This is a genomic window from Cupriavidus sp. CP313 (genome assembly GCF_054072015.1).
In genome coordinates this window covers 114,646-171,759 of record NZ_JBSVZB010000012.1, presented here as the reverse complement: position 1 = coordinate 171,759, position 57,114 = coordinate 114,646, and the positions used below count along the sequence as shown (strand labels likewise).

48 protein-coding genes and 1 pseudogene (1 of these 49 only partly in view) are annotated in these 57,114 nt (G+C 65.8%); 30 read left to right on the top strand and 19 right to left on the bottom strand.

Annotation, left to right across the window (positions count from 1 at the left end):
* Positions 1 to 181 precede the first annotated feature (181 nt).
* Complete coding sequence (locus ACW4E8_RS18265) at positions 182 to 1,033, top strand: IclR family transcriptional regulator (RefSeq protein WP_456805799.1); 852 nt, start codon at positions 182 to 184, stop codon at positions 1,031 to 1,033.
* Between the two features lie 167 nt (positions 1,034 to 1,200).
* Here ACW4E8_RS18265 and ACW4E8_RS18260 read toward each other — a convergent pair whose 3' ends face one another.
* Positions 1,201 to 2,289 carry a porin gene (locus ACW4E8_RS18260; protein WP_456805798.1) on the bottom strand — a complete coding sequence of 363 codons (1,089 nt, stop codon included), beginning with the start codon at positions 2,287 to 2,289 and terminating at the stop codon, positions 1,201 to 1,203.
* A 285-nt stretch (positions 2,290 to 2,574) separates the two neighbouring features.
* Between ACW4E8_RS18260 and ACW4E8_RS18255 the strand changes: the two genes are divergently transcribed.
* From ACW4E8_RS18255 to ACW4E8_RS18200, 12 genes and pseudogenes are all read left to right on the top strand, one after another.
* Positions 2,575 to 3,354 (top strand): IclR family transcriptional regulator, encoded by a 780-nt coding sequence (locus ACW4E8_RS18255; protein WP_456805797.1) that lies wholly within the window; start codon positions 2,575 to 2,577, stop codon positions 3,352 to 3,354.
* A 184-nt stretch (positions 3,355 to 3,538) separates the two neighbouring features.
* Entirely contained in the window at positions 3,539 to 5,479 is a 1,941-nt protein-coding gene (locus ACW4E8_RS18250; protein WP_456805796.1) for an AMP-binding protein, read from the top strand.
* 88 nt (positions 5,480 to 5,567) lie between these two features.
* A complete protein-coding gene (locus ACW4E8_RS18245; RefSeq protein ID WP_456805795.1) occupies positions 5,568 to 6,398 on the top strand; it encodes an enoyl-CoA hydratase/isomerase family protein in 831 nt (276 codons plus the stop codon).
* A gap of 16 nt (positions 6,399 to 6,414) precedes the next feature.
* Positions 6,415 to 7,374, top strand: coding sequence for a tripartite tricarboxylate transporter substrate binding protein (locus ACW4E8_RS18240; protein ID WP_456805794.1), 960 nt, complete (start codon positions 6,415 to 6,417; stop codon positions 7,372 to 7,374).
* Positions 7,375 to 7,515: 141 nt separating this feature from the next.
* Positions 7,516 to 8,115, top strand: a complete 600-nt coding sequence (locus tag ACW4E8_RS18235; protein WP_456805793.1) for an AraC family transcriptional regulator — start codon at positions 7,516 to 7,518, stop codon at positions 8,113 to 8,115.
* A 173-nt stretch (positions 8,116 to 8,288) separates the two neighbouring features.
* A complete protein-coding gene (locus ACW4E8_RS18230; RefSeq protein ID WP_456805792.1) occupies positions 8,289 to 9,473 on the top strand; it encodes a CaiB/BaiF CoA transferase family protein in 1,185 nt (394 codons plus the stop codon).
* Between the two features lie 188 nt (positions 9,474 to 9,661).
* Positions 9,662 to 10,552 (top strand): HpcH/HpaI aldolase/citrate lyase family protein, encoded by an 891-nt coding sequence (locus tag ACW4E8_RS18225; protein ID WP_456805791.1) that lies wholly within the window; start codon positions 9,662 to 9,664, stop codon positions 10,550 to 10,552.
* 18 nt (positions 10,553 to 10,570) lie between these two features.
* A pseudogene (locus tag ACW4E8_RS18220) lies at positions 10,571 to 11,035 on the top strand (MaoC family dehydratase); the annotation flags it as partial.
* Between the two features lie 24 nt (positions 11,036 to 11,059).
* Positions 11,060 to 12,226, top strand: coding sequence for an acyl-CoA dehydrogenase family protein (locus ACW4E8_RS18215; RefSeq protein ID WP_456805790.1), 1,167 nt, complete (start codon positions 11,060 to 11,062; stop codon positions 12,224 to 12,226).
* Positions 12,227 to 12,299: 73 nt separating this feature from the next.
* Positions 12,300 to 13,544 (top strand): CaiB/BaiF CoA transferase family protein, encoded by a 1,245-nt coding sequence (locus ACW4E8_RS18210; protein ID WP_456805789.1) that lies wholly within the window; start codon positions 12,300 to 12,302, stop codon positions 13,542 to 13,544.
* Positions 13,545 to 13,586: 42 nt separating this feature from the next.
* Positions 13,587 to 14,729: a CaiB/BaiF CoA transferase family protein gene (locus ACW4E8_RS18205; protein WP_456805788.1), complete on the top strand. Its 1,143-nt coding sequence runs from the start codon at positions 13,587 to 13,589 to the stop codon at positions 14,727 to 14,729.
* 13 nt (positions 14,730 to 14,742) lie between these two features.
* Complete coding sequence (locus ACW4E8_RS18200; RefSeq protein ID WP_456805787.1) at positions 14,743 to 15,699, top strand: tripartite tricarboxylate transporter substrate binding protein; 957 nt, start codon at positions 14,743 to 14,745, stop codon at positions 15,697 to 15,699.
* A gap of 9 nt (positions 15,700 to 15,708) precedes the next feature.
* Here ACW4E8_RS18200 and ACW4E8_RS18195 read toward each other — a convergent pair whose 3' ends face one another.
* On the bottom strand, positions 15,709 to 16,356 hold the full coding sequence (locus ACW4E8_RS18195; RefSeq protein WP_456805786.1) for a TetR/AcrR family transcriptional regulator: 648 nt from the start codon (positions 16,354 to 16,356) through the stop codon (positions 15,709 to 15,711).
* Between the two features lie 234 nt (positions 16,357 to 16,590).
* On the opposite strand from ACW4E8_RS18195, the gene ACW4E8_RS18190 reads away from it, so the two are divergent.
* Positions 16,591 to 17,493, top strand: coding sequence for a LysR substrate-binding domain-containing protein (locus ACW4E8_RS18190; protein ID WP_456805785.1), 903 nt, complete (start codon positions 16,591 to 16,593; stop codon positions 17,491 to 17,493).
* On the opposite strand, the gene ACW4E8_RS18185 is transcribed toward ACW4E8_RS18190, so the two are convergent.
* The 6 genes from ACW4E8_RS18185 to ACW4E8_RS18160 form a co-directional block, all read right to left on the bottom strand.
* Positions 17,490 to 19,022, bottom strand: coding sequence for a class I adenylate-forming enzyme family protein (locus tag ACW4E8_RS18185; RefSeq protein WP_456805784.1), 1,533 nt, complete (start codon positions 19,020 to 19,022; stop codon positions 17,490 to 17,492). The genes ACW4E8_RS18190 and ACW4E8_RS18185 overlap by 4 nt on opposite strands.
* Positions 19,023 to 19,165: 143 nt before the next feature.
* Positions 19,166 to 20,464 (bottom strand): CaiB/BaiF CoA transferase family protein, encoded by a 1,299-nt coding sequence (locus ACW4E8_RS18180; RefSeq protein WP_456805783.1) that lies wholly within the window; start codon positions 20,462 to 20,464, stop codon positions 19,166 to 19,168.
* 90 nt (positions 20,465 to 20,554) lie between these two features.
* Positions 20,555 to 21,712 carry an acyl-CoA dehydrogenase family protein gene (locus ACW4E8_RS18175; RefSeq protein WP_456805782.1) on the bottom strand — a complete coding sequence of 386 codons (1,158 nt, stop codon included), beginning with the start codon at positions 21,710 to 21,712 and terminating at the stop codon, positions 20,555 to 20,557.
* A gap of 52 nt (positions 21,713 to 21,764) precedes the next feature.
* Positions 21,765 to 22,751, bottom strand: coding sequence for a Bug family tripartite tricarboxylate transporter substrate binding protein (locus tag ACW4E8_RS18170; RefSeq protein ID WP_456805781.1), 987 nt, complete (start codon positions 22,749 to 22,751; stop codon positions 21,765 to 21,767).
* Positions 22,752 to 22,870: 119 nt separating this feature from the next.
* Positions 22,871 to 24,079 carry an acetyl-CoA C-acetyltransferase gene (locus ACW4E8_RS18165; protein WP_456805780.1) on the bottom strand — a complete coding sequence of 403 codons (1,209 nt, stop codon included), beginning with the start codon at positions 24,077 to 24,079 and terminating at the stop codon, positions 22,871 to 22,873.
* 41 nt (positions 24,080 to 24,120) lie between these two features.
* Entirely contained in the window at positions 24,121 to 25,425 is a 1,305-nt protein-coding gene (locus ACW4E8_RS18160) for an acetyl-CoA hydrolase/transferase family protein (protein ID WP_456805779.1), read from the bottom strand.
* Positions 25,426 to 25,724: 299 nt separating this feature from the next.
* Here ACW4E8_RS18160 and ACW4E8_RS18155 point away from each other — a divergent pair, with 299 nt between their 5' ends.
* On the top strand, positions 25,725 to 26,891 hold the full coding sequence (locus ACW4E8_RS18155; RefSeq protein ID WP_456805778.1) for an acyl-CoA dehydrogenase family protein: 1,167 nt from the start codon (positions 25,725 to 25,727) through the stop codon (positions 26,889 to 26,891).
* A gap of 151 nt (positions 26,892 to 27,042) precedes the next feature.
* Here the strand turns inward: ACW4E8_RS18155 and ACW4E8_RS18150 are convergent, their stop codons facing one another.
* Entirely contained in the window at positions 27,043 to 27,558 is a 516-nt protein-coding gene (locus ACW4E8_RS18150) for a winged helix-turn-helix transcriptional regulator (protein ID WP_436225305.1), read from the bottom strand.
* A 192-nt stretch (positions 27,559 to 27,750) separates the two neighbouring features.
* Between ACW4E8_RS18150 and ACW4E8_RS18145 the strand changes: the two genes are divergently transcribed.
* Positions 27,751 to 28,767 (top strand): 1-aminocyclopropane-1-carboxylate deaminase, encoded by a 1,017-nt coding sequence (locus ACW4E8_RS18145; RefSeq protein WP_456805777.1) that lies wholly within the window; start codon positions 27,751 to 27,753, stop codon positions 28,765 to 28,767.
* 41 nt (positions 28,768 to 28,808) lie between these two features.
* Here ACW4E8_RS18145 and paaX read toward each other — a convergent pair whose 3' ends face one another.
* A complete protein-coding gene (gene paaX, locus ACW4E8_RS18140; RefSeq protein ID WP_456805776.1) occupies positions 28,809 to 29,750 on the bottom strand; it encodes a phenylacetic acid degradation operon negative regulatory protein PaaX in 942 nt (313 codons plus the stop codon).
* A gap of 131 nt (positions 29,751 to 29,881) precedes the next feature.
* Between paaX and paaA the strand changes: the two genes are divergently transcribed.
* The 9 genes from paaA to ACW4E8_RS18095 all read left to right on the top strand — a co-directional run bounded on the left by paaA (position 29,882) and on the right by ACW4E8_RS18095 (position 39,136).
* Positions 29,882 to 30,868: a 1,2-phenylacetyl-CoA epoxidase subunit PaaA gene (gene paaA, locus ACW4E8_RS18135; RefSeq protein WP_456805775.1), complete on the top strand. Its 987-nt coding sequence runs from the start codon at positions 29,882 to 29,884 to the stop codon at positions 30,866 to 30,868.
* Between the two features lie 54 nt (positions 30,869 to 30,922).
* The gene (paaB, locus tag ACW4E8_RS18130) at positions 30,923 to 31,204 is read left to right on the top strand and encodes a 1,2-phenylacetyl-CoA epoxidase subunit PaaB (protein WP_010809321.1); all 282 of its coding nucleotides are present in this window, start codon (positions 30,923 to 30,925) and stop codon (positions 31,202 to 31,204) included.
* A 27-nt stretch (positions 31,205 to 31,231) separates the two neighbouring features.
* On the top strand, positions 31,232 to 31,984 hold the full coding sequence (gene paaC, locus ACW4E8_RS18125; RefSeq protein ID WP_456805774.1) for a 1,2-phenylacetyl-CoA epoxidase subunit PaaC: 753 nt from the start codon (positions 31,232 to 31,234) through the stop codon (positions 31,982 to 31,984).
* A 5-nt stretch (positions 31,985 to 31,989) separates the two neighbouring features.
* A complete protein-coding gene (paaD, locus tag ACW4E8_RS18120; RefSeq protein WP_456805773.1) occupies positions 31,990 to 32,505 on the top strand; it encodes a 1,2-phenylacetyl-CoA epoxidase subunit PaaD in 516 nt (171 codons plus the stop codon).
* Between the two features lie 19 nt (positions 32,506 to 32,524).
* Entirely contained in the window at positions 32,525 to 33,601 is a 1,077-nt protein-coding gene (gene paaE, locus ACW4E8_RS18115; protein ID WP_456805772.1) for a 1,2-phenylacetyl-CoA epoxidase subunit PaaE, read from the top strand.
* A 52-nt stretch (positions 33,602 to 33,653) separates the two neighbouring features.
* Complete coding sequence (gene paaN / locus ACW4E8_RS18110; protein ID WP_456805771.1) at positions 33,654 to 35,318, top strand: phenylacetic acid degradation protein PaaN; 1,665 nt, start codon at positions 33,654 to 33,656, stop codon at positions 35,316 to 35,318.
* Positions 35,319 to 35,561: 243 nt separating this feature from the next.
* Entirely contained in the window at positions 35,562 to 36,911 is a 1,350-nt protein-coding gene (paaK, locus tag ACW4E8_RS18105) for a phenylacetate--CoA ligase PaaK (protein WP_456805770.1), read from the top strand.
* 255 nt (positions 36,912 to 37,166) lie between these two features.
* Positions 37,167 to 37,475 (top strand): DUF485 domain-containing protein, encoded by a 309-nt coding sequence (locus ACW4E8_RS18100; RefSeq protein ID WP_456805769.1) that lies wholly within the window; start codon positions 37,167 to 37,169, stop codon positions 37,473 to 37,475.
* Entirely contained in the window at positions 37,472 to 39,136 is a 1,665-nt protein-coding gene (locus tag ACW4E8_RS18095; RefSeq protein WP_456805768.1) for a cation/acetate symporter, read from the top strand. The genes ACW4E8_RS18100 and ACW4E8_RS18095 overlap by 4 nt, the downstream gene beginning before the upstream one ends.
* Before the next feature lie 161 nt (positions 39,137 to 39,297).
* Here the strand turns inward: ACW4E8_RS18095 and ACW4E8_RS18090 are convergent, their stop codons facing one another.
* The 5 genes from ACW4E8_RS18090 to ACW4E8_RS18070 form a co-directional block, all read right to left on the bottom strand.
* Positions 39,298 to 40,659 carry an ATP-binding protein gene (locus ACW4E8_RS18090; RefSeq protein ID WP_456805767.1) on the bottom strand — a complete coding sequence of 454 codons (1,362 nt, stop codon included), beginning with the start codon at positions 40,657 to 40,659 and terminating at the stop codon, positions 39,298 to 39,300.
* Complete coding sequence (locus ACW4E8_RS18085; RefSeq protein ID WP_115213830.1) at positions 40,652 to 41,332, bottom strand: winged helix-turn-helix domain-containing protein; 681 nt, start codon at positions 41,330 to 41,332, stop codon at positions 40,652 to 40,654. Before ACW4E8_RS18085 ends, ACW4E8_RS18090 begins: the two co-directional genes overlap by 8 nt.
* A 149-nt stretch (positions 41,333 to 41,481) precedes the next feature.
* A complete protein-coding gene (locus ACW4E8_RS18080) occupies positions 41,482 to 42,939 on the bottom strand; it encodes an efflux transporter outer membrane subunit (RefSeq protein ID WP_456805766.1) in 1,458 nt (485 codons plus the stop codon).
* A complete protein-coding gene (locus tag ACW4E8_RS18075; protein ID WP_456805765.1) occupies positions 42,936 to 46,103 on the bottom strand; it encodes an efflux RND transporter permease subunit in 3,168 nt (1,055 codons plus the stop codon). The genes ACW4E8_RS18080 and ACW4E8_RS18075 overlap by 4 nt, the downstream gene beginning before the upstream one ends.
* A 14-nt stretch (positions 46,104 to 46,117) precedes the next feature.
* Positions 46,118 to 47,344 (bottom strand): efflux RND transporter periplasmic adaptor subunit, encoded by a 1,227-nt coding sequence (locus ACW4E8_RS18070; RefSeq protein ID WP_456805764.1) that lies wholly within the window; start codon positions 47,342 to 47,344, stop codon positions 46,118 to 46,120.
* Between the two features lie 370 nt (positions 47,345 to 47,714).
* Here ACW4E8_RS18070 and ACW4E8_RS18065 point away from each other — a divergent pair, with 370 nt between their 5' ends.
* From ACW4E8_RS18065 to ACW4E8_RS18050, 4 genes are all read left to right on the top strand, one after another.
* Positions 47,715 to 48,623 carry a COG4280 domain-containing protein gene (locus tag ACW4E8_RS18065; protein WP_456805763.1) on the top strand — a complete coding sequence of 303 codons (909 nt, stop codon included), beginning with the start codon at positions 47,715 to 47,717 and terminating at the stop codon, positions 48,621 to 48,623.
* A 284-nt stretch (positions 48,624 to 48,907) separates the two neighbouring features.
* Positions 48,908 to 49,417: a lecithin retinol acyltransferase family protein gene (locus ACW4E8_RS18060; protein ID WP_456805762.1), complete on the top strand. Its 510-nt coding sequence runs from the start codon at positions 48,908 to 48,910 to the stop codon at positions 49,415 to 49,417.
* A 218-nt stretch (positions 49,418 to 49,635) separates the two neighbouring features.
* Entirely contained in the window at positions 49,636 to 50,310 is a 675-nt protein-coding gene (locus ACW4E8_RS18055; RefSeq protein ID WP_456805761.1) for a heavy metal response regulator transcription factor, read from the top strand.
* Entirely contained in the window at positions 50,307 to 51,713 is a 1,407-nt protein-coding gene (locus tag ACW4E8_RS18050) for a heavy metal sensor histidine kinase (RefSeq protein ID WP_456805760.1), read from the top strand. The genes ACW4E8_RS18055 and ACW4E8_RS18050 overlap by 4 nt, the downstream gene beginning before the upstream one ends.
* Position 51,714: 1 nt before the next feature.
* On the opposite strand, the gene ACW4E8_RS18045 is transcribed toward ACW4E8_RS18050, so the two are convergent.
* The gene (locus ACW4E8_RS18045) at positions 51,715 to 51,924 is read right to left on the bottom strand and encodes a hypothetical protein (RefSeq protein ID WP_456805759.1); all 210 of its coding nucleotides are present in this window, start codon (positions 51,922 to 51,924) and stop codon (positions 51,715 to 51,717) included.
* 191 nt (positions 51,925 to 52,115) lie between these two features.
* Positions 52,116 to 53,663, bottom strand: coding sequence for a class I adenylate-forming enzyme family protein (locus ACW4E8_RS18040; protein WP_456805758.1), 1,548 nt, complete (start codon positions 53,661 to 53,663; stop codon positions 52,116 to 52,118).
* 89 nt (positions 53,664 to 53,752) lie between these two features.
* Here ACW4E8_RS18040 and ACW4E8_RS18035 point away from each other — a divergent pair, with 89 nt between their 5' ends.
* A complete protein-coding gene (locus ACW4E8_RS18035; RefSeq protein WP_456805824.1) occupies positions 53,753 to 54,802 on the top strand; it encodes an RNA-guided endonuclease InsQ/TnpB family protein in 1,050 nt (349 codons plus the stop codon).
* Between the two features lie 85 nt (positions 54,803 to 54,887).
* Here ACW4E8_RS18035 and ACW4E8_RS18030 read toward each other — a convergent pair whose 3' ends face one another.
* Both ACW4E8_RS18030 and ACW4E8_RS18025 read right to left on the bottom strand, forming a co-directional pair.
* The gene (locus ACW4E8_RS18030; protein ID WP_456805757.1) at positions 54,888 to 55,397 is read right to left on the bottom strand and encodes an acetone carboxylase subunit gamma; all 510 of its coding nucleotides are present in this window, start codon (positions 55,395 to 55,397) and stop codon (positions 54,888 to 54,890) included.
* A 23-nt stretch (positions 55,398 to 55,420) separates the two neighbouring features.
* A protein-coding gene (locus tag ACW4E8_RS18025) for a hydantoinase B/oxoprolinase family protein (protein ID WP_456805756.1) crosses the window boundary here: on the bottom strand, positions 55,421 to 57,114 show its 3' portion. It continues 631 nt past the right edge of the window; only the last 1,694 of its 2,325 coding nucleotides appear in the window; its start codon lies beyond the right edge, outside the window; the stop codon is at positions 55,421 to 55,423.

The window sequence follows — 57,114 nt, the reverse complement described above, 5'->3', positions numbered from 1 at the left end:
TCGGCGCGTTCGTGCGGCATGGCGCACGAGACACCGCGCGCGAGGGGTTAACCCTCATGGCATGGATGCGTTCCGGCGCCCACACTCTACCTAACGTTCGTCAGGTAAGATCGAATCCGGACGCTGGATGCGGGGCCGCATCGGGATGGATGGACGAGACCCCATGTGTATGGAGACACCCATGTTGCAGCACGCAGGCGCGAGGCCGCGCGGCTATCAGTACGGACTCGATGCAATCTGGCCACGACCGGGCCGTTCCGCCCCGGTGGAAAGCCAGGTGCGGGTCATGCCGCTGGCCCGTGGGCTGGCCGTGCTGGCAGCGTTCGGCCCGGACCAGGCCTGGCTGGGCAACCAGGAAATCTCACTGGAGACCGGTATTCCCGCGCCGACGGTGTCGCGGCTGCTGCAGTCGCTGGTCGCGCTGGGCTACCTGCGTCACGACGAGGCGCGCCGCAAGTACCGGCTGGCGGCCGCCTCTCTGTCGCTTGGTTACGCGGCCATCGCCGATCCTGGCGTGCAGCGCGAGGCCAGCGTCGAGATGCGCAAGTTCGCCGAAGCGACCGACACCTACGTGGTGCTCGGCACGCGGGACCGGCTCGATGTGATCGTGCTCGACAGCCGCGTGGGCAGCCAGGCCGTGCTGGACCTGCGGCTGACGCCGGGCACGCGCCTGCATATCGCGTCGTCGCTGATGGGATCGGCATTGCTGGCGGCGATCCCGGAACTGGAACGCTGCTACCTGCAGGGCAACGTCGAGCGCAAGGCCGGCCGCGAGTGGCCGGCGCTGCGGCGGCGCATGGCAGAGAAGATCTCGCAGGTCCATCAACTCGGCTTCTGCATGTCGCTCGGCGAGTGGGAGCCGGAACTGGCCTCGGTCGCCGTGCCGGTCTGCGTCCCGGACCAGCCGCCGCTGGTGCTGGCCTGCATCGGGCGTAGCGCGCGCATGGCGCGCGCACGTGTCGAGCGGGAACTCGGGCCGCGCCTGGTTGCCACCGCGCAGCTGCTGCAGGAGCGGCTGGCGCCCCGCGACTGAGCAGAGGGCCGGGTCCCGCCAGCGACAAGCCAAAAATATGCCTGGCTGCACACCGATGCGCGTGCAGCCAGGCTAGCGTCCCTTTACTGCTTCCTTTTACATCTTCTTCCCTGCTTGTCCTTGAGCCTGCCGCGCTTGACAGGGACACGCGGCAGCCGCGCCGTGCGTCAGAACTTGTGCCGGATGTTGGCCATGACCCCGGTCTGGTTCTCACCCGGCGTGATCGTGCTGCCGAATCCATTCAGCCCGAGGTTCGAATTGTCCTTGTTATGCGCGTAGCCCACGGTCAGGAAGGCGTCCGTACGCTTGGACAGGGCGTAGCCGGCCGAAGCCACCAGCATCCACGGATCCTGTCCGTTGCGCCGGTTGTTGACGTAGTAGCCCGCGCCGGTGAGTGTCAGCGCGGGCGTTGCCTGGTAGCGATAGCCAAGCCAGAAGAAATCGTTTCTGCGCTGCTGGATGCCCGGGGCGACGCCGATATCGCCATTGAACCAGCGATAGCCGCCCAGCACCGTGGAGTTGCCGAACTTGACGTTGGCGGCGGCCGCGATGCGGCGGTCGGTCTGGCCGGAGTTCTGCCCGCTGATACCGCGGGTGCCCTGTTGCTGGTCATAGATCACCGTGGCGCCGAGCGGGCCGCTGGCGTATTCCAGGCCACCGCTGAAGGCGCGGTCGCTCTTGACGTCCCCCGTCACCTCGGTGCCCAGGCTGGTCCCGCCCGCCCCCGTGATGGTGGTGCCCCGGGCAAAGCTGTAGATCGCGATAGCGGTCAGGGGTCCGAACTTGCCGGTGTACTTCGCGGTGTTGTCGTAGCGGCCCGCAAAGCTGGGATCGATGGCCAGCGATGAGTAGCGCGCCGCCAGCACCATCGGGTCATAGTTGATCAGCAGGTCGAACAGCACGTTATGTTGCCGGCCAAGCGTGATGCGGCCCCACGGGTTGTCCAGGCCCACGAAAGCCTGGCGGCCGAACAGGCGGCCGCCCTGGCCGGAAACACCGCTATCCAGGTCGAAGCCGCTCTCGAGTGCGTAGATCGCCTTCGTACCACTCCCCAGGTCTTCCACGCCGCGCAGGCCCCAGCGCGAGCCTGACACGTTGCCCGAGGTCATGCGGGTCAGGCTGTTGCCGTTTGCATTGGCGTGGTTGATGTATTCCAGTCCGATATCCGCCACACCGTATAGCGTGACGGACGATTGCGCGGCGGCAAAGGGCGCCGACATGGTCAGCAGCGCCGCAGCGTAGTACTTGCTCTTCATAGGTCTCCTCGGTGTTTGTCTTGTGCGCTGGCAGTCTGGGAGACGCCACACATTCGCGTCAAAGGACCCGTGACAAGTGTTCCGTGCAATGAAAGCGGTGATGCGCCGGGCACCATCGCGGTGAGGGTTAACCTCATGGAGGTTGGCCTGATTTGCTGCCAGAATTAGCCTAACAACTGTAAGGGAGCTTGGCCCGGGATCATCGATCCTGCGCACGGCGGGTCTATGAGCTTGATGTATGGGCCCGATGATTTGCTCCCTCCTGCCACGGCGGATGGAGCAGCCATGAATCAATCCTCACCGGTCACCATGACCCTGGAGCGCGGCCTCCAGGTGCTGCGCGCGTTTCGCGCGGAGCGGGTGCCCCTGACCAACGGCGAGCTGGTACGCCGGACCGGGCTGTCGAAGTCGACGGTGTCCCGGCTGACGATGACGCTGGTCAGCATGGGCTTCCTGCGCCGGGTGGCGGACGGACCGCAGTTCGAACTGGCCAGCGGCCCGCTCGGCATCGGGCACGCCTATCTGGAAACCAGCGAGGTGACGCGTCTCGCCCATCCGTTCATGCAGCAGCTGGCAGAGCGGCTCGACGTTTCGGTTGCGCTTGCGGTGCCGGATCACCTAGACATGCTCTATGTCGCCTACCGGACCAGCACGCGCATCGCCACGCTGCGCCTGGGCATCGGCTCGCTGCTGCCGATGGGCCTGACCGCGATCGGGCGGGCCTGGCTGTGGGGGCTGCCTGAGGACGCACGGGCTGACTACATTGCATCCGTGATCGCGGCTGCGGGCCCGCAAGCGGAGCAGGTGCGCAAGAACATCGACGCTGCCTTCGACGATCTGCGCACGACCGGCGTCTGCATGTCGGTCGGCGAATACCAGCGCAACGCCTACGGCATCGCCTTGCCGCTAAGAGTGGGCCGCGCGGGGACGCTGATGTCGCTGAACTGCGGTGCGGTCGAACTGCGGCCCGACATGGACGCGATCCGGACGCGCATCGTGCCCGAGCTCAAGGCCGCCGCGGTGGAACTGATGGTGCTGCTGCGCGATGCCGGCACCGAAGCTTAGTCACCCGCAGCGGCGCCGTTGCGAGCCCCGCCAAAGCCTTTCGATGTACGGGACAGTGGTGCCGGGCGCGTTGACTGGCACCTGCGCGTCAATCACGCTGGATCCATGCGATGAGATGGCGCTGGCATAGAGCCCGACTCCATCGCCCCGCAACAACCGTGCAACCCATACGCTGGATTCTTCGATGAGTGACTCACTGCACAATGACTGGCTTCCCAAGCAAGACGATATCGCCACGGCGAATGTGTCAGCGCTGGCCGCGCGCCTGGGCCTGAAGGACTACGACCAACTGCTGGCCTTCTCGAACGAGAAGCCCGATGCCTATTGGGACGCCGTGATCGACTACTGCGGCATGGTCTGGGACGTACCGTACGAGAAGTACGTGGATGCGTCCAAAGGGCAGCCGTTCCCGAAATGGTTCCCGGGCGGGCAGCTCAACTGGGTCAAGTCCGCGCTCAGGTGGGCCGATGATCCCGCGATGGCATCGCATACCGCGGTGGTCGCCGAGCGCGAGGACGGCTCCGCCCAGCGCCTGAGTTATGCCGAGCTGGCGCAAAAGGTCGCTGCCTTCGCCGGCGGCCTGAAGGCCCTGGGCGTGAAGCGCGGAGACCGCGTCGGCCTGCTGATGGAAAACGGCGTCGAGGCGACGGTGACTTCGCTGGCCATCGCCTGGATCGGCGCGGTGACGGTGCCGCTGTTCAGCGGCTTCGGCGTCGATGCGATCGTGTCGCGGCTGTCGTCGTGCTCGGCCACCGCGCTGGTGGCCACCACCGGCTTCGCGCGCCGCGGCAAGTGGGTCGATACGCGCAGCCTGGTCGACGAGGCCATGTCGCGCCTGCCGGAGCTCGGCACCGTCATCTGGAAGCATGCCGGCGAGGCGATCGGCTTCGGCGGCAAGGTGCTGGACTGGCAACAGGTGGCTAGCGCGCAGCCCGACGCAGCGCCGGCGCGGATGGCGCCGGACGATCCCTTCATGATCATCTATACCTCCGGCACCACCGGGAAGCCCAAGGGCACCGTGCATACCCACGGCAGCTTCCCGATGAAGATCGCGCATGATTCGGCCATCCATTTCAATGTCAGCGCGAAGGATGTGTTCTGCTGGCCCGCGGACATGGGCTGGGTCGCGGGCACGCTGGTGATGTCGTGCGCGCTGCTGCGCGGCGCGACGCTGGTCTGCTATGACGGTGCGCCGGACTTCCCGGACTGGTCGCGCATGTCGCGCATCGTCGAACGCTATGGCGTGACGCACTTCGGCTCCGCACCGACGCTGATCCGGGGCCTGGCCGCCAACGAGGCCATCGCCACGCAGGGCGATGTGTCGACGGTCAGGCTGTTGATCACGGCTGGGGAGGGGATCGATCCCGAGCACTTCCTGTGGTTCCAGAAGTCGTTCGGCAGCGGGCGCAGTCCCGTCATCAACTATACCGGCGGCACCGAGGTGTCCGGCGCGCTGCTGTCCAGCGTGATCGTCAAGCCGATCAGCCCGGCCGGGTTCAACACCGCCTCGCCTTCAGTGGCAGCCGATGTCGTGGACACGGATGGCAGATCGCTGACCAATACCGTGGGGGAACTGGCGATCCGCCGGCCCTTCGTCGGCATGACGCAGTCGTTCTGGCAGGACGACGAGCGCTACCTGGACGCCTACTGGCGCACGGTGCCGGGCATCTGGGTGCACGGCGACCTGGCGCTGCGCCGCGACGACGGCACCTGGTTCATGATGGGACGTTCCGACGACACCATCAAGCTGGCGGGCAAGCGGCTCGGGCCCGCCGAGATCGAGGACGTGCTGCTGGAGCTTCCGGAGATCGCGGAAGCTGCCGCGATTGGCGTGGAGGATCCGGTCAAGGGACAGAAGCTCGTCGTGTTCCTCGTGCCTTCTGCCACCATGACGCTGTCGAAGAAAGCGCTGGCGTCCGCTGTCAGCAAGCATGTCGACGGCCGGCTGGGCCGCCCGTTCCGTCCGTCCGTGGTGCACGTGGTCGCGCAGCTGCCGAAGACGCGCAGCTCGAAGATCATGCGGCGCGTCATCCGCAGCGTCTATACCGGCGTGCCTGCCGGAGACCTGTCCGCGCTGGACAACCCGCCGGCCCTCGATGAGATTCGCGCCGCTGCATCGCATTGATGGCGCATCGGCGACGTAACGATTGACGGGAGCGTGTGTCTTTCCTTCGTTCGCAGCACACGCCCCGCGCTTTTATTCAGGAGATCCCATGTCGAAAATCCATGCCGCGCCGAACGCGGCCTACGAGCAGTATTCCAGCCTGGCCTTCGACCGCCCCAGCGAGGGCGTCCTGCGCATCACGCTGAACCGTCCCGAGCGCCTGAACGCGCTGGATGCGCGCGGCCACGACGAGATCGCGCGCGTCTGGCGCGACATCGATGCCGACCCGACGGTAAGCGCCGTGGTGCTGTGTGGCGCCGGCAAGGCCTTTTCGGCCGGCGGCGACTTCGAGATGGTGGAGGAGATGATCGATTCCTTCGATGCCCGCGCCCGAGTCTGGCGCGAGTCGAAGGACCTGGTCTACAACATCATCAATTGCTCCAAGCCGATCGTGTCGGCGATCCACGGCTCCGCCGTTGGCGCCGGCCTGGTCGCGGCGCTGCTTGCCGATATCTCGGTGGCGGCCCGCACCGCCCGGCTGGTGGATGGCCATACGCGGCTCGGCGTCGCCGCCGGCGACCACGCCGCGATCGTGTGGCCGCTGCTGTGCGGCATGGCCAAGGCCAAGTACCACCTGCTGCTGTGCGAGCCGGTGAGCGGCGAGAAGGCCGAGCAGATGGGCCTGGTGTCGCTGGCGGTGGATGAGGCGGACCTGCAGGACACGGCGGTGTCGATCGCCACCCGGCTGGCCAACGGCGCGCCGTCGGCGATCCGCTGGACCAAGTATTCGCTGAACAACTGGCTGCGCCAGGCGGGTCCCACCTTCGACGCCTCGCTGGCGCTGGAGATGTTCGGCTTCGGCGGGCCGGAAGTGAAGGAAGGCGTGGCCTCGTTCCGCGAGAAGCGCGGCCCGGTGTTCCCACGCACGACGTCTGCGTAAACCACAGGAGACTGCCATGCTTACTCGCCGCACCATGCTGTTCGCCGTGCCGGCGGTCGGGTCACTCTGGGCGCTGCGCGTGCTTGGAGAATCCTATCCGTCCCGGCCGATTCGGTTCGTTGTGCCCCTGGCGCCCGCCTCTGCGACGGATGGGGTGGCGCGCCAGGTGTCAGCCGCGCTCGGCAAATCGTGGGGCACGCCGGTGGTGGTGGAGAACCGGCCCGGCGCCGGCGCGGTCATCGGCACCGATGTCGTGGCGAAGGCGCCGCCGGACGGATACACCTTGCTGTTTACGTTCTCCAGCCATTTCACCAGTCCTTTACTGGAGAAGACGCCCTACGACCCGCTTGCCGACTTTGAGCCGGTCGCCCGGCTGGCGAGCACCGCGCTGGTGATGGTGACCGCGAAGGATGCGCCATTCAAGACCGTGCGGGACGTCATTGCAGCGGCAAAGCGCGAGCCGGGTTCGGTGAGCTATGCCACGGCCGGGGACGGCACGCCGTCCCACATGTGCGGTGCGCTGCTGGGCGCCAAGGCCGGCATCCAGATGAACCAAACGCCGTACAAGAGCGGGTCGCAGGCAATGGTCGAGATCGCCAGCGGCCAGGTCCATGTCGGCTTCTCCGGCCAGGCCGCGCTGCCGCTGATCCGGGCCGGCAAGCTGCGCGTGCTGGCGGTGACGAGCGCGCAGCCCTCGGTGCTGATGCCCGGCGCACCGACGATGAACCAGGCCGCCGGCATCGACGGCTACGATATCGTTTCGCCGGTGTGGGCGTTCGCGCCCAAAGGCACGCCCGCCGCCATTGTCACGAAGCTGTCGGACGCGTTCCGGGTTATCGCCGCCTCGCCGGAGTTCAAGGCCTTCTGCGCCGCCCAGTCGCTCGATCCGGGCTTCCAGCCGGCCGCCACGGTGCGCGCCGGGATCCCCGCCGAGGCGGACAAATGGAAACGCCTGGTGCAGCTCACCCGCGCCTGAGCGCGCTTGGACCCCGCCGGGCCTGGGCTGACTTTGCCCAGGCATGCGGCGGCGGTGAACGGTGCATTCGGAAATGGCAGAGGCGGGCAATCCGATTAGCGGCGATCATGCAGTCTGATCCTGTCCGCTTCCCGAGCCACCATGCACGCCCATCTGCAGTCCCACATGCACGTCAGCCTGCAGCAGCTGTTGCTGCCGTTCCCGCTGTCGGTCTCTGCCGCCCACGGCAGGCTGGTGGTCAGGCGGCGCGTCCATGAGCGCCTGCTGCTGCCCGGCCAGCAGCTCACCATCGAACCGTTTGAAGCCTTTGCGCTGCACCTGGATGGCAGCAGTGCGCAGCCGGCCGCCTGCACCCTCGAGATCCAGCGGATGATGCCGGCTGCCCAACAGGAATGCCTGCACCACCGCATCTGCAAGCGTGTCTTCCTGCAACCCCATTACGCCTGGAATGCCGCCTTTATCGCGGAACGGCTGCTGGGCATGTCCACGGCACAGCTGCGCCGCATGCTGTTTTCGCAGGGCACGGCGCTGACCGACCTGTGCCGCACGCAACGGCTGATGCGGCTGCTGTTCGAGGTCATGGCCGGCGACGCCGGCATTGGCGATGCCCGGCGGATCGTCGGATGGCCCGCCAGCGGTGATCTGGACTGCGCTTTCTACGACCGCTTCGGCTTATCGATGGAGGCTGCCAGGCGGTTGGCGGTGGTGCGCGCAGCGCAGCGGCAGCGCTCGGTCGCCTGACAGGACGGGCGGTGCGTGCCGGAAGCCGGCAGTATTCAGGTTGCGGCGCGCTCCAATTTCGATGCACGGAACGTTTCGACAGACTCGATTGACCGGCGCGGGGCCGGCGGTCACCATCGATTCCATCAGCCTTGGTCTCACGCAGACGAGGCCGCCAGATGGAAGCGAAGCCGATGTCGAAAGTTCTTGAAGGTATCCGCGTCCTCGATTTCGGACGTTTCATTGCCGGCCCGTTCTGCGCAGCGCTGCTCGCGGACTACGGTGCCGATGTCATCCGCATCGACCGCGTCGGCGGCAGCGAAGACCGGTTTATCGTGCCGGTGACGGAATCGGGGGAGGGGGCGCTGTTCCTGCAGTGCAACCGCAACAAGCGCTCGGTCACGCTGGACATCGACAGCGAGCCAGGCCGCGAGGTGGTGCGCCGCCTGGTGGAGACGGCCGACGTGGTGGTGGCCAACATGCCGCCGAAGACGCTGGCGAACCTGGGGCTGGACTACGCCACGCTAAGCGCGATCAATCCCCGCATCATCCTGACCGCTTCGACCGCCTTCGGTTCGCATGAAGGCGCTGGGCACCGTGTTGGATTCGACGGTGTGGGCCAGGCGCTGAGCGGTGCGGTCTATATGTCGGGTACGCCCGAATGCCCCACCAAGGCGATGGTGCCGGTGGTCGATTTTTCCACGGCCCTGTCGTGCGCGCTGGGCACTGTCATGGCGCTGTACGAGCGGCGCAGCAGCGGCCGCGGGCAATGCGTCGAGGCGTCGCTTCTGCAGACGGCGCTGAACCTGTCCAGCGGGGCGCTGATCGAGGAAGCGGCGCTGGCCATCGACCGGCAGGCGATCGGCAACCGCAGCCCCTCCTACGGGCCGTCTGACATCTTCCGCGTGACCGACGGCTGGATCATCGCCCAGGTGATCGGGCAGCCACTGTTCCGGCGCTGGGCCAACCTGATCGGCGCGCCGGAGCTGGTGGACGATCCGCGCTTTCGCGATGACCTGCGGCGCGGTGAGCACGGCGAGTTGCTGAGTGATCTGATGGGCCAATGGTGCGCCACCCGCACCCGCGATGATGCCCTGCGGGAACTGGAGCAAGCCAGGATCCCGGCGGCGCCGGTCTATTCCCCGCGCGAGGCGCTGGACGATGCCTCGATCCAGGCGTCCGGGGCCTACATCTGGATGGACTATCCCGGATTGCCGTGCAAGGCGCCGATCGTGGCGCCGCCGGCGATGCTGTCGCGCACGCCGCCCGACGTGGCGCGGCGGCCACCCACCGTCGGCGAACATACCGAGGAAGTCCTTGCCGAGGCCGGCTACGACCGCACCCAGGTGCAAGCCCTGCGCGCCGCCGGCATCGTCTGAGCGCCAGGCGCGCCGGGGTGGTTCGCGTAATGCGAAGCACCGGTTCGCCAGTGACTACTTGAGCGCAGGCGGTCCGCTCCACTAGCATCAGATCAGATGCAGTTTGACGACGCGATGCCACGTGGAAAACTGCAAACCCGACACCTAACTAACATTTGTAAGGCAATGGAAGCCACAAGGAGACAAGCATGAGTATTAGCGCCATGAAGCCAGTGAGGTCGATGCTGTTCGTGCCGGGCAACAAGCCGGACTGGATCGAAAAGTCGATCACGTCGAAGGCGGATTCGCTGATCCTGGACCTGGAAGACAGCGTGCCGGCCCCCCTGAAGGCCGAGGCGCGCGGCATCGTGAGGTCGAAGCTTGCGTGGCTGGCGGAGCAGGGCCAGCGCGTGTTCGTGCGCATCAACCGCAGCCCGCACCTCTATGACTTCGAGGACATCCTCGCGGTGGTGAGCCCTCATATTGAAGGCATCGTGATCTCGAAGCCAATCGGGCCGGAGGATATCGACACCGTGTCGATGATGCTGTCCGAGGCGGAATACCGCAACGGTGTGGCACTGGGCTCGACGCGTGTGATTCCGCTGCTGGAAACCGCGCGGGCGCTGGAACTGGCCTATGAGATCGCCAGGCGCGACCGCGTTGGCGCCATTTGCGGCTGCACCGCCAAGAACGCCGACGTGGCACGCGCGCTGGGCTACGTGTGGACCCCGGATGGCCGCGAAACCCTGTACCGAAGTTCGTGTGCGGTGATGGCGGCGCGCCCCCCCGGCAAGCTGCCCATCGGCGGCGTGTGGCAGCAGGTGCGCGACCTGGAGGGCCTGCGCAAGTCCTCGCTGCTGGACCGCAACCTGGGCATGAGCGGCGAGCTGGCGCTGCATCCGTCCAATGTCGCCGTCATCAACGAGGTCTACAGCCCGTCGCCGGAAGAGGTGGCCTTTTACGAAGGCATGATCGCCGCGCTGGAGCAGGCGCAGGCCAACGGCCGCGCCTCGACCATCTATGACGGCGAACACATCGACATCGCCCACGTCAAGACCGCGCGCGAGATTGTCGCGCTCGCTAAATCTTTCAACGCCTGATTTCCCCGAGGAGACAAGAAAATGGCCGGACTGTATTTTGAAGACTGCCGTGAAGGCCTGGTGGTCGAGCACGCCATCCGCCGCACCGTCACGGAGACGGACAACGTGCTGTTCTCCGCGCTGACCTACAACTGCGCGCCGCTGCATATCGATGCCGAGTACTGCAAGGACTCGATCTATGGCCAGCGCCTGGTCAACAGCATGTTCCTGCTGGCGCTGGTGGCCGGCGTCACCGTCTACGAGACCACGCTGGGCACGACCCTGGGCAACCTGGGCTTCCAGGAAATCAAGTTCCCCAAGCCCACCTTCCACGGCGACACCATCCGCGTGCGCACCGAGATCGTGAACGCGCGCCTGTCCAAAAGCCGCAACGACTCGGGCATCGTCACCTTCCGCCACGTCGGCCTGAACCAGCGCGACGAGGAGGTCTGCGTGGCCGTCCGCACCGGCCTGATGAAGCTGCGCCCTGCCGACAAGGCCTGATCCGACACCTGCAGGAGTGAAGCGATGGATTACCAACTCAGCGCCGATCAGCTCGCCATTATTGATGCGGCAGAAAAGATCTGCGCGGACTTTCCGCTCGAGTACTGGCGGAACAAGGACAAGAACCACGAGTTCCCGCACGAGTTCTTCGAGGCTGTTGCCAGTGGCGGCTGGCTCGGAATCTGCATGCCAGAGGAGTTCGGCGGCGCGAACCTTGGCGTGACTGAAGCTGCGCTCTTCCTGCGTACCGTGGCCGAGTGCGGCGGGCAGGCGGGGGCTTCCACTATCCACATGAACATCTTCGGCTTGCAGCCGGTCGTGCATTTCGGCACGGATGCACAGAAGAAGGCCTGGCTGCCGCCCTTTGTCCGTGGCGAACACAAGGCGTGTTTCGCGGTCACCGAGCCAGACACGGGCCTTGATACCACCAAGCTCAAGGTTGTGGCGAAGAAGCAGCCCGATGGCAACTACCTGATCTCGGGCAAGAAGGTCTTCATTTCGACCGCGCAGGTCGCCGACCACATGCTGATTCTCGCGCGCACCACGCCGGTCGAGGAGGTCAGGAAGCACGGCGAAGGGTTGAGCCTGTTCTACACCAGGCTCGACCGCAAATATGTCGACATTCGGGAGATCGACAAGCTTGGCCGTGCCGCTGTCGACACCAACGAGTTGTTCATCGACGATCTGCCGGTTTCCAAAGACTCGCTGATCGGTGAGGAAGGCAAGGGCCTGAAGTATATCTTCCACGGCATGAATGCGGAGCGCGTTTTCGTCTCCGCCGAGCAGGTCGGTATCGGCCGCGCGGTGCTCAAGCTTGCCACGCAATACGCCAAGGACCGCGTCGTCTTCGGCCGTCAGATTGGCAAGAACCAGGGCGTCCAGCATCCACTGGCCCGCAACTGGGCGGAGCTCGAGGCTGCCAACCACATGCTGCTCGCCGCTGCCGATCTCTACGACAAAGGGATCTCCTGCGGCTCCGAGGCAAACGCAGCGAAGCTGCTGGCGTCCGAGGCCTGCATGAACGCTTGCCAGACCTCAATCCTCACGCATGGCGGCTTCGGCTACGCGAAGGAGTATCACGTTGAACGGTTCATGCGGGAAGCGTGGATCGGCTACATCGCGCCCGTCACCCCGCAGCTCATCCTGTCGAACATCGCCGAGCGTAAGCTTGGGCTACCGAAGTCATACTGAGGCGCCTGACCCCAGACTGATGCAGTAACGGCCCGGCCGCCTGACGGCCGGGCCGATAAGCAAGGAGACAGCAGTGGCAGCAAACCAATCGCGGCCCCTCGAGGGGATCCGGGTCCTGGACCTCACCGTGGCGCTGGCCGGACCCTATGGGTCGCTGTTGCTGGGCGGCATGGGCGCGGAGGTGATCCGCGTGGAAGCGCCCGGCGGCGGCGACATCGCACGCACCAACCCGCCGTTCGTGGGCAGCCATGGCATCCACTTCGGCCAGCGCGAGGATCACGAAGTCTCGCTGACGGTCCTGAACCGGGCCCGCAACAAGAAGAGCATCACCCTGGACCTGAAGTCCGGGCAGGGCCGCGAGCTGTTCATGCGGCTGGCCGAGGAATCCGACGTGGTGCTCGAGAACTTCAGCGAGGGCACCACCGCCAAGCTCGGCGTGGACTATGAACAGGTGAAGCAGCGCAACCCGCGCATCGTCTATGCGTCGGTCAAGGCGATGGGCGAGCCCAGTGCCTTCCCGGGGCTCAAGGGCATGGACATCATCGTCCAGGCGCTCAGCGGTCTGATGGAGGTCACCGGCTACGCCGACGGCCCGCCGACACGCTGCGGCCTGCCGATCGCCGACCTGGTGGCGCCGATGTTTGCCGTCAACGGCATCCTGGCCGCGCTGATCCACCGCGGCCGCACCGGCGAGGGCCAGCGCGTGCAGGTATCGATGCTGGATTGCCTGGCGTCGTGGGTGGCGGAAGAGCACTTTGACGTGATGGGGCGGGAAGGCTACCCCTCGCGCACCGGCAACTACCATGACCGGCTGGCGCCGTTCGGGGTGTACCCGACCCAGGACGGGCACGTGGCCATCGTCGCGTTCCAGCCGGACTGGATGCGCGGGCTGCTGGAATCGATCGGCCAGCCCGAGTTGCTCGACGACCCGCGCTTCAGCAGCCGCGGCCCCCGCATGCGGAACGCCGGGGCGCTCAACGAAGTGATCGCGGCGTGGACCAGCCAGCGCAGCTCGGCCGAGGTGGTGCGTGAACTGCTCGACCAGCGCGGCGTGCCCTGCGCGCCGGTGCGCAAGCCCAACGAGGTGCTGCACGACCAGCGGCTGCATGACAGCGGCGCGCTGATGCACCTGGCCCATCCGGAGTTCGGCCCGGTGGACGCGGTCGGCATGGGGCTGCCGATCCGGTTCTCGGCGACGCCTTCGCAGTTCGACCAGCCGGCCATGGCGCTGGGGGGGGCGAATGAAGAGATCTACGGCGGGCTGCTGAAGCTCAGTCCGCAGGAGATCGCGGCGTTGCGCGAGACGGGGGTCGTTTAGCAATTTCCCCGCCGGCCGTTCACATAACATAAGGAGACTGCTTTGGGACCGCTTGAAGGTGTACGGATCGTGGAACTCGCGGGCATCGGACCCGCCCCGTTCTGTGCCATGCTGCTGGCCGACCTGGGCGCAACCGTGATCCGCGTCGATCGCAAGGAGCCATCCGGGCTTGGCCTGTCGCGGCCGCTGCAGTTCGACCTGGTGCTGCGCAACCGCAAATCCATCCGGGTCGACCTGAAGGACCCGGCGGGGCTGGAGATGGTCCGTTCGCTGATCGACAAGGCCGACGCGCTGATCGAGGGGTTCCGCCCGGGCGTCACCGAGCGCCTCGGCCTTGGCCCCGACCAGTGCCTGGCCCGCAATCCGAAGCTGGTCTATGGCCGGCTGACCGGCTGGGGCCAGGACGGTCCCTTGTCCCAGGCAGCCGGGCACGATATCAACTACATCGCCATCACCGGGCTGCTGAGCGCGATCGGGCGCGAGGGGCAGCCGCCGACGGTGCCGCTCAATGTCGCGGGCGACTATGCCGCCGGATCCGTGTATGCGGCGCTTGGCATCGTCAGCGCCATCCTGGAAGCGCAGTCGTCCGGCAAGGGCCAGGTGGTCGATGCAGCGATTGTCGATGGCGTGGCATCGCTGCTGACGATTCATGCGGGTCTGCGCGCGGCCGGGCTGGTGGGCCCGGAGCGGGGCACCAACCTGCTGGATTCCGGGGCACCGTTCTACGACGCCTATGCCTGCGCCGACGGCAAGTACATCTCGATCGGGCCCATCGAGCCGAAGTTCTACCGACAACTGCTCGACCTGATCGGTCTGGATGCGCCGGAGCTGTCCAACCCGTCGGACCGGACCAGCTGGCCGGCCGCGCGGAGGCTGTTTGCCGCCCATTTCAAGACCCGCACCCGTGCGCAATGGACCGAACTGCTGGAAGGCAGCGACGCCTGCTTTGGCCCGGTGCTGGATCTCGAGGAAGCCTACGACCATCCGCACCTGAAGGCGCGCGGCACCTTTGTCGAGGTGGCGGGCGTCATGCAGCCGGCCCCGGCGCCGCGCTTCTCGCGCACCGGTGCGGCCGTGCCGCAACCCCCAGCCGCCGCCACGCCTGAAAACGCGGCGGCGGCCCTGGCCGAATGGTTCCCGGAAGAGGAACTTGCTGCCCTCGCGGCCGCCGGCCTGATCCAATAGGAGACAAGAAAGCATGATGTCACGCCGTACTTGCCTGCAGTTGCTGCCAGCGCTGGCAGCGCTACCGTTGTCGGCGCTCGCGCAGGCCTACCCCTCCCACCCGGTCCGCCTGATCGTGCCCCTGAGCCCGGGCTCAGGTACTGACGTCGTGGCGCGCTACATGAGCGCCGAGCTGGCGAAGGCGCTGGGCGGTTCGTTCGTGGTCGAGAACCGCATGGGCGCCAGCGGGATCATCGGCACGGACTTTGTCGCCAAGGCGCCCGCCGACGGCTACACAATCCTGTTCAACTACGCGGCGCACTACTCGAACCAGTTCGTCGAGAAGACGCCGTACGACGCGGTCGCCGATTTCGAGCCGGTCGCGCGGCTGGCGAGTTCGGCGATGGTGCTGGTCACTGCGGCCAACTCGCCGTTTCGCAACGTGCAGGACCTGATCGCCGCCGCGAAGCGCAAGCCGGGCGGGCTGTCCTATGGCTCACCTGGCAACGGCACCACGCCGCAGATGGCGGCCGTGCTGATGAGCAGCATGGCCGGCATCCAGATGACCCACGTACCCTACAAGGCCCCGGCGCAGGTCGTGGTCGACGTGGCGGGCGGGCAGCTGGATGTCGGCTTTGGCGGCGTGGCTACGTCGCTGCCGCTGGTGAAGGCGGGACGCCTGCGGGTGCTGGCGGTCACCAGCAAGCAGCGGTCGGGCTATTTCCCCGACGCGCCCACCCTGGACGAGGCCGGCCTGAAGGGCTATGAAATGGTCACCCCGATCTGGGCATTCGCCCGCCGCGGCACATCGCAGGCGATTGTCGCGCAACTGTCCGAGGTCATGACCCGGGCCGCCGCGGCGCCGGCCTTCAAGGCGTTCTGCACCAGCCAGGGGCTGGAGGTCGACATCCAGGACGCTGCCAGGGCGCGGGCCAGTGCGCCGGCAGAGCTCGAGCGCTGGAAGAAGCTGGTGGCGCTGGCCGGGAAGTAGAAGGACGGTTCACGAAGCCACGGCCTGCGCCCGCCGTGCCGGCTTGCGCGTGTCCTTCGGCCGGACGCCCTCGAACAGGATCGTGCATAGTTCGTCGACCACTTTTTCGGCGGAGCCCTTCTTCGGGTTGAACCAGCTCTGCACCGAGGTGATCGTGCTCAGGATGAAGACGCGGCACAGCGCGATATCGACATCCTCGCGCAGCCGTCCTTCGGCGCGCAGGTCTTCCAGCAGCCCGCCCCAGAATTCCTGGTGCTGCTCGCGCCGCCGGATCTGGCGCTCGCGCACCTTGTCGGGAAGCTCGGCCAGCCGGCGCCCGTGCGCCAGGGTGTAGTCGCCGTACTTGATCATGGCGCTCATCAGGCCCAGCAGCCCGGCCCGGAAGCGCTGCTCGGCATCGGCGCCTGGTGGGAGCGCCTCGATGCGCGCCCGTGTGTGCGCAACGATGCTTTGGGCACCGTGTTCCATCACCGCATCCAGCAGCTCTTCCTTGGAGGAGAAGTGGTAGTAGATGCTGGCCGCTTCGATGCCGGCCTGGTCGGCAATCCCGCGCATGGTCGTGGCGGCATAGCCTTGCGTGCCGAAGGCGCGCGCCGCCAGGCGCATCAGCTTTTCGCGGGTATCCACCGGGGCGGCGTTGACCTGGCGTTTCGTCATGGTAGGTGTGGGCCTGAGCTGGTTTGCCGGCAGCCGCGATGCGGCGACGCAGCATTCGGGGTTATTCCCCATGGAAGTTACTCCATCCAGTTCCCGAAATCTACCTAACGTTCGTAAGTTTCCAGGATCAGGTGCCGGATGCGGGGGTGCCGGCCCCTGCAAATTGCGCCCGCCAGAGTGTACTGAGCGCCGCGCTTTGCGAGATAATCCGGCCCTACGCCGCGGAATGATGTCATGCGCTTTGATCTGGTCGACCTGAAACTGTTCACGCATATTGCGGAGGCCCAGAGCCTGACCGGCGGTGCACAACGCTCACACCTGTCGCTGGCCGCGGCCAGCACCCGCATCAAGAACCTGGAGGAGCACGTCGGCGTCAAGCTGCTGAGCCGCAGCAGCCAGGGCGTAAAGGTGACCGGGGCGGGCGAGACGCTGCTCGCCCACGCGCGCCGCGTGCTGCGCCAGCTGGAGCAACTGAGCGGCGATCTGCAGGAATACGCGGCGGGCGTGAAAGGCCATGTGCGCGTCTTCGCCAACACCACCGCGATGAGCGAGTTCCTGCCGGCGGTGCTGCGCAGTTATCTCGTCAGCCATCCGGACGTGACCATCGACATGCACGAGCGCCTGAGCCCGGATATCGTGCGCGCGGTGCAGGAGGGCATGGTGGACATCGGCATCATTGCCGGCAACGTGCGCACGGAAGGGCTGGAGGTGATGCCTTACCGGCGCGACCGCCTGGTGCTGGCCACCGCGCTGAGCCATCCGCTGGCCGAGCGCGGCAGCGTGGATTTCATCGATACGCTGGACTACGACTTCATCGGCCTGCCTGAGGCCAGCGCGATCCACAATTTCCTGATGCGGGCCGCGACCGACCTGCAGCGCACGCTGCGCTGGCGCGTGCAGGTCAGCAACTTCGAGACCGCCTGCCGGATGATCGAGGCCAATGTCGGCGTCGGCGTGTTGCCGGAGACTACCGCCAGACGCCATGCGAAGACGATGGCGCTGCGCATCGTCCAGCTCAACGATGAATGGGCCGAGCGCAAGCTGCAGATATGCGTGGCCGACCTCGGCGCCTTGCCGCTGTTTGCGCGCAAGCTGGTGGACCTGCTGGTAGAGGACGGCCTCGGGCGCCAGGACTAGGCCTGGTCCGCCAGCATCTGCCGCAGCTGGTGCTTCAGCAGCTTGCCGCTGGCCGTGGTGGGGATCGAGGCCACGCGCAGGATCCGCTCCGGGCGCTTGTACGGCGACAGGCGGTCGACCAGGTAGTCGTGCAGCGCCGGCGCATCGAATTTCTCGCCATCCCTGATTTCGACGAAGGCGATCACTGCCTCGTTGCCGTCCGCGGTGGGCTGCCCGATGACGGCCGACACGCGCACGGACGGATGCGTGTTGATGACCGATTCGACTTCGATCGGGTAGACATTGAAGCCCGAGCGGATGATCAGGTCCTTGGTGCGGCCGACGATGAACAGCGCGCCGTCTGGGTCCAGCCGGCCGATGTCGCCGGTGCTGAGCCAGCCGTCGGGCCGCAGGGCCTCGGCGCTCAGGTCCGGTGCGCGGTAGTAGCCGCGCATCACACCGGGCCCTCTGATCCATAGCTCGCCGGGCTCCCCCTGCGGCACCGGCTTGCCCTCCGGCCCGACTACCTGCAGTTCTGCGCCTTCGACGATCTCGCCCGCCGAGCAATCAGTGCGCGGCCGGTCCATGCGGGTCACGAACAGCGACCCCGCATATTCGGTCATGCCGTAGCCATGGTGTAGCGGCTGGCCGAACATCGCCTCGACGTCGTGCTTGAGCGTCGGATCAAGCGGCCCGCCGCCGGTGTAGAGATAGCGCAGCCGCGGCGAAGGCTGCAGGGGCGTGCCCATTGCCCGCACATGGGCGAGGATGCGGTTGAACATCGTCGGCACGCCCTGCAGCAGCGTGATCGCACCCTGCCGGATCGCGGCGGTGACGTCCGCAGCATTGAAGCGGGCGCTCAGGTACAGGCTGGCGCCGGCCTGCAGGGTCGACACCAGCAGCGTCCCCAGCCCGAACACATGCGACATCGGCATGACCGCATAGGCGCAGTCGTCTGCCTGCATGCGGCGCGACGCCACCGTGACGCGCGCAAAGTGCAGCAAGCCCCGGTGGGTGACCATCACGCCCTTGGGCTGTCCGGTGGTGCCGGAGGTGTAGATCAACGCGGCGACGTCACGCGCCAGCGCTTCAGGCTCGCGCTCGCTGGCCTCGTCGACAGCGCCTGCCATCAGCGGGCCGAGGCCGGCCGGGGCAATCTCCCTGGCCCGGTAGCGCACGCCGTGCCGCAGGGCATCGGGCGACACAGCGTGGGTGAACAGCATCAGGCGCGGCTGGCAGTGGGCACGGATCACCTCGATTTCCCGCTCCGACAGGCGGGCGTTGACGACCACCGGCCACGCGCCCAGTTCCGACAAGGCGAACACCAGCGTGATCACCGCCAGGCAGTTCTCGGCCGTGATCAGCACCCGATCGCCGGTGCCGACGCCCTGCGCTTGCAGGTAGCGCTGCGCATCCTCGATGCCCGCCCACAGCTGCGCATAGGTGGTGGTCCGGCCTTCCTCGAAGACGGCCACATGGCCGGGGGTCTCGGCGGCCCAGTGGCGTGGGATGTCGCTGATCCGTGGTGGGGTGTCTCGGTCCGGTGGCATCTCGCGGGAATCCTTGTGCTGGAAAAACCGTTCGGCAAAGCGCGGTGCCAGCCGAACGGCGCCAGTGTATGTGTGCCCGTTGCACGGTGCAATCGGTAATCGGCAAAGGCGGATTTCTTGCCTGCCGAAAGCCGCCTGGCCGCTTACACCACGCGCCTGGCGCGCAGTGCTTCCAGTTGCTGCGGGCTCAGCTTAAGGTAGTCGCGCAGCACCTCCTCGGTGTGCTGGCCCAGGGCGGGCGGGGCATAGCGCAGCGTCGGGGGCATCTCCGACAGGCGCAGCGGGCTGGCCGCGGTGACCACCTGGTTCACGGACTCGCCGGTGGGCGGCTGTGCTCCCGGATAGCGCTCTTGCTCGACGCGCAGGCCACGGTGCTGCACATGGGGGTCGGCGTGGGCCTGGGCGATGTTGTTGATGGGGCCGCAAGGCACGGAATTGGCTTCCAGCAGCGTGACCCAATCCGCCGTGGGCCGGGTGCGCGTGAGCTCCATCATCATCGCGATCAGCGTCTTGCGGTTGTTGACGCGGCCGGTGTTGGTGGCATAGCGCTCGTCGCGCGCCCAGTCCACGCCCGCGGCGTCGCAGAAGCGTGCGAACTGCCCGTCGTTGCCGATCGCCAGCAGCATATTGCCGTCGGCCGTCGGGAAGTCCTGGTAGGGCACCACGCTGGGGTGGATATTCCCCTGGCGCCGGGGGACGTCGCCGGCGTTCAGGAAGCCCGCACCCTGGTTGGCCAGCACCGCCATCGCCACATCCAGCAGGGCGATGTCGATATGCTGGCCGCGGCCGGTGAAGTGGCGCGCTTCCAGCGCGCTCAGGATCGCGGTGGTGGCGTACATGCCGGTGAACAGGTCGATCACGGCCACGCCTACCTTCATCGGGCCGCCGCCGGGCTCGCCGTCGGCGTGGCCGGTGATGCTCATCAGGCCGCTCATGGCCTGGATCAGCAGGTCGTAGCCGGGCCGCGCCGCGTAGGGACCGGTGTGGCCAAACCCCGTGACCGAGCAGTAGATCAGGCGCGGGTTGAGCGCACTCAGGCTGTCATAGTCCAGCCCGTAGCGCTTGAGGCCGCCGGTCTTGAAGTTCTCCACCACCACATCGCTTTGCCGGGCCAGCTCGCGGATCAGCTCCTGTCCCTCCGGCGTGGCCATGTCCACCGTGACCGAGCGCTTGTTGCGGTTGGCGGCGGTGAAATAGCAAGCCTGCCGGGTCGGCGCGCCGGCCTCGTCAGGGAGGAACGGGGGCCCCCAGTGGCGCGTATCGTCGCCTTCGCCGGGCTTTTCGATCTTGATCACGTCGGCGCCCATGTCCGCCAGGTTCTGGGTGGACCACGGCCCGGCCAGCACGCGCGAGAGATCGAGCACGCGCAGGTGGCTCAGGGCGCCGGTGCGGGGGGAGGGGGGAGGAAGGCCAGCGGCCGGCGTAGCGGTGGAATCTGTCATGTCAGGTCAGGCGGTCTCAAGGCAGGCTGCCCGTCCTGGGGACGGGCATCGTTGCGCGTGGGCTTGGGTCAGGCGTCTTGGAACGGGTTCCTAGGCGCCGCGGGCTTCACGGATCATGTTGCGCGCGATGATGACCTGCTGGATCTGCGTCGTGCCCTCATACAGGCGGAACAGGCGCACATCGCGGTAGAAGCGCTCGATGCCGAACTCGGAAATATAGCCGGAACCGCCGAGGATCTGCACCGCGCGGTCCGCCACGCGGCCCACCATCTCGGTGGCGAACATCTTGCAGCACGAGGCCTCGGTGGAGACGTTCCTGCCTTCGTCGCGACGGCGCGCGGCGTCGATCACCATGCATTCGGCGGCATAAAGCTCGGCCTGGCTGTCGGCCAGCATGGCCTGGATCAGCTGGAACTCGCAGATCGGCTGGCCGAACTGCTGGCGCTCCAGCGCGTAGTTCAGCGCGTCGCGCAGCACGCGCCTGGCCACCCCGACGCTGACCGCCGCAATGTGCAGCCGGCCCTTGTCGAGCACCTTCATGGCCGTCTTGAAGCCCTGGCCTTCCTTCAGGCCGATCAGGTTGGCCGCCGGGACGCGTACGTTATCGAAGATCACGTCGCAGGTGTGGGCGCCTTTCTGCCCCATCTTCACGTCGCGCTTGCCGAAGCTGATGCCCGGTGTATTGGCATCGACGATAAATGCCGAGACACCGGCCGAGCCCTTGATTTCAGGGTTGGTACGCGCCATCAGCGTGAACATGCCGGCCTGCGGCGCATTGGTGATAAAGCGCTTGGTGCCGTTGACCACGTAGTGGTCGCCATCCCTGAGCGCGATGGTGCGCAGCGAGCCGGCGTCCGAGCCGGCTTCCGGTTCGGTCAGGGCAAAGGAGGCCAGGATCTCGCCGGTGGCCAGGCGGGGCAGCCACGCGGCCTGCTGCTCCGGCGTGCCGTCCATCAGGATGCCCTGCGAGCCGATGCCCACGGTGGTGCCCAGCAGCGAGCGGAAGGCCGGCGAGGTCTGGCACAGCTCCATGACCACGCGCGCTTCCTCTTCCATGGTCAGCTCCAGGCCGCCAAAGCGCTCGGGGATGGTCATGCCGAACAGGCCCATCTCGCGCATGTCCTGCACAATGTCCTGCGGGATTTCGTCGGTCTCGGCGACCAGCGCCTCGGCGGGAACCAGGCGCTCGCGCACAAAGCGGCGCACGCTGTCGAGCAGGGCTTCGAGGATGTCGTTATCGCGGATCATGTCAGTTCTTCCTGGAGGTCGGGTCGGTGTCGGTTCGAGGGTGGCGGGGCCATCAGTCCAGCGTCACGCCCTTGAGCACGCTGGCCCACTGCGTGCGCTCGCGCGCGGCGGTGTTCACGACGTCCTGCGTGGTGCCGCTCCACTGCTCGTAGCCCAGTTCGGCATAGCGCTTCCTGAGCTCCGCGTCTTCCACGGCCTGCCGCACTGCCGCGGCCAGCTTCTGGGTCTGCTCGGGGGTCACGCCCTTGGGGGCGTAGATGGCGTACCAGCCGCCGGCTTCGTAATCCTTGAGGCCGGCAATCCCGGATTCGCGGAAGGTGGGCACGCCGGGCAGCGATGCGCTGCGCTTGGGCGAGCCCACGGCGATGGGCTTGACCTTGCCGCTCTGCACATAGCCGCTGGCGGTGCTGATGATGTCGAACATCACGTCGATCTGGCCGCCGATGGTGTCGGTCATGGCCGGGGCGTTGCCCTTGTAGGGAATATGGTTCAGCTCGACCTGCGCCTGCCGGGCGAACAGGGCCATGGCGACGTGGTTGGAGCTGCCGACGCCCGAGGAGCCGTAGCTGAGCTTGCCGGGATGCGCCTTGGCGTAGGCAACCAGGTCCTGGGTGCCCTTGAACGGCTCCTTGACGTTGGCCACCAGCATGTTGTAGTAGCGCGCCACCGGTGCCACCGGGGCGAGGTCCTTCGCCGGGTCGTACGGCAGGCTCTTCATGATGTTGGGCGCGACCGTCAGCGCCGCGCTGGCGGCGAACCACAGCGTGGCGCCATCGGGCTTGGCGCGGACCACTTCATAGCCGGCCAGCGTGGCATTGGCACCGGGTTTGTTGTCGACGATGACGTTGGCGTTGAGCGCCTTGCCCAACGCCACCGCAAACAGGCGCGCGGCCTGGTCGGCGGGGCCGCCGGCCGCGTAGCCGACCACGAGGCGCACCGGCTGGCCGTTGGGCTGCGCCGAGGCAGGGGGAGTGGCCAGGGTTGCGCCGCACAGGGCCAGGGCGGCCAGTATGGCGTGGCGGCGTGAGGTGGAAATCAAGATACTTCTCCTACGTAAAGCAAAGAGCCGATGGCAAAAGCCGAAAAGCAAAAGGCAAAAGGCTGGCGCAGCCCCCGTCGTCGCGCACGGGGCCTGAACGGTGAATGCAGTGGGTTTTCTCAGTAGCGTTCGAAGACCGCGGCAATACCCTGGCCGCCGCCGATGCACATGGTTTCCAGGCCATAGCGGCCGCCGCGGCGCTGCAGTTCATGCAGCAGCGTGGCCAGGATGCGCACGCCGGTGGCGCCGATCGGATGGCCCAGCGAGATGCCCGAGCCGTTCACGTTGAGCTTCTGCTCGATCGCGTCCTGGTCATGCCATTCCCAGCCCTTGAGCACGGCCAGCACCTGGCAGGCGAAGGCTTCGTTCAGCTCGACCAGGTCCATCTGGTCCAGCGTCAGGTTCAGGCGCGCCAGCAGCTTCTTCACCGCGGGCACCGGGCCGATGCCCATGTGCGAGGGCTCGCAGCCTGCAGCCGCCCAGCCCACCAGCGAGGCCATGGGGGTGAGGCCCAGTTCGGCCAGCTTGTCTTCGGCCACGATCAGGCAGGCGGCCGAGGCATCGTTCTGCTGGCTGGCGTTGCCGGCGGTGACGGTACCGTTCGGCATCAGGGTGCGCAGCTTGCCCAGGCTTTCACGGGTGGTATCCGGGCGGAAGCCTTCGTCGCGCGTGAACCGCACCGGATCGCCCTTGCGCTGGGGCACCTGCACGGGGACGACCTCGGCATCGAAGCGGCCGGCCTCCCAGGCTGCCGCGGCGCGTGCGTGGCTGCGGGCGGCGAAGGCATCGGCCTGTTCGCGGCTGATGCCGTAGTCGCGCGCCAGGTTCTCGGCCGTCTCGATCATCCCGGAGATCTTGCCGAAGCGCTCGACCGGCTGGGAGCGTTCACGGCCGCGGTCGAGGCGGTCGAAGAAGCGCACATTGCCCGAGCGCGCGCCCCAGCGCATGTCGGTGGTGTAGTACTCGATATTGCTCATGCTCTCGACGCCGCCCGCGATCACCACGTCGGCGGCGCCGCTTTGCACCATCATCGAGGCCGTGACGATGGCCTGCAGGCCGCCGCCGCAGCGGCGATCCAGCTGCATGCCCGGCACCTCGACCGGCAGGCCGGCCTGCAGCGCGGCCCAGCGGCCGACGCAGGGCACTTCGCTGTTGGCGTAGGACTGGGCAAAGACCACGTCATCGATACGCGCGGGATCGATGCCGCTGCGTTCCACAACGGCGCGCACGGCGGTGGCGGCCAGTTCCTCCACGGGCACCGGGCGCAGGCTGCCGCCGAAGGTGCCGACGGGCGTGCGGAGGGGAGTGACGATTGCAGCTCTGCGCATGGAAGTCTCCTTGGAACTCTGTGGTGGGGTGAGCAAATAAGTCAGTTGGTCAGCGTGTGCCCGGGAAGGGCGACGAAGACCGCGCCGCACTGGCGCAGCAGGGCGTGGGCCTGGCGTTCCAGGTCCTCGCGGTGTTCGGGGGCGGCAATGTCCAGCATGCGGCGCACGCGCTGCGACAGCGTCTGGCCGCGCAGGTCGGCCACGCCGTGTTCGGTGACGATCAGGCCCGCGTCCGAGCGGGGCGTGCTGACCGGGCCGGACAACTGCGCCACGATGCGGCTCGCGCCCTTGGCGGTTGCCGGCAGCGCGACAATGGGCAAGCCGCCGCGGCTGCGCGCGGCGCCGCGCAGGAAGTCCACGGCACCGCCGACGGCGCCGACATAGACGCCGGCGGCGACTTCGGCGTTCACCTGGCCGGTAAGGTCGACCTCGATGGCGGAGTTGATGGCGGTCAGCTTGTCGACGCTGGCCAGCACCTCGGGGTGATGGGTATAGGCGGTCTCGCGCAACTGCAGCTGCGGATTGCGGTGGGCCCAGCGCCGCAGCCGTTCGCTGCCCATCAGGATGCCGGCGATGCCCACGCCCGTATCGATGCTCTTGCGTGCGTTGGTCAGCACCCCGGCTTCGGCCAGCGCGGCAATGCCGTCGCCGATCGCGCCACTGTGCAGCCCCAGGTCGCGGTGGCCATGCAGCGCAGCGACCACGGCCTCAGGGAGGTTGCCGATGCCCATCTGCAGGGTGGCGCCATCCTCCACCCAGCCGGCGATATGGCGGGCGATGGCCTGTTCGGCCGGGCCGGGCGCACTGCGGTCAAGGCTGATCGGCGGGTGCAGCGCTTCGACCTGCAGGTCGATGTCGTCCGCGGTCAGGTAGCGGCTGCCGTGGGTCCACGGCACCTCCGGGTTCACCTCGGCGATGATGACGCGGGCGCGGTCGAGCGCGGCGGGGATGTATTCATGCACCAGCCCCAGGCTGTGGCGCCCGTGCTCGTCGGCGGGCGAGACCTGCACCAGCGCCACGTCCGCCCGCAGCGTGCCCTGGCGGATCAGCCCGGGCAGGTGCGAATAGTGGCTGGGCACGATGTCCAGCACGCCGGCCCTGGCCAGTTGCCGGTGCGGGCCGCTGGCGGCGTAGCCGAAGAAGTCGAGCACGTCGGCCTGGGCCGGCTGCAGGGTGTCTGACTGCCCGATGCCGACAAAGACACTGAGCCGTCCGCCCTGGGCGATGGCGTGGCGGTGTTCCACCAGCGCGCGCGTCAGCGTCAGCGGCTCGGCGGTGGCTTGTCCCCACCAGATATGGTCACCGGGGCGGATCAGGGCTTGCAGGCGGGAGGCGAGGGTGTGCATGTCCACGGGGCAGCGGTCAGTCGGCGGTCAGGCGGCGCATGCGCCAGATAGCCCAGAGCATGTCGCCAAAGCGTGGTTTGCGCTATTTGACAATGCCAATGGTGGACTTTGGCGAAAGCGAAAGGCCCCGGCCGGTGCATCGCCCCGCGGGCCCCGCCGGGACTTAACCCCGGTGGAAGGCGCGCTTTCGGAAAGGCTGATTGTCCAACTTGCCGAACGCCGCGAGTATTGCGGTTATCACAAGGAGGCGGCCGTCCGCCACAGACCGTCCGCCACAGACCGAACGCAAGCCAAGCGCCATGATCGAACAGACCCAATCGAACAACTTCCAAGAAATCCGCGACGCCGTCCGCGCGCTTTGCGCCGAGTTTCCCGATGAGTACTTCCGCAAGGTGGACGAGCAGCGCGCCTATCCCGAGGCCTTTGTCAATGCGCTGACCGCGGCGGGATGGCTGGCGGCGCTGATTCCGCAGGAGTACGGCGGTTCCGGCCTGGGCCTGACCGAAGCCTCGGTCATCATGGAAGAGATCAACCGCTGCGGCGGCAACTCCGGCGCCTGCCACGGCCAGATGTACAACATGGGCACGCTGCTGCGGCACGGCTCCAAGGCACAGAAGGACAAGTACCTGCCGAAGATTGCCTCGGGGGAATGGCGCCTGCAGTCCATGGGCGTGACCGAGCCCACCACCGGCACGGACACCACCAAGATCAAGACTTCAGCGGTCAAGAAGGACGGACGCTACGTCATCAACGGCCAGAAGGTCTGGATCAGCCGCGTCCAGCACAGCGACTTCATGATCCTGCTGGCGCGCACCACGCCCCTGGCCGAGGTGAAGAAGAAGAGCGAAGGGATGTCCATCTTCATGGTGGACCTGCACGAGGCGCAGAAGAAAGGCCTGACCGTGCGCCCCATCCCCAATATGGTCAACCATGAGACCAATGAACTGTTCTTCGAGGACCTGGAAATCCCCGAGGAAAACCTGATCGGTGAAGAGGGCAAGGGCTTCAAGTACATCCTCGATGGCCTGAACGCCGAGCGCACGCTGATCGCGGCCGAGTGCATCGGCGACGGCTATTGGTTCATTGACCGCGTGACCAAGTACGTCAAGGAACGCGAGGTCTTCGGCCGACCCATCGGCCAGAACCAGGGCGTGCAGTTCCCGATCGCCGAGTCCTTTATCGAGCTGGAAGCGGCCAACCTGATGCGCTGGAAAGCCTGTGAACTGTTTGACAAGCACGAGCCCATGGGGGCCCAGGCCAACATGGCCAAGTACCTGGCCGCCAAGGCCAGCTGGGAGGCCGGCAACGCCTGCCTGCAGTTCCACGGCGGCTTTGGCTTTGCCTGCGAATACGACGTCGAGCGCAAGTTCCGGGAAACGCGGCTGTACCAGGTGGCACCGATCTCCACCAACCTGATCTACTCTTTCGTCGCCGAACACGTCCTGGGCCTGCCGCGCTCATTCTGAGCGATGGACCGCGCGCCAGCCCCAACGCACAAGGGGCTGGCCGGATGGAACTCCGGCTGCAACGGCCCCGGGGTTCCTGGTTCGCCCCAGACCCCTGGATTCCCCTCCCTGTCTCCTCTCTTCGTCCGCGCAGCCGGATCCAGGCCGACCCTCAAATCGGAAACTGCGTCGTCGACAGCACCTGCTTGAGCACCATGAACGAGCGAATCTGCCGCACGCCCGGCAGATAGAGCAACTGCTCCGCGTGGAGGCGGTTGAAGCTCTCGCTGTCCTTGGTCCTGAGCATCATGATGTAGTCGAACTCGCCGGTGACTTCATGGCATTCCATACAGCCTGATACCTTCTGCGCCGCTTTCTCAAAGGCGGCGAACGACTCGGGCGTGGACCTGTCCAGCACGACCCCGATGATGACCAGCATCCCCGCGTCCAGGGGAGCCGGGTTCAGCAGCGCCACGACGCCGCGGATCAGGCCATCCGCTTTCAGGCGCTCCACGCGGCGCAGGCATGCGGGCGGGCTGAGGCTGACCTTGCCCGCCAGGGCCAGGTTGGAGATGGACGCATCGCGCTGCAAGGCGCGGAGGATGGCCTTGTCCGTGCGATCCAGCACCGGCGCGGGCTGCGGGGAGGTCTCGGATTTCGTACGAAATTTTATTCTGGATGTGGCCATTTCTACGGAATAAAAGGAATTTCGTGGTGCTTCCGGCCTTTTTATCGTGCAAGAAGTTGCAGATCTTTGCAAGCACCTTTCGTCTCAGCCTTCTTATGATGATTCCAGATGCGGCGTCGCGCAGCTTCCGTGCGAATGCCGGGCTTTGCGGCTGCCGGGCGCCCGCATGCCAACCACAACCTGGAGCCAGTCATGAACCTGAAGCAATTTCCGCGTCATTCCCTGACCTTCGGCCCGACGCCGATCCATCCGCTATCGCGGCTGAGCGAAAGCCTGGGTGGCAAGGTCGAGCTCTATGCCAAGCGCGAGGACTGCAACAGCGGCCTTGCCTTTGGAGGCAACAAGACGCGCAAGCTCGAATACGTCATTCCGGACGTCCTGGCGCAAGGCGCCGATACGCTGGTCTCGATCGGCGGGATCCAGTCGAACCACACGCGCCAGGTTGCCGCCATCGCGGCCCACCTGGGGCTGAAGTGCGTGCTGGTGCAGGAGAACTGGGTCAACTACTCAGACGCGGTCTATGACCGCGTGGGCAACATCCAGATGTCGCGCATCATGGGGGCCGACGTGCGCCTGGTCAGCGAAGGGTTTGACATCGGCATTCGCCCAAGCTGGGAAGATGCCATGGAGAGCGTGCGCAAGGCGGGCGGCAAGCCCTACCCGATTCCGGCAGGCTGCTCGGAGCATCCGCTCGGCGGTCTCGGCTACGTAGGGTTCGCCGAGGAAGTCCGGGCACAGGAAGCCGAACTTGGCTTCAGCTTCGACTACATCGTCGTCTGCTCGGTCACCGGCAGCACACAGGCGGGCATGGTGGTGGGATTCGCTGCCGACGGCCGCGCGGACCGGGTCATCGGCATCGATGCATCGGCCAGGCCGGAACCGACGCGCGCGCAGATCCTGCGCATCGCACGCCATACCGCGGAGTTGGTCGGCCTCGGCCGCGACATCACTGAAGCGGACGTGGTGCTGGACACCCGCTATGGCGGACCCGAATACGGCCTGCCTTCGGCGGGCACCCTGGAAGCCATCCGGCTCAGCGCCAGGCTGGAAGGCATGATGACCGACCCGGTCTATGAGGGCAAGTCCATGCAGGGCATGATCGACATGGTCCGTCGCGGCGAGTTTCCGCAAGGATCGAAAGTCCTCTTCGCTCACCTGGGCGGGGTGCCGGCACTGAATGCCTACAGCTTCCTCTTCAAGGACGGGTGATTCCGTGCGCAGTCTCGCAGCCGGGATACCCCGTTGCCCGGCTAATTGCCGTTGCCCGCCTGCGCGCCGGCCCCAAAGCGCAGGCGCAGGCTCCGGTTGGCATCCTGCAGCGAACCGTCCGCCACTTCTACCACGCGGTGCAGGTAGTCTTCGCTCGCGTCGAGCAGCGCGCCATACAGGGTGTGGCACAAGCCGCGCGCGGTGCGGCCGGGCCAGTCTTGCGGCAGCATCGCTTCGGGCAGGTTGGGGTCGCGCAGCAGCACGCGCCGGTATTCGTGCACCAGCAGCGTCCGCACGAAGAAGGCATCGGCCGGAGCAAGCCCGGCAGCCTCTTCCGCCAGCGGCGTAAAGCGGCGCAGCAGTGCCTGCCAGGCAGCGGCCACGTCGCCGAGCTTGAAGGTCTGGTGCATCAGCGCCTGCAGTGGCCGGATGGAAAACGCCTCAAGGCTGCTCGCCTCCATCACCGCCACATCGTCCTGCGCGCGTGCGGCCTGGACGATTTCGCGCAGCGAGGCGAGGTCCGCATGGGGGTGGGCCATCACCCCTGGCGCGATGGCGCCGAAGCCCTCCCACAGCAATTCCCGCTTCAGCTTCTGCCGGACCGTGGCGCGTACGTCACCGCGCACCATCACCAGGGTCCAGCGGCCGTCCCATTCGGATGCCTCACCGGCGTAGATGCGCTTGCCGGCGTGCAGTACACGCTGCAAACCGGCTTCTGACAGCCCGTAGTAGCTGCGCCGCCCGATCCTGGTCGCGGCCAGCCAGTCGTCGGCGGTAAGGCGGAAGGTGGCGGTTCGCACCAGCCGGTCATTGATGCCGAACGGCGCCGCCAGCCGGATCAGGCTGCCCAGCCAGATTGCCTGGGGCCGCGGCGCCACCACATCGCCGAACAAGGTCACCAGCATGGAATTGGCGCCCAGCTTCAGCCCGCGTGCCAGCCGCGCCACGCGGGGAGAAACCGGATCCGTGCCTGGCGTCGCCATCGGCCTGCCCTTTAAAGTGATACACAAACGTCGATTGATTGAATCAAATTGTATCACTACCATCCGTTGCAACTGACGATGTTGATGCAGGTCAAGACCCCGATTCAGAGCAACCAAGAGCGGAGCAAAGGATGTACGCACAGCTGGTGGAGACAGGAGCGACGAGGCTTCGCGCCATGGAAGAAATGGACCCGCAGGAGCGCGAGTTCCAGGCGCGCGTGGATGCCGGGATCAAGATCGAGGCCAAGGACTGGATGCCAGAGGCCTATCGCAAGACCCTGGTCCGCCAGATCTCGCAGCATGCGCATTCGGAGATCGTGGGCCAGCTGCCGGAAGGCAACTGGGTCACCCGTGCGCCGACGCTGGAGCGCAAGGCAGTCTTGCTGGCCAAGATCCAGGATGAGGCGGGCCATGGCCTGTATCTCTACAGCGCGGCCGAGACGCTGGGCGTGTCGCGCGACCAGATGCTGGGCGACCTGCACACCGGCAAGGCCAAGTATTCCAGCATCTTCAACTACCCGACGCTGAGCTGGGCCGATATCGGCATGATCGGCTGGCTGGTGGACGGCTCGGCCATCATCAACCAGGTGCCGCTGTGCCGCTGCTCGTTCGGCCCGTATGCGCGCGCCATGGTGCGTGTGTGCAAGGAAGAGTCCTTCCACCAGCGCCAGGGCTACGACATCCTGCTGTCGCTGTGCAACGGCACGCCCGAGCAGAAGCAGATGGCACAGGACGCGCTCAACCGCTGGTGGTGGCCTGCGCTGATGATGTTCGGCCCGTCCGACGGCGATTCGCCCAACAGCGCGCAATCCATGCAATGGCGCATCAAGCTGTTCTCCAACGACGAGCTGCGCCAGAAGATGGTCGACCAGACCGTGCCGCAGGCCGAGTACCTGGGCCTGGCCATTCCGGATCCCGAGCTGAAGTGGAACGAGGAGCGCGGCCACTATGACTTCGGCGAGATCGACTGGTCCGAGTTCCACAACGTCATCCAGGGCAACGGCCCCTGCAACCGCGACCGCCTGCGCACCCGCGTCAAGGCCTGGGAAGAGGGCGCGTGGTTCCGCGATGCCCTGGTGACCCACGCCGACAAGCAGGCGCAGGGCGCCGCCGCCTGACGCCGCGGCGCCCTGCGCCGCCATCCATCTAACGTAATGACACAGGAGGTTGCCATGAAAGAGTGGCCGCTTTGGGAGATCTTTATCCGCAGCCAGCACGGCCTGGCCCACAAGCACGTGGGCAGCCTGCACGCGCCCGACGGCGAAATGGCGATCAACAACGCGCGTGACGTCTATACGCGCCGCAACGAGGGCGTCAGCGTCTGGGTGGTGAAGGCCGGCGATGTGGTCGCCAGCAGCCCGGGCGACAAGGGCCCGCTGTTCGAGCCGGCCAATAGCAAGGTCTACCGCCACCCGACGTTCTTCCCGATGCCGGAAGCCGTCAAGCACATCTGACCCGGCACGCGCCAAGGAAGCATCCCCATGGACAACCACAAGCTTGAATACCTGCTGCGGCTCGGCGATTCCACGCTGGTCCTCGGCCAGCGCCTGTCGGAATGGTGCGGCCGCGGCCCGGCGCTGGAAGAGGACATCGCGCTGACCAATGTCGCGCTCGACCTGGTCGGCCAGACCCGGCTGTGGCTGGGCTACGCCGCGGAAGTGGAGGGTGCCGGCCGCACCGCCGACCAGCTCGCCTACCTGCGCGACGCGCACCAGTTCCGCAACCTGCTGCTGGTGGAGCAGCTCAACGGCAGCTATGCCGATACGCTGGCGCGGCAGTTCCTGTTCGACACCTGGCACTACTTCCTGCTCGATGGCCTGCAGCGCTCGACCGATGCCCGCATCGCGGAGATCGCCGCCAAGTCGCTCAAGGAAGTGACCTACCACGTGCGCCGCAGCGCCGACCTGGTGGTGCGCCTGGGCGACGGCAGCGAAGAGAGCCACTGCCGCATGCAGGATGCCTTCGACGACCTGTGGATGTTCAGCGGTGAGCTGTTCGAGTCCGACGCGGGCGACGCCGCGCTGGTGCAGGACGGCGTGGTGCCCGACCCCGCATCACTGGCCGCACCGTGGCAGCGCCACGTGGCCGCAGTGCTGGAAGAAGCCACGCTGCGGCTGCCTGCCGGCACGTGGTCACAGAGCGGCGGCCGCCACGGCCGCCATACCGAACACCTCGGCTACCTGCTGGCCGAAATGCAATTCCTGCAGCGCGCCTATCCGGGCGCCAGCTGGTGAACGCCATGACTGCGCAAGCCATCGCACGCCCGGCGGTCGGGCAGGTCTGGACCTGGCTCGATACGGTGCCCGATCCCGAGATCCCGGTGATCTCCGTGGTGGATCTCGGCATTGTGCGCGACGTGGCATGGGAGGACGACGCCTGCGTCATCACCATCACCCCGACGTACTCCGGCTGCCCGGCCATGACGGTGATCCGGGAGGAGATCGAGCGCACGCTGGCCGCGCAGGGCATCGCCAGCGTGCGCGTGCAGACGCAACTGGCGCCGGCCTGGACCACCGACTGGATGACGCCGCGCGGCAAGGCCAGCCTGGGCGGCTACGGCATTGCGCCGCCGGCCCAGCAGGTGATCGACATCAGCGGCATCAGCCGCAAGGCGGCGCCGGCGCCGGTGGTGGTATGCCCGCACTGCGGCTCGCGGCACACGCGGCTGGTCAGCCAGTTCGGCTCGACCGCCTGCAAGGCCCTGTACCGCTGCGGCGACTGCAAGGAACCGTTCGATTACTTCAAGGCGCACTGAGCCTGACCGAGGTGGTGAGATGAGCAAATTCCATGAACTGACCGTGGCCTCGGTCACCCGCGAAACCCGCGATGCCGTGGCCGTGACCTTTGCCGTGCCGGATGAACTGGCCGACACCTACCGCTATATCCAAGGCCAGCACCTGACGCTGCGCACCGGCATCGGTGGCGAGGACGTGCGCCGCTCGTACTCGATCTGCTCGGCGGTGCAGGACGCGCAGCTGCGCGTGGCGATCAAGCGCGTCGACGGCGGCCTGTTCTCCAACTGGGCCAACGAACAGTTGCAGCCCGGCATGAAGCTGGAAGTGATGCCCCCGTCCGGCCACTTCCACGTGCCGCTGTCTGCCGTGCAAGCGAGGCACTACGTGGCATTCGCCGCCGGCAGCGGCATCACGCCGATGCTGTCGATCATCAAGACCACGCTGCAAGCCGAGCCCGAGAGCCGCTTCACGCTGTTCTACGGCAACCGCGCCTCGTCGTCGGTGCTGTTCAAGGAAGAGCTGGAAGACCTGAAGGACACCTACCTGCAGCGCTTCAACCTGGTGTTCGTGCTCAGCCGCGAGCAGCTTGATATCGATCTCTTCAACGGCCGCATCGATGGCGACAAGGTCAATGCCTTGCTGAAGCACTGGATCAAGCCGCAGGACATCGACATCGCCTTTATCTGCGGCCCGCATTCGATGATGGAAGAGGTGTCGCAGGCGTTGATTGCCAACGGAGTGGACAAGGCCCGCATCAAGCGCGAGCTGTTCGCCACCAGCATCCCCGCGGCCCGCCCGGCGGCGCATGCGCACAAGCAGGCCGGCCAGCAGCAGTGCGAGGTCACGGTGATCCAGGACGGCCGCACGCGCTCCTTCACGCTGGAGAAGAACAAGGAGACGGTGCTGGATGCCGCGCTGGCGCAAGGCATCGAGCTGCCTTACTCATGCAAGGGCGGCGTCTGCTCGACCTGCCGCTGCAAGCGCATCGAAGGCGAGGTCGACATCGACGTCAACTTTGCGCTGGAGGACTACGAAGTGGCGCGCGGCTTCATCCTCAGCTGCCAGAGCTACGCCGTCAGCGACAAGCTGGTGATCGACTTCGACCAGGAAACCTGAAGCGGTTCCTGCGCCATCCCGACCATTACACATTCTGCCCCCGGAGCAAGCCGTGTCCCATCCGTTTTTTGAACGCCACCAGGCGCTGCTGGAACAAGCCACCCAAGCCATTGCCGAGCGCGGCTACTGGAGCCCGTTCACCGAAATGCCGAGCCCCAGGGTCTACGGCGAAACCGCCAACGCCGACGGCAAGGCTGCCTTTGACGCCCGTCTGAACCAGCCATTTTCGCTGTCGCAGCCGGGCACCGTCGGCCAGGCGGGCAAGGAAGTCTCGCCCTACGGCGCGGAACTGGGCATCACCTATCCGAAGCCCGACCTCGACCAGCTCTTTGCCGGCGTGGCCGAAGGCATGCCTGCCTGGCGCAAGGCAGGGCCGGAAGCCTGGGTCGGCGTCTCGCTGGAAATCCTGCAGCGCCTGAACCGCCGCAGCTTCGAGATCGCCTACGCGGTGATGCACACCACCGGCCAGGCCTTCATGATGGCCTTCCAGGCCGGCGGCCCGCACGCGCAGGACCGCGGGCTGGAAGCCGTTGCCTACGCCTGGGACGAGATGCGCCGCATCCCGAAGCAGGCTGTCTGGGAGAAGCCGCAAGGCAAGAACGAGCCGCTGCGCATGGAGAAGCGCTACAGCGTGGTGCCGCGCGGCGTGGGCCTGGTGATCGGCTGCTGCACCTTCCCGACCTGGAACGGCTATCCCGGCCTGTTCGCCAGCCTGGCGACCGGCAATGCGGTGGTGGTCAAGCCGCACCCGGGCGCGATCCTGCCGCTGGCGATCACCGTCGAGGTGGCGCGCGAGGTGCTGCAGGAAGCCGGCTTCGACCCCAACCTGGTCACGCTGGTGGCCAACGACCCGACCGAGCGCATGGCGTCCAAGCTGGCGCTGCGCCCGGAAGTGCGCCTGATCGACTTCACCGGCAGCAGCGCCAACGGCGACTGGCTGGAGCGCAATGCGCACCAGGCCCAGGTCTATACCGAGAAGGCCGGCGTCAACCAGATCGTGATCGACTCCACCAGCGACTTCAAGGGCATGGTGCGCAATATCGCGTTCTCGCTGGCGCTGTACTCGGGCCAGATGTGCACGGCACCGCAGAACATCTATGTGCCGAAGGACGGCATCGACACGCCAGAAGGGCACCTCAGCTTCGACCAGGTGGCCGCGGCGATCGGGGAGGGCGTGGTCAAGCTCACCAGCGATGCGGCCAAGGCGGTGGAACTGCTGGGCGCGATCCAGAACGACGGGGTGGTGCAGCGCATCGAATCGTCGCGCGCACTGGGCGAGATCGTCGCCGACAGCCGCGTGCTGGAGCACCCGGAGTTCCCCGGCGCGCGCATCCGCACGCCGCTGGTGCTCAAGGTGGACGCCAGCGACGAGGGCAAGATCATGCAGGAATTGTTTGGCCCGATCTCCTTCATCGTCGCCACCGACAACACCGCCCACAGCATCGCGCTGGCGCACCGCGGCGCGAAGGAACATGGAGCACTGACGTTGTCGGCCTACACCACCGATGCCGGCGTGACCGAGGCCATCCGCGATGCCGCCGAAGACGCGGGCGTGGCCCTGTCGCTGAACCTGACCGGTGGCGTGTTCGTCAACCAGTCGGCCGCGTTCAGCGACTTCCACGCCACCGGCGCCAACCCGGCGGCCAATGCCTCGCTGTCGGATGCGGCCTTCGTCGCCAACCGCTTCCGCGTGGTGCAGAGCCGTTCCCATATCTGATGCATTAGTGTCCTGTTCCGCAGATACCTTGCCATGAAATCGCCCAGTTGGCCGCCATGCGTCGTTGCTCGTCGTTGCCATAGCTACGGCTATGGCGCCTCCTCGCGCCTAGCCTGACGACCAACTGGACGATTTCATTTTGGCAAGCCATCTACGGAACAGGACACTAGCTAGCAGTCGCAGTACCCGGCGCCGGCCCCCAAATACACATGCGGCGCAATCATAACGATGATGGAGTAGACAATGGTTCAACGCATCCCCAACCCCAACGAGCTGGAGCCGATCGAGCGCGCCAGCCGCGACGAACTGCAGGCGCTGCAGCTGGAACGGCTGAAATGGAGCGTGCGCCATGCCTACGACAACGTGCCGCATTACCGCAAGGCCTTCCATGCGGCCGGGGTGCATCCGGACGACCTGCAGTCGCTGTCAGACCTGTCGAAGTTTCCGTTCCTGACCAAGCAGGACCTGCGCGACAACTATCCCTTCGGCATGTTCGCGGTGCCGCGCGAGAAGGTGGCGCGTGTGCATGCGTCGAGTGGCACCACCGGCAAGCCGACCGTGGTCGGCTATACCGCGAAGGATATCGATACCTGGGCCAGCGTGGTGGCGCGCTCCATTCGCGCCGCCGGCGGCCGTGCCGGCGACCTGGTCCATGTCAGCTATGGCTATGGCCTGTTCACGGGCGGCCTGGGTGCCCACTATGGCGCCGAGAAGGCCGGCTGCACGGTGATCCCCATGTCCGGCGGACAGACCGAGAAACAGGTGCAGCTGATCCGCGAGTTCGAGCCCAACATCATCATGGTGACGCCGTCGTACATGCTGAACCTGATCGAGGAGATGGAGCGCCAGGGCATGGATCCGTCAGAAAGCTCGCTCAAGGTCGGCATCTTCGGCGCCGAGCCGTGGACGGATGCGATGCGCGCCGAGATCGAGGCCCGCGCCGGCATCGACGCAGTGGACATCTACGGACTGTCTGAAGTCATGGGGCCGGGGGTCGCATGCGAATGCATCGAGAGCAAGGACGGCCCGGTGATCTGGGAAGACCACTTCTACGCCGAGATCATCGACCCGGTGACCGGCGAGGTGCTGCCGGATGGTGAAGAGGGCGAACTGGTGTTCACTTCGCTCACCAAGGAAGCGCTGCCGGTGATTCGCTACCGCACGCGCGACCTGACGCGCCTGCTGCCGCCCACGTCGCGTTCGATGCGCCGCATCGGCAAGATCACCGGCCGGTCGGACGACATGCTGATCATCCGCGGCGTCAATGTGTTCCCGTCGCAGATCGAGGAGCTGATCCTGAAGACGCCGGCACTGGCGCCGCAGTACCAGCTGGTGGTGACCCGCGACGGCCACCTGGACAAGCTGGAAGTGCGGGTCGAAGCGCGGCCCGGACGTTCGGCACCGCTCTGCGCCGACGACCGCGCGACGCTGGAGCGCGGGCTGAAGGAGCAGATCAAGACCTATGTGGGCGTGACCACGCGCGTGCAGGTGGTGGATGCGGACGGCATCGAGCGCACCACTGTCGGCAAGGCGCGGCGGGTGCTCGATATGCGGCCGAAGGTCACGCACGAACAGCCGGTCGGGGCGATCTGAAGCGCTGTTCTCTACCAACACCGGTGGCAAACGCTCCCCTCTCCCGCCTGCGGGAGAGGGGTGGGGGAGAGGGCAGGAGTATCCACGGAGTGTGGCGGCAACGTGCTTGCCATACGCCTGCCCTCTCCCCCGGCCCCTCTCCCGCGCGCGGGAGAGGGGAGCAAACCACCGGCTGATTCAACGCCGCATCAACTCATCCAACGATGGCGCCCACCCAGAGGCGCCACGCCCACCCCTGCGCCAAAGGAGACCACCATGGACGCGAGACAACTGGAAACCATCCAGAACCACCCCGATTTCATCCGGCTGACCAACGGGCGGACCCGCCTGGGCTGGTCGCTGACGCTGGTCATGCTGGTGATCTACTTCGGCTTTATCCTGCTGCTGGCGTTCTCGCCGGCCACGCTCGGCACACCGCTCGGTGCGGGTGTGATGACCTTGGGCATTCCCGTCGGCGTGGCGGTGATCGTCTCGGCCGTGCTGCTGACCGGCATCTACGTGTATCGGGCCAACCGCGACCTGGACCCGCTCAACGAACGCGTGCGCAAGGAGTGCAAGGCATGAAGCCCGCCAACCGTAACCTGTGCGCGGCCCTGTTCGGGCTTGCCAGCATGGCCGCCTCGGCGGCACCCGCAATCCAGGGCGATGCCGCGCCGCGGCCGCTGAACTGGAGCGCCATCGTGATGTTCCTGCTGTTCGTGCTGTTCACGCTCGGCATTACCCGCTGGGCCGCGCGCCGCACGCGCTCGGCATCCGACTTCTATGCCGCCGGGGGTGGGCTGAGCGGCTTCCAGAACGGCCTGGCAATTGCCGGTGACATGGTTTCCGCGGCCTCTTTCCTCGGCATCTCCGCGATGATGTTCGACAAGGGCTATGACGGGCTGATCTACGCGCTGGGCGTGGTGGCCGGCTGGCCGATCATCCTGTTCATCGTCGCCGAACGGCTGCGCAACCTTGGCCGCTATACCTTTGCCGACGTGGTGTCATACCGGCTGGCGCAGAAGCCGGTGCGGATCACCGCCGCCTGCGGCACGCTGACGGTGGTGATCATGTACCTGGTGGCGCAGATGGTCGGCGCCGGCAAGCTGATCGAGCTGCTGTTCGGCACCAGCTATGAGTCCGCCGTGGTGATCGTCGGCCTGCTGATGGTGCTCTATGTGATGTTCGGCGGCATGCTGGCCACCACCTGGGTGCAGATCATCAAGGCCGCGCTGCTGCTGGGCGGCGTGACCTTCATGGCCGTGATGGTGCTGGCGTACTTCGGCTTCAGCCCGGAAGCCATGTTCGCCGGTGCGGCGAAGGTGCATGACAAGGGGCTGGCGATCCTGTCGCCGGGCGGGCTGGTGTCCAATCCCGTCGATGCGATCTCGCTGGGGGTGGGCATGATGTTCGGCACCGCGGGCCTGCCGCACATCCTGATGCGCTTCTTCACCGTGGCCGACGCCCGCGAGGCGCGCAAGTCCGTGCTCTATGCCACCGGCTTCATCGGCTACTTCTACGTGCTGATCCTGGTGGTGGGCTTCGGTGCGATCGTGATGGTGGGCGCGGACCCGGCCTACCGCGACGCCGGCGGCAAGATCATCGGCGGCAGCAATATGGTGGCGGTGCACCTGTCGCATGCGATCGGCGGCGATCTCTTCCTGGGCTTTATCTCGGCGGTGGCGTTCGCGACCATCCTCGCGGTGGTGGCGGGCCTGGCGCTGTCGGGCGCTTCGGCGGTCTCGCATGACCTGTATGCCAACGTGTTCCGCCGCGGGCAGGCCAACGAGAAGGACGAGATCCGGGTGTCCAAGGCGGCAACCCTGGTGATCGGCGTGCTGGCCATGGTGCTGGGCGTGATGTTCGAGAAGCAGAACATCGCTTTCCTGTCCGGCCTGGTGCTGGCGATCGCGGCCTCCGTCAACTTCCCGGTGCTGTTCCTGTCGATGTTCTGGAAAGGCCTGACCACGCGCGGCGCCGTGGCCGGCAGCCTGGTCGGTCTGGGGTCAGCGGTGGCGCTGCTGGTGCTGGGCCCGACGGTCTGGGTGGGCATCCTGCATCATGACAAGGCGATCTTCCCGTATGCCAACCCGGCGCTGTTCTCGATGACGCTGGCCTTCGCCAGCGCCTGGCTGGCGTCGGTGCTGGACCGCTCCGCCCAGGCCGGCACCGAGCGCCAGCGCTATGGTGCGCAGTTCGTGCGTGCGATGACCGGGATTGGCGCCGCCGGGGCGAGTCAGCATTGATCCTGGGGGCAGGGCAGCGTAGCAGTGAGGCTATTTCCTGGACCATCCTCGGCGTGGCCGCATTGGCCAGGCCGTCGCTCTTCGTCGAAATCAGGGCAGTGGCCGCGACACGTGCTGCGTGATCGGCAGGGGGAGATCACGACCCTCCCCAGGTGCGATCTCTAAGAAAAGAGGACCAGCGTTGCCCTCAACCCCGGGTGATTGTCGGTCAGTTCAAGGGCGCCGCCATGCAGCTTTGCAACGGCGGCCACGAGGCTGAGCCCCAATCCCACACCTGGTGTAGTGCGACTTGCGTCGCCGCGGTAGAAGCGTTCGAGAACTTTGTGCTTCTCGCCATCGGGGATGCCCGGCCCATCATCCGACACGGAGATGACGACCGCGCCGTCAGCGCGGCGTGACGCCGCGACGGTGATCGTCCCAGGCTTCTGGGCATACTTGAGCGCGTTGTCGATAAGATTCCCGATCGCCTGCGCCAGCAACAGGGGATCGCCAGCCAGCGGGAGCGGCCCGGACGACGCGAAAGACAGGGCCACCCCCTGGAGTTCCGCCACGGGTTGATAGAATTCGGCGGCTTCGCCCGCCACGGCAGCGGCATCGACTTCGATGAAGCCAGAGCGGCGCGTGCCGGAGTCAATCTCCGCCAGGCGCAGCAGCGCGTTGAAGATGCCCATGACGCGGTCGACGTCGGCAATGGCGCTGTCGATCTCGGCGAAGGTCTGTTCCGGGCGAGGCCGGGTCACCGACAACTCTTCCAGGCGGGAGCGCAATTCCGCCAGCGGTGTGCGCAGGTCGTGCGCGATTGCATTGGACACGTTCCGGATGCCCTCGACCAGGTGCTCGATCTGGTCGAGCATGCGGTTCTGGGTCTCTACGAGCGTATTGAGCTCGCTTTCACCGCCGTAAGCCGGCAACCGGTGTGCGAGATTTCCCTGCATGATGGCAGCGGCTGCCTGGTTGATGTCGTGCACCTTCGAGAGCAGCGTGCGACGGACCAGTAGCCCACCCGCTACGCCGAGCAGCAAGACCATGCAGGCTGCGCCCGCCAGCGCGGACATGAACAGCGCTTCGAGCTTTTCAAAGCGGCTGACGTCCCGCCCCAATAACAGGTGATAGCCCCCGGGAAGTACCTTGTGGATCAGCACGGCTCTTACCACCCGCTCGCGTACATCGATTGACGCGGCGTGCATGCCAGTCGATGCGGGAACCTCGCGGGGCCATGCCGGCAAATTGCCGGCAAGCTTCGCCAGTGCCGGATCAGTGAACAGGATGATGGTGGTTTCGACGTCCTCAAGTTGCCCGCCGACCCGGCTTTCAATGGCCGTGACCAGCGCATCGGCTCCGTGCCTGGCAAAGAGATTTGCCATATTCCGCGCATCGGCCTGTAGCATTTCGGTGCGACTTTGCTCGATGGTGTTGTGCCAGGCGTACAAGAGGGGTGTGGCGAACAGGGTAAGCACGACCAGGCTCACGGCTACATAGCCGAGCCCGACGTTCAGCGCTGAAAAGCGCAAGCGCTTAATCATCTGCTGTCAGCATATAGCCGGCGTTGCGAATGGTCCGCAGCAATTGCCGCCCGCTGCCGTCATCGATCTTCTGCCGCAGCTTGCTGACATGGACGTCGATGACATTGGTCTGTGGGTCGAAATGATAGTCCCACACGTTTTCCAGCAGCATGGTTCGCGTCACGACCTGATTGGCGTGGCGCATCAGGTATTCGAGCAGCTTGAATTCACGCGGTTGGAGCGCGACGGCCTTGCCCGCCCGCGTTACCTTATGGGAAAGCAGGTCCATGGAGAGGTCGCCCAGCGTGAGCGTTGTCTCGGCCCGACCCTCCTGCGAACGCCGCAGGAGTGCGTCCAGGCGTGCCAGCAGTTCGCCAAAGGCGAAGGGCTTGACCAGGTAGTCGTCACCGCCGCTCTTGAGCCCCCGGATGCGATCATCCACATCGGCGAGGGCGCTCAGGATCAGGATAGGGACCTTGCTTCCGGTCCTGCGCAACGCCTCGATGATCGCCAGGCCGTCAATGCCGCCGGGCAACATCCGATCCATGATGATCGCATCATAAGGCTCGCTTGCAGCGAGGAACATGCCGTCGCGTCCGTTGTCGGCGTGATCCGCAGTGTGTCCCGCTTCGCTCAATCCCTTCCTGAGGAATTGGGCGACGCGCTCGTTGTCCTCGACGATCAGTAGTTTCATGATAAATCCGGCTTCGCCATTGTGATTGCGAGGGACCTCGCCCGCGCAATATCCGGGCTCCAGGCATGGCCTGGTGAAATATTAGGCACAGCGTGATCTGGTTGCCAGCCCGCTGGTGATCCGACCGTCCATCCTCACAATTCCGGGAATTATGCGGCACTTCCTGCCTGCCGCGCCGCATCGCCGGTGCGCTGGATCCAGCCGCCGCCAAGCGAGCGGTACAGGTCGACAAGACTGGTCAGGCGGTTCAGGCGTGTCGTGACCAGCGCCAGTTGCGCGTTGTACAAGTCGGTCTGTGCGGTCAGCACGCTCAGATAACTGTCGGTGCCGCTCGTGTAGAGCATGTTGGCCAACTCCAGCCGGCGCTGCTGGGTATCGGTGTAGCGCTGCTGCGCCGCCAGCTGATTGTCATAGGTGCCGCGCGCCGCCAGCCCGTCGGCAACCTCCCGGAAAGCGGCCTGGACGGCCTTCTCGTATTGCGCGATGCCGATGTCCTTCTGGACCGTCGCAACATCCAGGTTGGCCTGGTTCGCGCCAGCGGTAAAGATCGGCATGACCAGGGAGGGGACGAAGGACCATGCGCTGGACCCGCCCGCAAACAAGCCACCGAGTGCCGCACTGGCTGTGCCCAGGGTGCCAGTCAGCGAGATGCGCGGAAAGAATGCCGCACGCGCGGCGCCGATGTTCGCATTCTCCGAGCGCAGGGCCGCCTCGGCCTGCAGGATGTCGGGGCGGCGTTGCAGCAGATCCGAAGGCAATCCGGCCGGAATGTCGGTGAGAATCGGCTGGGAGCCGAGCCTGACCGGCGGAGGCAGGTCGGGCGGCAGCGGCTGGCCGACCAGCAATACCAGCGCATTCTCGGCCTGCGCGCGCAACCGGACCTGGGCGGCGTAATTTGCCTGTGCCTGCTCAACGGTAGTCTCCGACAGTCGCAGGTCCAGTTCGGACGCGGTGCCTGTGTCGAATTGCAGTTTTACGATCTTGTATGCTGCCTGCGCGGTCTCCAGGGTGCTCTGCGTCACCGCGAGTTGCTCGTCGAGAGCGAGCGTGGTGAGGTACTGATCTGCAATCTCGGACACCAGCAGGATCTCGGCCGCCTGGCGCGCGTAGGCAGTCGCCAGGTACTGCTCGAACGCCGCATCCGAGAGGCTTCGCAGGCGGCCGAAGAAATCGATCTCCCAGGACGCTGAAACACCCACCGAATAGTTGCGAGAGGTATTCGGGCCGGTACCAGAACTGCTGGTCGACGTGCCCGTGGCCGAAGCGCTCGCGCCGGCGTTCACCTGTGGAAAAATTGCCGCATGCTGGATGCGGTATTGCGCCTGGACTTTCTCGACGTTCAGCGCCGCGACGCGCAAATCCCGGTTGTACTGCAGTGCGAGTTCGACCAGCCGCTGCAGGCGAGGATCGGCAAGGAAATCGCGCCAGCCGATCTCCGCGGCCGGCAGCGTGGCGCTGCCTGTCCCGACTGAAGCGGTCTTGTAGGCCTCGCCCGCGGGAAACGCGGCCGACACCGGCGCTGGCGGTCGCTGGTACACGGGCTGCAGCGAGCAACCGGCGGCAAGGGTCATGAGTAGTGCGCTGGCGACGCATCTGTATCGCTTCATGTCAGTGTCCCCCCAGTGCTTTGGTCAGCCGCGGCCATCGCGGATGGTGCCGGCTCGACCGGCTTCATTTTGCCAAGCTTGCTGCTGACCACGACATAGAACATCGGGATCAGGAACGTGGCAACAAAGGTGGCGGTCAACATCCCGCCTATCACCCCGGTGCCGATTGCGTTCTGGCTGGCGGAGCCGGCTCCACGTGCCAGCGCGAGCGGCAGCACGCCAAGCACGAACGCCATGGAAGTCATCACGATCGGCCGCATGCGCATGTGTGCCGCTTCAATGGCCGCCTGGAGCGCTGTGAGGCCCTGGGCGTGACGCTCGCGTGCAAATTCGACGACAAGGATGGCGTTCTTTGCCGACAGGCCGATGGTGGTGAGCAGCCCGACCTGGAAGTACACATCGTTGGACAAGCCCATCAATGACGTTGCACCGAGTGCGCCCAGGATGCCGAGCGGCACCACCATGATGACGGAGACCGGGATCGACCAGCTTTCATACAAGGCGGCCAGGCTCAGGAATACCACCAGGATCGACAACCCGTACAGCAGGGGCGCCTGCGAGTTCGATTGCTGCTGCTCCAGTGAGGTACCCGTCCACTCGAAACCGATGCCCGGGGGCAGTTGCTTCGCCAGCCGCTCCATCGCCAGCATTGCCTGTCCGGAGCTCTTGCCCGGTGCGGCCTGGCCCTGGATCTCCATGGCTTCCACGCCGTTATAGCGCTGCAGGACGGGCGGACCGTAGGTCCATGCAGTCGTCGCGAAAGCGGAGAAGGGCACCATGTTGCCGCCGCTGTTGCGCACATAGAGCAGATTGATGTCGTCGGGATTCATGCGATATGGCGCATCGGCCTGCACATATACCTTCTTGATGCGTCCGTCGGTATCGAGGAAATTGTTGACATAGCGCGAGCCCCAGGCAGTCGAGAAGGTCTGGTCGACGTCGCTGAGGCTGACGCCGAGCGCGGCGGCCTTCTCGCGATCGATATTGACCTTGAAAGTGGGGTTGTCCTGTTGCCCGTTGAAGCGCACCTGTGCAAGGTCCGGATCCTGCCTGGCCAGCGCGAGGAGCTGGTCGCGCGCCTTGGCCAGCGCCTCATGACCGAGCCCGCCGCGATCCTCGAGCTCGAAGTCAAAGCCGGCAGCAACGCCCAGGCCACGGATCGGCGGTGGGCTGACGGGGAAAATGACGGCATCCTTGTAGGAGGCATAGCGCTTGATGATGCGCTCGGAAAGGGCCTTGGCGGACAGGTCGGGACTGTTCCGCTGGCTCCAGTCCTTGAAGCGGACGAACAACTGGCCCTGGCTCTGACCGCGGCCGGCATTGTTGAAGCCATTGACCATGAAGGTGGCCTCGACCATCGCCGCTTCATCCTTCAGCAGGTATTTGCTGACCTCGTCGAGTACCGCGCCGGTGCGCGCCTGCGTGGCGCCCGGCGGTGTCTGGACCTGCACGAACATGAAGCCCTGGTCCTCGTTCGGCAGGAACGACGTCGGCAGCTTGACAAACATGATGCCCACGGCAGCCACGATCGCCGCATAGATGATCAGCCAGCGTCCGGAGCGGGCTGCGACGTGCCGTACCCCATGCACATACTTGTCCCGGCCCTTGTCGAAGGTGCGGTTGAACCAGCCAAAGAATCCCTTCTTCTCGCCATGGTCCTCGCGCGGTGGCTTCAGCAGCATGGCGCACAAGGCGGGCGTGAGCGAGAGCGCAACGAACACCGACAGCAGCATCGACGAAACGATCGTGAGCGAGAACTGGCGGTAGATCCCGCCGACCGTGCCGCTGGAGAACGCTACGGGCACGAATACCGCGGACAACACCATCGCCACGCCGATCAGCGCACTGCTGATCTGTCCCATCGCCTTGCGGGTTGCCTCAAGCGGGGACAGTCCTTCCTCGTGCATCACGCGCTCGACGTTCTCGACCACCACGATGGCATCGTCCACCAGCAGGCCGATGGCCAGCACCAGGCCGAACATCGACAGCGTGTTGATGGTGAAGCCAAGCGCCGACATCACGCCGAACGTTCCCAGCAAGACCACCGGCACCGTGATCGACGGGATCAGCGTGGCGCGGAAGTTTTGCAGAAACAGGTACATCACCAGGAACACCAGGACGATGCCTTCCAGCAGGGTCTTGACCACTTCTTCGATCGAGATCTTGACGAAGGGCGTGACGTCGTTCGGGTAGACCACCTTCAGCCCATGCGGGAAATACGGTTCCAGCTCCTTGATGCGGGCGCGTATCGCGGCGGCGGTGACCAGCGCGTTGCCGCCCGGCGCAAGCTGGATGCCAATGCCGGAGGCGGGCTGGCCGCTGTACTTGTTGTCGACATTGAAGCTCTCCGCACCGAGATTGATGCGGGCGACGTCACGCAACCTTACCTGCGAACCGTCGGGCAGCACCTTGAGCAATACCTTGCCGAAATCCTCGCTCGTGCGCAGCAGCGTCGCTTCAGTGATCGTTGCGCTCAGTTGCTGGTTCTGCACGGCCGGCGTTCCGCCGAGCTGGCCGCCGGAGATCTGCACGTTCTGGCTTTGCAGCGCCGCAGTGACGTCAGTCGGGGTGAGGGCGTAGCTATTGAGCTTGTTCGGGTCGAGCCAGATCCGCATCGCGTACTGCGTACCGAACACGTTCATATTGCCGACGCCATTGATCCGGCTGATCGGATCCTGGACATTGGAGACAACGTAGTTGGCGATGTCGAACTTGTTCATGCTGTTGTCAGCCGACACAAAGCCGATCACCATCAGGAACGCGTTGGTCGATTTGGTGACGCGCACACCCGTCTGCTGGACCTGGGCCGGCAGCAATGGCACGGCGAGCTGCAGCTTGTTCTGTACCTGCACCTGGGCGATGTTCGGGTCGGTGCCGCTGGCGAACGTGAGCGTCGTGGTCGACTGGCCGGTATCGTCGCTGGTCGATGACATGTAGAGCAGGTTGTCGATCCCGCTCATCTGCTGTTCGATCACCTGGACGACCGTGTTTTGCACGGTCGTCGCGGAAGCCCCCGGATATGTGGTGCTGATTTGTACCGAGGGTGGGGCCACTGGCGGAAACTGCTCGATCGGCAGGGACTGGATGGCCAGTCCTCCCGCCAGCATGATGAGGAGGGAGAGGACGATCGCGAAGATGGGGCGGTCGATGAAGAATCGTGCCATGTCGAAGTCCGCCCTTATCTTTCCTGCGCAAGCACAGGAGTCTGGCGCGTTGCAGACGCGGCGCCGGTGTCTGCTTTTGCCGCGGCCTGCGCGGTCTGGCCTTGCGCTTCGACTGCCTGCACCAGCATCCCGGGCTGCACTTTCTGGCCGCCGGCCACGATGATCCGTTCGCCATCGTTCAGGCCGCCGGTGACGATCCACTTGTCGCCGAGCGTGCTTTGTGCCTGGATCGTGCGTTGGACGACCTTGCTGTCAGGGCCGACAACAAGCGCGGTTGGCTGCCCCTGCGGGTTATGACCGACGCCAGGGACAGGCACCAGGAACGCGTTGTCATTCACACCTTGCTCGAGGCGGGCGCGCACGAACATGCCGGGCAGCAGGACATCGTTCGGATTCGGGAAGATCGCGCGCACGGTCACCGAGCCGGTGGCCGGATCGACCGTAATGCCACTGAATTCGAGCTTGCCGGTCAGCGGATACTGCGTACCGTCCTCCAGCATGAGCGTCGCCTTGGCCTGGTCCAGGCCGTGCAGCTTTACCTGTCCGCTTGCGGCGTCGCGTCGAAGCTGCAAACCGGCGACGCTTGCCTGGTTGAGGTCTACGTAGATCGGATCGATCTGCTGGATCGTGGTCATCAGCGTTGCCGCGCTGCCTTGCACATAGGCGCCCTGGGTGACCTGCGAAATGCCGCTGCGACCGGCAATCGGCGCTACGACGTCGGTGTATCCCAGGTTGAGCCTTGCCATCTCCACGGCGGCCTTGCCGGCGGCGACATCGGCGGCGGCCTGCTTCTGGGCAGCAACCGCGTTGTCGTAGGCCTGTTTGCTGATGGCGTTGCCGGTAATGAGGACCTTGTAGCGATCCGCCTGCGCGGTCGTCATGGCCAGGTTCGCTTCCGCCTTTTGCAACGTCGCTTGCGCGCTGTTCAGGGCGGCGCGATATTGTGCGGGATCGATCCGGTACAGCGTCTGGTTCGCCTTGACGTCCGCGCCTTCCTCGAAGCTGCGCCTTTGCACGATGCCGTCGACACGGGCTCGGACCTGTGCAATGAGGTAGGCGGAGGTGCGGCCGGGGAGTTCCACCGAGACCGGGACGCTGGTCCGCTTGACCGTGACCACCGTGACTTCCGGCGTCGCTGACTTTGGACTCGCTTGCTTTGCGGGACCGCAGCCCGCGAGCGCGAGGACTGCCAGCGTGACGGCCAGGCAGGCACTGCGCCGAAGTGTATTGTGCGAATTCATCAAGGCTCCATCCCGGTCGTTTCTGAAGAGCGGGTGGTCGCACTTTGCGCGATCGCGAATTAAGGCTGGGTTGGCGGTTCATTAACGATTGTTAATGTCCCGGGGGGAAGCAAGAATGACAAATCCGTAATCGAATTGACGGCTTTGCACGCCCCCGCACTGACTAGAATCCACGCCGTCGCACGCGAAGGACGCCGGCCGGAGCGCGCCCCGGCGCAGCACCGCCGCAAAAAAATGGCGGCCTCCTTGTCTGGAATAGCTTCGCTGGAGCGCACCGCACGCGCCAGCGAGCGAACCCTTTCATCCTGAAGAACTGGAGCGGGACATGCCTGAATGGAGTTCGGCAGGACCTTCGATACTTGCAGCATTCATGGCCTCGCTGGTCGAGTTCGTGGAGGCACTTACCATCGTACTGGCGGTTGGCGCCGTCCGCGGCTGGCGCTCGGCGCTGCTGGGGACTGCAGCTTCGCTCGCCGCCCTGACGCTATTGGTGGCAGTAGCTGGCCCCGCGCTTGCCAGGATTCCGCTGCCGGTGGCGCAACTGGTGGTTGGGACGCTGTTGCTGCTGTTCGGTATGCGCTGGCTGCGCAAGGCGGTGCTGCGGGCGGCGGGCATCTTGCCGATGCACGACGAAGATCAGGCGTTCACCGCCCAGACCGAAACCTTGCGCCGGCAAGCCGGACCATCCGGCAGGGCGATCGATGCGGTGGCATTTGCGACCGCTTTCAAGATCGTGATGCTCGAAGGGATTGAGGTGGTGTTCATCGTCATTGCGATTGGCGCGAGCGGCCGCTTGATCCTTCCTGCGTCCATTGGTGCCGGCCTTGCGTTGCTTGTGGTGGCGGCGCTCGGCGTCTGGCAGCATCGACCGCTGGCGAATGTTCCGGAGAATGCCCTCAGGTTCGGCGTCGGTGTCATGCTCGCGGCTTTCGGCGCCTTCTGGGCAGGCGAGGGCATCGGCCTGTCGTGGCCGGGTGAAGACTGGGCGATCCTGGCACTGATCGGCGTCTTCGTCGTGTTTGCGCTGGCAATGGTTCATCTCTGCAGACGGCTGCGCAAGACGGCCCCGGCGCTGCCGAATGCAGTCGCTGGCGGGCGTTCGCCCGCTCGGGGCCGCCTCGCGCAGGTGGCCGAGGAAGTGATGGGATTTTTCGTGGATGACGGCTGGCTGGCCATCGGCGTGGTGGCCTGGGTGATGGCTTCGTGGGAGATGGGGGCCATGCATGCCGTCGCTGCGGACAGGGCGGGGCCGCTGTTCGCGGTGGGACTGACGGTGTAGCTGGCGGCCAGCGCGGTCCGGCGTGCGCGGGCCTGAGGAGCAGTCCCCGGCATCGTAAGCGCCCGAACCGCACACCCGCGACACGGCATCCGCGGCGAAGTGGACTGACGAGGGGCCGATTCAGCGCGCAACCAGGGCGCCGTTGATACTCCCTCGCCGATCCAGTAGCAAGACGCATGGCATAAACAAAAACTTATAGTCAGTAGAAGAAGGTTTAATTGTTATTAATGTGTTGCCGGACATAGGCTTTTCTCAAGTTCACCTGATCGCTTGGGCATTCGAACATGGGCCAGCCAACCTCCAATCAACGTCGCACCGCCAGCGCAGCCGTGGCACAGCGGCCCCTCGATGCCGGCGCAGAACCGCAGCTCGGTGCCCATCTCGTCACCCCGCGGCGCGGCTACAGCCACCATGGCATTTATGTAGGCGACGGCAAAGTGGTGCATTACGCCGGACTTGCCGGGTCGCTGCGTCGCGGCCCCGTCGAGGAAATCAGCATCACGCATTTCGCTGCCGGATTCGAAGTCCTGATCGAACCAAGTGCTGATCCGGTGTACGTCAGGCATGAAGCCGTGCGGCGTGCACGCTCGCGGTTAGGCGAGAATCGCTACAGGCTGCTGACCAACAACTGCGAGCATTTCTGCGCCTGGTGCCTGTATGGGGAAAGCCGTAGCGAACAGGTGCTCGCGTGCCTCATCGACCCGCGCGCAGCCCTTCGGACCGCGTTATGCCTGTTCGCGGCATGCCTTGCGGCGGCATGGCCGATGCGGCGCATCGGAGCTTACGTGTCCTGACCGGCCCCGGTTCTTCCCATGCCGTACAGCGCGGTCGCGGTAAAGCCGATGAATGACGCTCTGTATTTGACAGCGTTGTCGGCGCGCCCCGGCGACGATGCCATCACTGGGCATCAGGCGGGGTCGTAACGATTACAGCCTTGTCATTCCGCGCACGGTGCGCCGGGAATATGATCGCGGCATGTAATACAGACGGCGGCGACAGGGAGCGCAAGACAATGAAGATCCTGGTGGTGGAAGACGAGCCCAAGACGGCGGCGTACCTGCGCAAAGGCCTGACAGAATCGGCCTTCGTGGTGGATGTCGCGGTGACGGGTGCCGATGGGCTGCATCAGGCCATGGAGCACGCCTATGACCTGATCATCCTCGATGTCATGCTCCCCGGGATGAACGGCTGGGACCTGCTCAGGCAACTGCGCGTGCACAAAGACACGCCGGTATTGTTCCTCACCGCCCGCGACGACCTGGAGGACCGGGTGCGCGGCCTGGAGCTTGGCGGCGACGACTACCTGGCCAAGCCGTTCGCGTTCGTGGAGTTGCTGGCACGCGTGCGCACATTGCTGCGGCGAGGGCCCTCGCGCGAAGCCGACCGGATCGAGATCGCAGACCTGGAGATAGACCTGATTCGCCACCGCGTCACCCGTGGCGGGCAGCGCATCGACCTGACGCCGCGTGAATTCGCGCTGCTGCACTTTCTTGCGCGGCGGCATGGCGAGGTACTGAGCCGTACCCAGATTGCGTCGCACGTATGGGACATGAACTTCGACAGCGACACCAACGTGGTCGATGTTGCCGTCCGGCGGCTGCGCGCCAAGATGGATGACCATTTCGCGCCGAAGCTGATCCACAGCGTGCGCGGCATCGGCTACGTCCTCGAAGCGCGCCAGCCGTGAAGTCAGCCGGTTCGCTCACCGCGCGGCTCGCGCTCGCCTTTGCGCTGATTGCGGGGTGCGCCTTTGCCGGGGTCGGGCTATACCTCTATCACGCGCTGGCCATGCAGATCATCGAGCGGGACGACGCGGAGCTTCTGCGCAAGGCCGCCCGCGCCCGCGCCGAACTGGCCGAGACGGGAGCGAGCACCGCCGAGCGGTGGAGCGAGCTCGGCGGCGTGGTCGCCGGCAATGCCGAGTACGGCTTGCTCGCCAGCGCGCCCGACGGCACGCCGCTGGTGGCAGCGGGAGCCGAGCCAGGCGTGCCGCCCGAAGCCCCGGTGCTGCCGGTGGGAGCGCCGATCGGGCCGGCATCGATTCGCGCATGGAGCGGCGCCGACGGACTGCCTGTGCGCGGCATCTCGATGCTCGCGCACGCCGGCGCGCAGCCGCTGCCGGTGCAAGTCACGGTCTACCAGGTTGCTGTGTCGCGCATGGCACTGTTGCGCGCCTACCGTTGGAAGCTGGTCTTGGCGACGTGCCTCGGTGCCCTGGCCGCGGGCGTGCTTGGCTATGCCGCCCTGCGCACCGGCATGGCGCCATTGCGTCGCATCGCCGCCGGCACCCGGGCCGTGACGTTCACCAGCGGAGCGCTGCCGGTCGATCCGTCGCTGCTTCCCGCGGAACTCCATGAGGTGGCGCTTGCCTTGCAGCACATGATCGAGCGGCTGCGCGAGCGCTACGAGCGCTTGTCGCAGTTCTCCGCAGACCTGGCGCACGACTTCCGCACGCCTATCAACAACCTGCTCGGACAGACGCAAGTGGCGCTTGCCAGCGACCGGCCGGTGGAGGAATACCAGGCGCTGCTGGTGTCAAACGTGGAAGAATACGAACGCCTTGGGCGGATGATCGAGAACATGCTGTTCCTGGCCCGCGCCGACAACGCGCGCGTGGCGGTGCGCTACGCCGAGCTGGACCTCAATACCGAGCTGGAGCGGCAGGCGGACTACTTCGAGCTGCTGGCGGACGCCCGGGGAATCACCATTCTTGTCGATGCGCAGGGCCAGGTCCATGCGGATGCCACGCTGCTGCGGCGCGCCGTCGGCAATCTGATTTCCAATGCGGTCCGGTACGCGCCCACCGGCACACAGGTGCGCCTGTGGGCGCGCCAGGTGGGCGCGCAGGCGCAGATCGAGGTGTCGAATCTGGGCCCGGGCATTGCAGCGGAGCATTTGCCGAAGCTGTTCGACCGGTTTTTCCGTGCGGACCCTGCACGGGCCAACTCCGGCGAGTCATCAGGCATCGGGCTCGCCATCGTCAAGACCATCATGGATCTGCACCATGGCACCGCGCAGGCGGAATCGACACCGGGGCAGGTGACCTGCTTCCGGCTGATCTTTCCGGGCCGCGCGGAGCCGGGCCAGTGACTCAGGCTTGCGCAGGCAGGTGGGCGCCATCGAGGTACGGATCGCGCGCGCTGTTGTTGGCGCCGTCCGTGAAGGGGTCGCGCTGGCGGTGGACCTGGTCGGCGCTGGTCCCGTTGGCGTCGCCGGGTTGATCGGCGGCTGAGGCAAAGGGCGCTGCGGAGCCCAGTACGGTGAGCAGCAGGGCGGCAATGATGATTCTGCGGTTAGGCATCGTGACACTCTCCGGTTGGTTCGTGCGGCGCGCGGATCGTCGCGCCGTGCACAGCAGTCTATGTATCCGATGCCAACCGATGCATTGCTGCTTGATGACAGAGTTGTAAGTCTCGGCGACGTTCCTGCCGAGCACGACTGGTCGGCCATGGCGCTTTGCGCGTTGAACGAAGCGGGGCTGCACAAGCACGTCTACGCGAGCTGCCAGCGCCAGGTCCTGGCATTCGCCTGTTCGCCACCTTGGGCCAACAGCTCCCGTAGCGCGGTCTTGAGTACCTTGCCATTGCTGTTCTTCGGCAACGCTTCGACGAACAGATAGGCTTTCGGCCGCTTGAATCTGGCGATCCGTTGCAGGCACCACTGATCGAGTTCAGACTGGGTCATCCGCATCCCGGCCTTCAGCACGACGACGGCCACCACTTCCTCTCCCCAGACGGGATGGCTGCGACCGAGCACGGAGACTTCAGCCACAGCGGCATGGGCGAGCAGGGCGTCCTCCACCTCACGCGGGTAGATGTTGGAGCCACCACTGATAATCGTGTCCTTGCTGCGGTCCTTCAGCGTGAGCTGCCCCTGCTCGTCCAGGCACCCGACATCGCCGGTATGCAGCCAGCCATTGCGCAGCGTCGCCGCACTGGCCTCCGGGTTGTTCCAATAGCCTTGCATCACGGTGGGCCCGCGCACCAGGACTTCACCGATTTCCCCCACCGGGAGTGCACGGTCCTCGGCATCGGCGATGCGAATCTCCATGCCGGGCAGGGTACGCCCGACCGAAGCCAGTGCCTTGAGGTCGCCGACGGCGTAGGCGCGGCCGATTTCGTGGGACGACTGGGCGGTGATGGTCATCGGGCTTTCGCCCTGGCCGTAGATCTGCGCGATGCGGGGGCCCAGGCATTCGATTGCGGCGATCTCGTCCTCCACATAGAGGGGCGCACCGCCACAGACTACGACCTTGAGATTGGAGAGGTCGGCCCGGGTCCGGCGTGCGTATTCGACCAGGCGGTTGAGCATGGTCGGCGCAGCGAAGAAGCTCGGGCGCTGGTGTGCGGCGACGAGGCCCGCCAGTTCGGCGGCGTCGAAGCCGCCTGAAGGTGGGATCACCTGACTCGCACCTTCGGCCATGTGGGGGACCACGTAGAGTCCCGACCCATGGGACATTGGCGCCGCGTGAATCAGGCTGTCGCCTGGAAGGACGCGGGTGACCGCGCTGGCATAGGCGCGGGACATGGCGCTTAGATTGCGGTGCGAAAGCATGACCCCTTTGGGCTTGCCGGTCGTGCCGCTGGTATAGAACAGCCAGGCGAGGGAGTCTTCGGACACATCGGTGACCGGCATGCCGTGTGCCGCAAACAGGGCATGGTAGTCGGTGGAACCGACCACGATGGTCCGGGCGCCAGACACTGCTTGGGCGTCGGCGGCGAAGCTGAGGCGGGCGCCGCTGTCCTGCAGGATGCCCTGGATTTCGCGCGGATGCAGCCTGGCGTTGATCGGCACGGCACACAGGCCGGCATGCCAGATGCCGTACAACAGCTCAACGTACTGCGGGCAGTTCTTCATGACCAACGCGACCCGGTCCCCGGCCCGCAGCCCGAGCCAGTCACGCAGGCCGCAGGCGCAGCGTGCCACGCGGTCGGCGAGTTGCTCGAAGGTACATAGCGGCTCGGTGCCGAGATAGAGTGCTGCCTGATCGGGATAGGCGCGGGCCGTGCGAACGAGCATATGCGCAAGGTTGGGGTTCATCAGACTTGCTCCGAGAAACCCCGCCCTTCAGGGCGGGGAGTGAAAGGAGTGCCGCCGGCAGCAAGCACTTCCAATTTAGAATGACCGGCATGCTTCTCGTCTATCGCTACCGGGTGAAGTCGCTGAACGGCCTGCTCAATCAGCAGAGCCGCGCGGTGAACTACGTCTGGAACTTCTGCAATGACACGCAGAAGCACGCGCTCAAATGGGGCAAGAAATGGCCCACGGGTTTCGATCTGAACGTGTTGACGACAGGCAGCAGCAAGGAACTCCGTATCCATTCCGGCACCGTCAACGCGGTTTGCGAGCAGTACGCCAAGTCGCGTAGCCAGCACCGCAGGCCGTACCTGCGCTATCGCGGCCGCAAGTCGCTCGGCTGGGTGCCGCTCAAGGGCCGGGATCTCAAGCGCTCGGGCGACGCATTCCGCTTTGCCGGCAACACGTTTCGCGTGTTCAGCTCCCGCCCCCTTCCCGAAGGCAAGATCAAGGACGGCACGAATTTCTCCCGCGACGCGCGAGGCAACTGGTTCCTGAACATCGTGATTGAAGTTGCCGACACCCCGGCCCGCTGCCCGGAACGCGGCGTCGGCATCGACCTGGGCTTGAAAGACCTTGCCACGCTGTCCACCGGCGAGAAGGTCGAGAATCCGCGCCACCTTGGCCGACTCGAGCAAGCGCTGGCCAAAGCGCAGCGAGCGCGCAAGCGGCGACAGACAACGAACCTTCACGCCCGCATCACCAACGCAAGGCGTGACTTTCTGCACAAGCTCTCGCATCGCCTGGTGCGGGACTTCGACTACATCGCGGTGGGGAATGTGAATGCCGCCGGCCTCGCCAGGACCAGCATGGCGAAGTCCGTTCTCGATGCGGGCTGGTCGACCTTCCGCACAATGCTCGCGTACAAGGCGATTGCGCATGGCGCGTGGTACGAGGAAGTCGACGAACGTTTCACCACCCAGGTTTGCTCTTCGTGCGACGCGATGCCGCCGGAGAGGCCGAAAGGTATCGCAGACCTTGGAATAAGGCAGTGGATATGCAGTGGATGCGGTGCTGTACATGATCGCGATGTGAACGCTGCGCTAAATATCCTTGCCCGATCGGGACATCGATCGCCTGCAGAGGGAATCTCCTCCCGTTAGGGAGGGGAGGATGTCAAGCTGCCTCCCGTTTTTGCCGTTGTCTGCAGGGGACAGGCACTGCCTGCCCCCGCTCTTCACGCTGCGATCAGTCCGGGGCGCGCTCCGGAACCGCCAGGTGCACCCATTCCTTATAGAAAGCCTCGATGTCCGGCTCGAAGTCGTGGATCACCGGATACCAGGGGGTGGGTGCTTCGACGTCGTGCATGGTGCCGCACGCCGGGCAGTAGTACTCGCGATATACCTGCCACTGGGTGTCGGGGGCCATGAGCCTGGGATAGACCTCGGCCATTGCCTCCTCGGTGTCGCGCACGTAGATCGAGGCATGCAGTTTCCAGTTCTCGCGGTAGTCGCAGAACTCGTGGCCGCAATCGCACTTGACCACCCACTTCATGGTGCTGGCCGATTGCACGATATGCATATGCGGACCGAGCGGAAGCACGATGCGGTCCGGAAAGCTCACCTTGGCCTGCAGGGCCGCCAGGTACTGCTCGAACCGGCTGTCATCCTTGGGCATCGAGAGCATGCGGAAGGTGGTTTCCCAGTCCAGGGAGCCCTCGACGAGGTGGGCGACCTGTTCATTGGTGTAGGCAGACATTGTTCAGCTCCTTGATTCGGTGTTTACTCTTCGACCTGGACGACGGTGGTGACGTCGGGCAGCAGGGAGAGGTCCATGCGGTGCTTGGCACCGTAGGTCGGCACGCCCAGTTCTTCCTCCAGCAACTGCCAGTCCGCGGGGAGATTCCAGAATGCCTTGAACTCCCGCGTGAACTTCTCCGACAGGGCGAAGCTGGTGGCGAACATGTGTTGCACCTGGACGGACGCGTGCTTGTTGAGGATGCGTTCGCGCTCCTCCTTCATCCATTCGCGGGTTGGCAGGGACCGGGCCAGGCGTTCCTTGCGGATCTCGGCACGGCGAGCCTGGGTTTTGCCTGCATCTACCGTGAACACGCCCTTGGCGTCCTGGGTGAAGACGGCGCCGTAGACCTTCTGCGCGTATTCCGGCAGCAGGAACTTCTGGTTGAGGTCCGCTTCGATGGCCTTCGGATCCCGGTCGATCGGGTCACCGAAGCCCGGGCCCCCGCGCAGATAGTTGAGGTACAGGTCGTGGTTGGCGTAGCAATCCTCGGTGGTGATGCACTGCTTGTCACGCTTGACCACGGCAGTGGCATCGATGTGGCGCTCGTAGTCCGGGTTGCCCGGATCGATATCGCCACCCAGAGGCAAGGAATCGCCGATGGCGATGCGCTTGTCCAGCCCTGTCTTGTGTGCCTCGAAGCGGTAGCCAGTGGCTGAGGGATAGCCGCCCATCATGCCCCAGTCGCTGTTCATGAAGCCATTGCCCATGAAGAACATGGTCCAGTCCTGGGCGTTCCACACCATGCGCAGCGTCTCGAAGCCGCAACCGCCGCGGTACTTGCCGTAGCCGCCGGAGTTGGCCTTGACGTTCCTGCCGAGGTAGAGCAATGGCTCGGCCATCTCCCAGATCTCGATGTCGCCCATGTCGCCTTCCGGGTTCCAGATGGCGGCGGCGTGGTTGAGGCCATCCTTGACGGCGCAGGCCCCAGTGCCGCATGAACTGGCCTCGAAGCTGTTGACCGCGTGGATCTCGCCGTCCTGGTTGATGCCGCCGCCTTGGAGCCAGTTGGAGGTATTGGCGTTGCCGGCATTGACCTCTTCCAGATAGCCGCGGCTGAAATAGGACTGGGAAAGACCGCGCCACAGGGCCGCCCAGCCGGAGACCAGGAAGTGCCAGGCATAGGCGTGGCCGGTGCGGCGGTCATCCGGGTTGCACCAGGTTCCCTTTGGCAAGCGGAACTCGGTGGCAAAGTAAGCGCCGTCGTTGATGCGCTGGGTAGGCACCAGGGTCTGGCACATCATCACCCAGATTCCGGATGTGAATGCCACCTGGTGGGCGTTGAAGGTATGCCAGCCCCAGCGACTCGCGCCTTCGAAGTCGAGGCGCCACTTGCCATCCGGCTTGATGGTCATTTCCACCGGCGAGTGCATGATGGAGTCGAGCTTGGCGAAGGCGTTGGAGACCTGCACGTCTTCATGCTTGTATGGCACGTCGACAAAGGAGACCTTGCGGTACTTGCCCGGCAGCGTCATGGCCTTGATACGGCTCTGCAGTCCGCGGCGGCCTTCTTCGATGACCTCGTAGGTAAATTTCTCGTAGGCCTCGATGCCGTCGGCACGAATCACTTCCTCGACCAGGTCGCGAATCATGTGGCAGCCGGCGATGCGGGTCTTTTCGTCGAGGATCCAGTACTTGGGCGTGCGCACTGAGCGCTGGGACTCGTGCAGCCAGTCGC

Excerpts from the sequence above, each read along its gene's own strand:
- ACW4E8_RS18265 (WP_456805799.1), top strand. The coding sequence starts at position 182 with ATGTTGCAGCACGCAGGCGCGAGGCCGCGCGGCTATCAGTACGGACTC.
- ACW4E8_RS18260 (WP_456805798.1), bottom strand. The coding sequence starts at position 2,289 with ATGAAGAGCAAGTACTACGCTGCGGCGCTGCTGACCATGTCGGCGCCC.
- ACW4E8_RS18255 (WP_456805797.1), top strand. The coding sequence starts at position 2,575 with ATGAATCAATCCTCACCGGTCACCATGACCCTGGAGCGCGGCCTCCAG.
- ACW4E8_RS18250 (WP_456805796.1), top strand. The coding sequence starts at position 3,539 with ATGAGTGACTCACTGCACAATGACTGGCTTCCCAAGCAAGACGATATC.
- ACW4E8_RS18245 (WP_456805795.1), top strand. The coding sequence starts at position 5,568 with ATGTCGAAAATCCATGCCGCGCCGAACGCGGCCTACGAGCAGTATTCC.
- ACW4E8_RS18240 (WP_456805794.1), top strand. The coding sequence starts at position 6,415 with ATGCTTACTCGCCGCACCATGCTGTTCGCCGTGCCGGCGGTCGGGTCA.
- ACW4E8_RS18235 (WP_456805793.1), top strand. The coding sequence starts at position 7,516 with ATGCACGCCCATCTGCAGTCCCACATGCACGTCAGCCTGCAGCAGCTG.
- ACW4E8_RS18230 (WP_456805792.1), top strand. The coding sequence starts at position 8,289 with ATGTCGAAAGTTCTTGAAGGTATCCGCGTCCTCGATTTCGGACGTTTC.
- ACW4E8_RS18225 (WP_456805791.1), top strand. The coding sequence starts at position 9,662 with ATGAGTATTAGCGCCATGAAGCCAGTGAGGTCGATGCTGTTCGTGCCG.
- ACW4E8_RS18215 (WP_456805790.1), top strand. The coding sequence starts at position 11,060 with ATGGATTACCAACTCAGCGCCGATCAGCTCGCCATTATTGATGCGGCA.
- ACW4E8_RS18200 (WP_456805787.1), top strand. The coding sequence starts at position 14,743 with ATGATGTCACGCCGTACTTGCCTGCAGTTGCTGCCAGCGCTGGCAGCG.
- ACW4E8_RS18195 (WP_456805786.1), bottom strand. The coding sequence starts at position 16,356 with ATGACGAAACGCCAGGTCAACGCCGCCCCGGTGGATACCCGCGAAAAG.
- ACW4E8_RS18190 (WP_456805785.1), top strand. The coding sequence starts at position 16,591 with ATGCGCTTTGATCTGGTCGACCTGAAACTGTTCACGCATATTGCGGAG.
- ACW4E8_RS18185 (WP_456805784.1), bottom strand. The coding sequence starts at position 19,022 with ATGCCACCGGACCGAGACACCCCACCACGGATCAGCGACATCCCACGC.
- ACW4E8_RS18180 (WP_456805783.1), bottom strand. The coding sequence starts at position 20,464 with ATGACAGATTCCACCGCTACGCCGGCCGCTGGCCTTCCTCCCCCCTCC.
- ACW4E8_RS18175 (WP_456805782.1), bottom strand. The coding sequence starts at position 21,712 with ATGATCCGCGATAACGACATCCTCGAAGCCCTGCTCGACAGCGTGCGC.
- ACW4E8_RS18165 (WP_456805780.1), bottom strand. The coding sequence starts at position 24,079 with ATGCGCAGAGCTGCAATCGTCACTCCCCTCCGCACGCCCGTCGGCACC.
- ACW4E8_RS18160 (WP_456805779.1), bottom strand. The coding sequence starts at position 25,425 with ATGCACACCCTCGCCTCCCGCCTGCAAGCCCTGATCCGCCCCGGTGAC.
- ACW4E8_RS18155 (WP_456805778.1), top strand. The coding sequence starts at position 25,725 with ATGATCGAACAGACCCAATCGAACAACTTCCAAGAAATCCGCGACGCC.
- ACW4E8_RS18150 (WP_436225305.1), bottom strand. The coding sequence starts at position 27,558 with ATGGCCACATCCAGAATAAAATTTCGTACGAAATCCGAGACCTCCCCG.
- ACW4E8_RS18145 (WP_456805777.1), top strand. The coding sequence starts at position 27,751 with ATGAACCTGAAGCAATTTCCGCGTCATTCCCTGACCTTCGGCCCGACG.
- paaX (WP_456805776.1), bottom strand. The coding sequence starts at position 29,750 with ATGGCGACGCCAGGCACGGATCCGGTTTCTCCCCGCGTGGCGCGGCTG.
- paaA (WP_456805775.1), top strand. The coding sequence starts at position 29,882 with ATGTACGCACAGCTGGTGGAGACAGGAGCGACGAGGCTTCGCGCCATG.
- paaB (WP_010809321.1), top strand. The coding sequence starts at position 30,923 with ATGAAAGAGTGGCCGCTTTGGGAGATCTTTATCCGCAGCCAGCACGGC.
- paaC (WP_456805774.1), top strand. The coding sequence starts at position 31,232 with ATGGACAACCACAAGCTTGAATACCTGCTGCGGCTCGGCGATTCCACG.
- paaD (WP_456805773.1), top strand. The coding sequence starts at position 31,990 with ATGACTGCGCAAGCCATCGCACGCCCGGCGGTCGGGCAGGTCTGGACC.
- paaE (WP_456805772.1), top strand. The coding sequence starts at position 32,525 with ATGAGCAAATTCCATGAACTGACCGTGGCCTCGGTCACCCGCGAAACC.
- paaK (WP_456805770.1), top strand. The coding sequence starts at position 35,562 with ATGGTTCAACGCATCCCCAACCCCAACGAGCTGGAGCCGATCGAGCGC.
- ACW4E8_RS18100 (WP_456805769.1), top strand. The coding sequence starts at position 37,167 with ATGGACGCGAGACAACTGGAAACCATCCAGAACCACCCCGATTTCATC.
- ACW4E8_RS18095 (WP_456805768.1), top strand. The coding sequence starts at position 37,472 with ATGAAGCCCGCCAACCGTAACCTGTGCGCGGCCCTGTTCGGGCTTGCC.
- ACW4E8_RS18090 (WP_456805767.1), bottom strand. The coding sequence starts at position 40,659 with ATGATTAAGCGCTTGCGCTTTTCAGCGCTGAACGTCGGGCTCGGCTAT.
- ACW4E8_RS18085 (WP_115213830.1), bottom strand. The coding sequence starts at position 41,332 with ATGAAACTACTGATCGTCGAGGACAACGAGCGCGTCGCCCAATTCCTC.
- ACW4E8_RS18080 (WP_456805766.1), bottom strand. The coding sequence starts at position 42,939 with ATGAAGCGATACAGATGCGTCGCCAGCGCACTACTCATGACCCTTGCC.
- ACW4E8_RS18075 (WP_456805765.1), bottom strand. The coding sequence starts at position 46,103 with ATGGCACGATTCTTCATCGACCGCCCCATCTTCGCGATCGTCCTCTCC.
- ACW4E8_RS18070 (WP_456805764.1), bottom strand. The coding sequence starts at position 47,344 with ATGAATTCGCACAATACACTTCGGCGCAGTGCCTGCCTGGCCGTCACG.
- ACW4E8_RS18065 (WP_456805763.1), top strand. The coding sequence starts at position 47,715 with ATGGCCTCGCTGGTCGAGTTCGTGGAGGCACTTACCATCGTACTGGCG.
- ACW4E8_RS18060 (WP_456805762.1), top strand. The coding sequence starts at position 48,908 with ATGGGCCAGCCAACCTCCAATCAACGTCGCACCGCCAGCGCAGCCGTG.
- ACW4E8_RS18055 (WP_456805761.1), top strand. The coding sequence starts at position 49,636 with ATGAAGATCCTGGTGGTGGAAGACGAGCCCAAGACGGCGGCGTACCTG.
- ACW4E8_RS18045 (WP_456805759.1), bottom strand. The coding sequence starts at position 51,924 with ATGCCTAACCGCAGAATCATCATTGCCGCCCTGCTGCTCACCGTACTG.
- ACW4E8_RS18040 (WP_456805758.1), bottom strand. The coding sequence starts at position 53,663 with ATGAACCCCAACCTTGCGCATATGCTCGTTCGCACGGCCCGCGCCTAT.
- ACW4E8_RS18035 (WP_456805824.1), top strand. The coding sequence starts at position 53,753 with ATGCTTCTCGTCTATCGCTACCGGGTGAAGTCGCTGAACGGCCTGCTC.
- ACW4E8_RS18030 (WP_456805757.1), bottom strand. The coding sequence starts at position 55,397 with ATGTCTGCCTACACCAATGAACAGGTCGCCCACCTCGTCGAGGGCTCC.